The 55,912-nt window shown below is 73.5% G+C and carries 53 protein-coding genes and 1 pseudogene (2 of these 54 cut by a window edge); 33 read left to right on the forward strand and 21 right to left on the reverse strand.

Annotation, left to right across the window (positions count from 1 at the left end; all coding sequences use genetic code 11):
* The 8 genes and pseudogenes from AB0N76_RS08150 to metG all read left to right on the forward strand — a co-directional run.
* Positions 1–778: the 3' portion of a hypothetical protein gene (locus tag AB0N76_RS08150; protein ID WP_363554409.1), read on the forward strand. The gene continues 47 nt to the left of window position 1, outside the view; only the last 778 of its 825 coding nucleotides appear in the window; its start codon lies off the left edge, out of view; it ends in the stop codon at positions 776–778.
* Positions 771–2,003, forward strand: a complete 1,233-nt coding sequence (gene serS / locus AB0N76_RS08155) for a serine--tRNA ligase (protein ID WP_363554411.1) — start codon at positions 771–773, stop codon at positions 2,001–2,003. Before AB0N76_RS08150 ends, serS (AB0N76_RS08155) begins: the two co-directional genes overlap by 8 nt.
* A complete protein-coding gene (locus tag AB0N76_RS08160) occupies positions 2,000–3,751 on the forward strand; it encodes a carbamoyltransferase C-terminal domain-containing protein (RefSeq protein WP_363554413.1) in 1,752 nt (583 codons plus the stop codon). The genes serS (AB0N76_RS08155) and AB0N76_RS08160 overlap by 4 nt, the downstream gene beginning before the upstream one ends.
* Before the next feature lie 34 nt (positions 3,752–3,785).
* Positions 3,786–4,850 (forward strand): annotated as a pseudogene (locus AB0N76_RS08165) (transcriptional regulator); the annotation flags it as partial.
* Positions 4,851–5,022: 172 nt separating this feature from the next.
* On the forward strand, positions 5,023–5,925 hold the full coding sequence (locus tag AB0N76_RS08170) for a phosphotransferase (protein WP_363554415.1): 903 nt from the start codon (positions 5,023–5,025) through the stop codon (positions 5,923–5,925).
* A 108-nt stretch (positions 5,926–6,033) separates the two neighbouring features.
* Positions 6,034–6,855, forward strand: coding sequence for an aminoglycoside phosphotransferase family protein (locus AB0N76_RS08175; RefSeq protein WP_363554417.1), 822 nt, complete (start codon positions 6,034–6,036; stop codon positions 6,853–6,855).
* 52 nt (positions 6,856–6,907) lie between these two features.
* Positions 6,908–7,840 (forward strand): phosphotransferase, encoded by a 933-nt coding sequence (locus AB0N76_RS08180; RefSeq protein ID WP_363554419.1) that lies wholly within the window; start codon positions 6,908–6,910, stop codon positions 7,838–7,840.
* A gap of 203 nt (positions 7,841–8,043) precedes the next feature.
* Positions 8,044–9,774, forward strand: coding sequence for a methionine--tRNA ligase (gene metG, locus AB0N76_RS08185; RefSeq protein WP_363554421.1), 1,731 nt, complete (start codon positions 8,044–8,046; stop codon positions 9,772–9,774).
* A gap of 88 nt (positions 9,775–9,862) precedes the next feature.
* Here metG and AB0N76_RS08190 read toward each other — a convergent pair whose 3' ends face one another.
* Positions 9,863–10,366: a MarR family transcriptional regulator gene (locus AB0N76_RS08190; RefSeq protein WP_363554423.1), complete on the reverse strand. Its 504-nt coding sequence runs from the start codon at positions 10,364–10,366 to the stop codon at positions 9,863–9,865.
* 87 nt (positions 10,367–10,453) lie between these two features.
* On the opposite strand from AB0N76_RS08190, the gene AB0N76_RS08195 reads away from it, so the two are divergent.
* The 3 genes from AB0N76_RS08195 to AB0N76_RS08205 all read left to right on the forward strand — a co-directional run bounded on the left by AB0N76_RS08195 (position 10,454) and on the right by AB0N76_RS08205 (position 11,630).
* A complete protein-coding gene (locus AB0N76_RS08195) occupies positions 10,454–10,831 on the forward strand; it encodes a multidrug efflux SMR transporter (RefSeq protein ID WP_363554425.1) in 378 nt (125 codons plus the stop codon).
* 41 nt (positions 10,832–10,872) lie between these two features.
* Positions 10,873–11,193, forward strand: coding sequence for a multidrug efflux SMR transporter (locus AB0N76_RS08200; protein ID WP_363554427.1), 321 nt, complete (start codon positions 10,873–10,875; stop codon positions 11,191–11,193).
* Positions 11,194–11,297: 104 nt separating this feature from the next.
* Positions 11,298–11,630 (forward strand): DUF6087 family protein, encoded by a 333-nt coding sequence (locus tag AB0N76_RS08205; protein ID WP_363554429.1) that lies wholly within the window; start codon positions 11,298–11,300, stop codon positions 11,628–11,630.
* A 33-nt stretch (positions 11,631–11,663) separates the two neighbouring features.
* Here AB0N76_RS08205 and AB0N76_RS08210 read toward each other — a convergent pair whose 3' ends face one another.
* From AB0N76_RS08210 to AB0N76_RS08225, 4 genes are all read right to left on the reverse strand, one after another.
* A complete protein-coding gene (locus AB0N76_RS08210; protein WP_363554431.1) occupies positions 11,664–12,569 on the reverse strand; it encodes a methyltransferase domain-containing protein in 906 nt (301 codons plus the stop codon).
* A 43-nt stretch (positions 12,570–12,612) separates the two neighbouring features.
* Positions 12,613–13,587 (reverse strand): NAD(P)/FAD-dependent oxidoreductase, encoded by a 975-nt coding sequence (locus AB0N76_RS08215; protein WP_363554433.1) that lies wholly within the window; start codon positions 13,585–13,587, stop codon positions 12,613–12,615.
* Positions 13,588–13,681: 94 nt separating this feature from the next.
* Positions 13,682–14,680, reverse strand: a complete 999-nt coding sequence (locus AB0N76_RS08220) for a hypothetical protein (protein WP_363554435.1) — start codon at positions 14,678–14,680, stop codon at positions 13,682–13,684.
* A gap of 125 nt (positions 14,681–14,805) precedes the next feature.
* Positions 14,806–15,711, reverse strand: coding sequence for an NAD(P)-binding domain-containing protein (locus tag AB0N76_RS08225; protein ID WP_363554437.1), 906 nt, complete (start codon positions 15,709–15,711; stop codon positions 14,806–14,808).
* Between the two features lie 99 nt (positions 15,712–15,810).
* Here AB0N76_RS08225 and AB0N76_RS08230 point away from each other — a divergent pair, with 99 nt between their 5' ends.
* Positions 15,811–16,173: a helix-turn-helix domain-containing protein gene (locus AB0N76_RS08230; protein ID WP_363554439.1), complete on the forward strand. Its 363-nt coding sequence runs from the start codon at positions 15,811–15,813 to the stop codon at positions 16,171–16,173.
* Between the two features lie 199 nt (positions 16,174–16,372).
* On the opposite strand, the gene AB0N76_RS08235 is transcribed toward AB0N76_RS08230, so the two are convergent.
* Complete coding sequence (locus tag AB0N76_RS08235) at positions 16,373–16,795, reverse strand: DUF350 domain-containing protein (protein WP_363554441.1); 423 nt, start codon at positions 16,793–16,795, stop codon at positions 16,373–16,375.
* Positions 16,796–16,959: 164 nt separating this feature from the next.
* Between AB0N76_RS08235 and AB0N76_RS08240 the strand changes: the two genes are divergently transcribed.
* The 3 genes from AB0N76_RS08240 to AB0N76_RS08250 all read left to right on the forward strand — a co-directional run bounded on the left by AB0N76_RS08240 (position 16,960) and on the right by AB0N76_RS08250 (position 20,497).
* Positions 16,960–17,379: a hypothetical protein gene (locus AB0N76_RS08240; protein ID WP_363554443.1), complete on the forward strand. Its 420-nt coding sequence runs from the start codon at positions 16,960–16,962 to the stop codon at positions 17,377–17,379.
* A gap of 6 nt (positions 17,380–17,385) precedes the next feature.
* The gene (locus AB0N76_RS08245) at positions 17,386–18,615 is read left to right on the forward strand and encodes a glutathionylspermidine synthase family protein (RefSeq protein ID WP_363554445.1); all 1,230 of its coding nucleotides are present in this window, start codon (positions 17,386–17,388) and stop codon (positions 18,613–18,615) included.
* Between the two features lie 61 nt (positions 18,616–18,676).
* Positions 18,677–20,497, forward strand: coding sequence for an NHL domain-containing thioredoxin family protein (locus tag AB0N76_RS08250; RefSeq protein WP_363554447.1), 1,821 nt, complete (start codon positions 18,677–18,679; stop codon positions 20,495–20,497).
* 69 nt (positions 20,498–20,566) lie between these two features.
* Here AB0N76_RS08250 and AB0N76_RS08255 read toward each other — a convergent pair whose 3' ends face one another.
* Positions 20,567–21,880 carry a M18 family aminopeptidase gene (locus tag AB0N76_RS08255; protein ID WP_363554449.1) on the reverse strand — a complete coding sequence of 438 codons (1,314 nt, stop codon included), beginning with the start codon at positions 21,878–21,880 and terminating at the stop codon, positions 20,567–20,569.
* A 282-nt stretch (positions 21,881–22,162) separates the two neighbouring features.
* Positions 22,163–23,992, reverse strand: a complete 1,830-nt coding sequence (locus AB0N76_RS08260) for an acyl-CoA dehydrogenase (protein WP_363554451.1) — start codon at positions 23,990–23,992, stop codon at positions 22,163–22,165.
* A gap of 292 nt (positions 23,993–24,284) precedes the next feature.
* Between AB0N76_RS08260 and AB0N76_RS08265 the strand changes: the two genes are divergently transcribed.
* Entirely contained in the window at positions 24,285–24,719 is a 435-nt protein-coding gene (locus AB0N76_RS08265) for an SseB family protein (RefSeq protein ID WP_329884991.1), read from the forward strand.
* Between the two features lie 158 nt (positions 24,720–24,877).
* Complete coding sequence (locus AB0N76_RS08270; protein ID WP_363554453.1) at positions 24,878–25,837, forward strand: pirin family protein; 960 nt, start codon at positions 24,878–24,880, stop codon at positions 25,835–25,837.
* A 75-nt stretch (positions 25,838–25,912) separates the two neighbouring features.
* On the opposite strand, the gene AB0N76_RS08275 is transcribed toward AB0N76_RS08270, so the two are convergent.
* From AB0N76_RS08275 to AB0N76_RS08285, 3 genes are all read right to left on the reverse strand, one after another.
* Entirely contained in the window at positions 25,913–26,734 is an 822-nt protein-coding gene (locus AB0N76_RS08275; RefSeq protein WP_363554455.1) for an integrase, read from the reverse strand.
* Between the two features lie 360 nt (positions 26,735–27,094).
* Positions 27,095–27,718, reverse strand: a complete 624-nt coding sequence (locus AB0N76_RS08280) for a TIGR03086 family metal-binding protein (RefSeq protein WP_363554457.1) — start codon at positions 27,716–27,718, stop codon at positions 27,095–27,097.
* A complete protein-coding gene (locus tag AB0N76_RS08285) occupies positions 27,715–28,626 on the reverse strand; it encodes an alpha/beta hydrolase (RefSeq protein WP_363554459.1) in 912 nt (303 codons plus the stop codon). Before AB0N76_RS08285 ends, AB0N76_RS08280 begins: the two co-directional genes overlap by 4 nt.
* 161 nt (positions 28,627–28,787) lie before the next feature.
* Between AB0N76_RS08285 and AB0N76_RS08290 the strand changes: the two genes are divergently transcribed.
* Positions 28,788–29,429, forward strand: coding sequence for a TetR/AcrR family transcriptional regulator (locus AB0N76_RS08290; protein ID WP_363554461.1), 642 nt, complete (start codon positions 28,788–28,790; stop codon positions 29,427–29,429).
* Between the two features lie 46 nt (positions 29,430–29,475).
* Here AB0N76_RS08290 and AB0N76_RS08295 read toward each other — a convergent pair whose 3' ends face one another.
* The 4 genes from AB0N76_RS08295 to AB0N76_RS08310 form a co-directional block, all read right to left on the reverse strand.
* A complete protein-coding gene (locus tag AB0N76_RS08295; RefSeq protein WP_363554463.1) occupies positions 29,476–30,801 on the reverse strand; it encodes an amidase in 1,326 nt (441 codons plus the stop codon).
* Between the two features lie 108 nt (positions 30,802–30,909).
* The gene (locus AB0N76_RS08300) at positions 30,910–31,188 is read right to left on the reverse strand and encodes a hypothetical protein (RefSeq protein WP_363554465.1); all 279 of its coding nucleotides are present in this window, start codon (positions 31,186–31,188) and stop codon (positions 30,910–30,912) included.
* Between the two features lie 83 nt (positions 31,189–31,271).
* Positions 31,272–32,372 (reverse strand): allantoicase, encoded by a 1,101-nt coding sequence (gene alc / locus AB0N76_RS08305; protein ID WP_363554467.1) that lies wholly within the window; start codon positions 32,370–32,372, stop codon positions 31,272–31,274.
* Between the two features lie 59 nt (positions 32,373–32,431).
* The gene (locus tag AB0N76_RS08310) at positions 32,432–33,379 is read right to left on the reverse strand and encodes a LysR family transcriptional regulator (RefSeq protein ID WP_363554548.1); all 948 of its coding nucleotides are present in this window, start codon (positions 33,377–33,379) and stop codon (positions 32,432–32,434) included.
* A gap of 174 nt (positions 33,380–33,553) precedes the next feature.
* Here AB0N76_RS08310 and AB0N76_RS08315 point away from each other — a divergent pair, with 174 nt between their 5' ends.
* Complete coding sequence (locus AB0N76_RS08315) at positions 33,554–34,588, forward strand: LAETG motif-containing sortase-dependent surface protein (RefSeq protein ID WP_363554469.1); 1,035 nt, start codon at positions 33,554–33,556, stop codon at positions 34,586–34,588.
* A gap of 113 nt (positions 34,589–34,701) precedes the next feature.
* Here the strand turns inward: AB0N76_RS08315 and AB0N76_RS08320 are convergent, their stop codons facing one another.
* The gene (locus AB0N76_RS08320) at positions 34,702–35,160 is read right to left on the reverse strand and encodes a hypothetical protein (protein WP_363554471.1); all 459 of its coding nucleotides are present in this window, start codon (positions 35,158–35,160) and stop codon (positions 34,702–34,704) included.
* Between AB0N76_RS08320 and AB0N76_RS08325 the strand changes: the two genes are divergently transcribed.
* Positions 35,132–35,803: an LPXTG cell wall anchor domain-containing protein gene (locus AB0N76_RS08325; protein WP_363554473.1), complete on the forward strand. Its 672-nt coding sequence runs from the start codon at positions 35,132–35,134 to the stop codon at positions 35,801–35,803. The two genes, AB0N76_RS08320 and AB0N76_RS08325, sit on opposite strands and share 29 nt — an antisense overlap.
* Before the next feature lie 347 nt (positions 35,804–36,150).
* Entirely contained in the window at positions 36,151–36,837 is a 687-nt protein-coding gene (locus AB0N76_RS08330) for an LPXTG cell wall anchor domain-containing protein (RefSeq protein ID WP_363554475.1), read from the forward strand.
* An 89-nt stretch (positions 36,838–36,926) separates the two neighbouring features.
* On the opposite strand, the gene AB0N76_RS08335 is transcribed toward AB0N76_RS08330, so the two are convergent.
* Positions 36,927–37,574 (reverse strand): ATP-binding protein, encoded by a 648-nt coding sequence (locus AB0N76_RS08335; protein ID WP_363554477.1) that lies wholly within the window; start codon positions 37,572–37,574, stop codon positions 36,927–36,929.
* 228 nt (positions 37,575–37,802) lie between these two features.
* Between AB0N76_RS08335 and AB0N76_RS08340 the strand changes: the two genes are divergently transcribed.
* The 10 genes from AB0N76_RS08340 to AB0N76_RS08385 all read left to right on the forward strand — a co-directional run bounded on the left by AB0N76_RS08340 (position 37,803) and on the right by AB0N76_RS08385 (position 50,524).
* Positions 37,803–38,633: a hypothetical protein gene (locus AB0N76_RS08340; RefSeq protein ID WP_363554479.1), complete on the forward strand. Its 831-nt coding sequence runs from the start codon at positions 37,803–37,805 to the stop codon at positions 38,631–38,633.
* 216 nt (positions 38,634–38,849) lie between these two features.
* The gene (locus AB0N76_RS08345) at positions 38,850–39,629 is read left to right on the forward strand and encodes a YcnI family protein (RefSeq protein ID WP_363554481.1); all 780 of its coding nucleotides are present in this window, start codon (positions 38,850–38,852) and stop codon (positions 39,627–39,629) included.
* Between the two features lie 101 nt (positions 39,630–39,730).
* Positions 39,731–40,426, forward strand: a complete 696-nt coding sequence (locus tag AB0N76_RS08350) for an SCO family protein (protein ID WP_363554483.1) — start codon at positions 39,731–39,733, stop codon at positions 40,424–40,426.
* On the forward strand, positions 40,423–40,962 hold the full coding sequence (locus AB0N76_RS08355; protein WP_363554485.1) for a copper chaperone PCu(A)C: 540 nt from the start codon (positions 40,423–40,425) through the stop codon (positions 40,960–40,962). The genes AB0N76_RS08350 and AB0N76_RS08355 overlap by 4 nt, the downstream gene beginning before the upstream one ends.
* Before the next feature lie 32 nt (positions 40,963–40,994).
* Positions 40,995–43,103, forward strand: coding sequence for a FixH family protein (locus AB0N76_RS08360; RefSeq protein ID WP_363554487.1), 2,109 nt, complete (start codon positions 40,995–40,997; stop codon positions 43,101–43,103).
* Positions 43,104–43,108: 5 nt separating this feature from the next.
* A complete protein-coding gene (gene efeB, locus AB0N76_RS08365) occupies positions 43,109–44,452 on the forward strand; it encodes an iron uptake transporter deferrochelatase/peroxidase subunit (RefSeq protein WP_363554489.1) in 1,344 nt (447 codons plus the stop codon).
* A 191-nt stretch (positions 44,453–44,643) separates the two neighbouring features.
* The gene (pheA, locus tag AB0N76_RS08370) at positions 44,644–45,579 is read left to right on the forward strand and encodes a prephenate dehydratase (protein WP_363554492.1); all 936 of its coding nucleotides are present in this window, start codon (positions 44,644–44,646) and stop codon (positions 45,577–45,579) included.
* 546 nt (positions 45,580–46,125) lie between these two features.
* Entirely contained in the window at positions 46,126–47,400 is a 1,275-nt protein-coding gene (gene serS, locus AB0N76_RS08375; RefSeq protein ID WP_363554494.1) for a serine--tRNA ligase, read from the forward strand.
* Between the two features lie 79 nt (positions 47,401–47,479).
* Positions 47,480–48,328: a Cof-type HAD-IIB family hydrolase gene (locus AB0N76_RS08380; RefSeq protein ID WP_363554496.1), complete on the forward strand. Its 849-nt coding sequence runs from the start codon at positions 47,480–47,482 to the stop codon at positions 48,326–48,328.
* A 342-nt stretch (positions 48,329–48,670) separates the two neighbouring features.
* Positions 48,671–50,524: an LCP family protein gene (locus AB0N76_RS08385; RefSeq protein WP_363554498.1), complete on the forward strand. Its 1,854-nt coding sequence runs from the start codon at positions 48,671–48,673 to the stop codon at positions 50,522–50,524.
* Between the two features lie 64 nt (positions 50,525–50,588).
* Here the strand turns inward: AB0N76_RS08385 and AB0N76_RS08390 are convergent, their stop codons facing one another.
* On the reverse strand, positions 50,589–51,353 hold the full coding sequence (locus AB0N76_RS08390) for a sporulation protein (RefSeq protein WP_363554500.1): 765 nt from the start codon (positions 51,351–51,353) through the stop codon (positions 50,589–50,591).
* A 160-nt stretch (positions 51,354–51,513) separates the two neighbouring features.
* On the opposite strand from AB0N76_RS08390, the gene AB0N76_RS08395 reads away from it, so the two are divergent.
* Positions 51,514–52,287, forward strand: coding sequence for a FadR/GntR family transcriptional regulator (locus AB0N76_RS08395; protein ID WP_363554502.1), 774 nt, complete (start codon positions 51,514–51,516; stop codon positions 52,285–52,287).
* Between the two features lie 98 nt (positions 52,288–52,385).
* Positions 52,386–53,678 (forward strand): MFS transporter, encoded by a 1,293-nt coding sequence (locus AB0N76_RS08400; RefSeq protein ID WP_363554504.1) that lies wholly within the window; start codon positions 52,386–52,388, stop codon positions 53,676–53,678.
* A gap of 151 nt (positions 53,679–53,829) precedes the next feature.
* Here the strand turns inward: AB0N76_RS08400 and AB0N76_RS08405 are convergent, their stop codons facing one another.
* The 3 genes from AB0N76_RS08405 to AB0N76_RS08415 form a co-directional block, all read right to left on the reverse strand.
* Positions 53,830–54,546, reverse strand: a complete 717-nt coding sequence (locus AB0N76_RS08405; RefSeq protein ID WP_363554506.1) for an ABC transporter permease subunit — start codon at positions 54,544–54,546, stop codon at positions 53,830–53,832.
* Positions 54,547–54,619: 73 nt separating this feature from the next.
* Positions 54,620–55,537, reverse strand: a complete 918-nt coding sequence (locus tag AB0N76_RS08410) for an ABC transporter ATP-binding protein (RefSeq protein WP_363554508.1) — start codon at positions 55,535–55,537, stop codon at positions 54,620–54,622.
* Positions 55,538–55,562: 25 nt separating this feature from the next.
* Positions 55,563–55,912: the end of an ABC transporter permease gene (locus AB0N76_RS08415; RefSeq protein WP_363554510.1), read on the reverse strand. Its footprint extends 556 nt past the window's final position; the window shows 350 of its 906 coding nt (coding positions 557–906); its start codon lies beyond the right edge, outside the window; its stop codon occupies positions 55,563–55,565.

Consider the following 55,912-nt stretch of genomic DNA (forward strand, 5'->3'; position numbering starts at 1 on the left):
AGCCGGCCGCCTCTTCCCGGGCAAGGAGTCCGGACCCGGTATCGCCGCACTCCGCACGGCGCTCCGCGCCGGCGTACGGCTCATCCACTCCAACCCGAACCTCGGGACGCAGTGGGCCGTGCGTGTGGTCTTGGACGAGATCGGACCGGTCTCCGGCATCAGACACCTCGTCAAGGCCGAGTGCCCGTTGCAAGGTGATCTGGAGGCTCGCATCCACACCGCCATCGAGGTCTCCACCGGCCAGCTCGGCACCCGCCGGATCGACGCGATCGTGCTGGAGATCGATCTGAAGCGCACCAGGCGCACCGACCTCCTCCATGACCGCCGGGCCTTGGACACGTTCTTCCGTACCGGTGCCCGGGTCGCGTTCGCCTCCGGCCGTGTCGACGGCGTGTACGCCTACTGCCACGGCCCGGACGCATTGACCGCGGCCCTGCGACAGGAGGCCATTGGAGCCGTCGCTGGTCAGTACCACCTGTCCTCGTCCTGGATGCGCTGGCACCTCACCGACATCGAGCGCGCGGGCAAGGTGTTCATCGGCATGTCGCCCCTGAATCGCGGTGCGCTGGTCGACCCACTTGCCCCGAGCCCCCGCGCTCGGCTCCGGCCGCTGGCCTGGGCATTGGACGACCCCCGTATCGGGGCCATCGCCGTGACCATGTCCTCTCCCCAGCACGTCAACGAGGTGATCGACACCGTCCGAAATGCGGTGCGATCACGAAGCCGTGCTCCCTACACTCGCCGGACCCGATCCAAGGAGAGAGCTCCCCGTGATTGACATCGCCCTGCTGCGCACCGACCCCGACCTCGTGCGTCGTACCGCACGGGCGAAGGGCTCCGACGTCGACATCGACCGGCTGATCGGCGCGGACGCCGAACTCCGCAAGGAGCAGACCCGGGCCGAGGACCTGCGCTCGCAGCAGAAGAAGCTCGGCAAGGGTGCCGACATCGAAGCCGCGCGCGAGTTGAAGAGCCGCCTGCAGATCGCCAACGACCGCGTCCGTGACCTCCAAGCCGAGCGCGACGAGCTGTGGGTCCGAGTGCCGAACATCTTCCCGGACGACACTCCTTCGGGTGAGGACGACGAGGGCAATGTCGAGCTGCGGCGCGTCGGAGCCCCGCACCCGAGCGACGAGGCCCGCGCCCATGAGGTCATCGGAGAGCGCCTGGGTATCTTCGACCTCAAGCGTGCCGCCGAGGTCTCGGGATCCGGTTTCTACTTCTGGAGGGGCGACGGTGCCCGCCTCGCCTGGGCGATGTTCTCCTACGTCCAGGATCTGCTCGTCCAGCGCGGGTTCTCGCCGATGCTCACCCCGCTCATGGCACGTGAGCGGACCTTCTTCGGCACCGGCTTCCTGCCGTTCTTCGAGGACCAGCTGTACCGGGTCGAGGGCACCGACCTGTCGTTGATCGGCACCACCGAGCAGACCCTGATCGGGTACTACGGCGACACCCTCATCGACCCCGAGGAACTGCCGATCCAGGTCGCCGCGTTCTCCCCGTGCTTCCGCACCGAGGCCGGCGCGGCGGGCCGGACCAACCGCGGCGGCTTCCGCGCCCACCAGTTCCACAAGGTCGAGCAGATCGTCCTGTGCCACCCGGACCAGTCCGAGCAGTGGCTCAACGAGTGCCAGCGCAATGTCGAGGACATCCTCGACGGCCTCGAACTTCCCTACCGGGTCGTACGCGTGTGCCTCGGCGACATGGGCGCTCCCACCTACAAGAAGTACGACACCGAGGCTTGGTTCCCGTCCTTCGGCATGTACCGCGAGACGCACTCCAACTCGAACCTATGGGACTACCAGGCCCGCCGCTTCAAGATCCGGTTCAAGGATGGGGCTGGCAGGACCGTGCTCCCGCACACCATCTCCTCCACTGGCATCACCGACCGCGCCGCACTGGCCATCCTGGAGAACCACGTCCAGGCCGATGGCACCGTCTACATTCCCAAGGCGCTCCGCCCCTACCTCGGTGGCCAGGAGTGGATCGGCAGGCGGGATTGACCCTGACCTTGGGGCTGAACTTCGGCACCCACGACGCGGCGGCGGCCATCGTCCACAACGGCACGGTGGTCGCCGCCATCGAAGAGGAACGCCTGAACCGGATCAAGAACACCAAGGCGTTCCCCGAACACTCGATCCGCGCCTGCCTCGACCTGACCGGTGCCCACGCCAAGGACCTCGACCAAGTGGCGCTCTTCGTGGACCCGAAACTCCACCTCCTCCTGGCTCCCGCCAACCTCCGATTCGGCACGGTCGCCTCGATCGGTTCACTGCTCTCGGACCTGGGCAAGTACCGCAAGCGCCGACGGCTACCGGGGATGATCCGTCGAAGCGGCCTTCTACCGGCCGATCTGCCCGTCATTCCCGTCCCACACCACCGGGCCCATGCGGCGAGCTCCTACCTCGTTTCCCCGTTCGAGGACGCCCTGGTCGTCACGCTCGACGGCCGCGGCGAGTACGAGACCGCCGCGGTCTTCGACGGCATCGGCGGGCGCCTCACCAGGCACCACCACATCACCTACCCGCACTCCTTCGGCTACCTGTACAGCGCCCTGACGCGCTACCTGGGCTTCCGCCCGCAAACCGACGAGTACAAGGTGATGGGTCTCGCGGCCTACGGCGACACCAGCTACTCCGAACGGCTCGATCGCCTGGCCCGTTTCGACGCGGCCGCCGGCCGCCTGCGGCTCGACCTGCGCTACTTCGATCACCACCGGCGGCCCAGCGCCCGGCGCACGCTCTACAGCCCAGCCCTGGTCAGCCTTCTCGGCCCACCACGCCAACCCGGGGAGGAGATCACCGACCGGCACCGCGACATCGCCCACGCTCTCCAGCGGCTCCTCGAACGCCTGGTCGGCGCCTACCTTGGCCATGCCCAGAGCCTTGTACCGCGTCGCACGCTCTGCCTCGCGGGAGGCGTTGCCCTGAACTGCGTCGCCAACGCGACCGTCATCGGCTCCGGCCGATTCGACCAGGTCTTCATCCAGCCCGCCGCCGGCGACGCCGGCACCTCCGTCGGGGCCGCGCTGTCGGTCTGCGACCCGAAACACCGCGTGCCTCTCGCCAACGCCTTCCTCGGCCCCGCCTACTCCGACAGCGTCATCGAAACGGCACTGTCCAAGCTTCCGGCAGGGCGCTACCGCGTAAGGGCTACGATCAGCCCCCACCAGGAAGCCGCAGCCATGCTGAGTGCAGGGAACGTGATCGGCTGGTTCCAGGGACGTATGGAGTTCGGCCCCCGGGCACTCGGCGCCCGAAGCATCCTCGCCTCCCCGTGCTCGGCCGCGACCGCCGTACGGATCAACGCCATGATCAAGCAGCGCGAGGCGTTCCGTCCGTTCGCCCCCGCGGTCCTAGCCGAACACGCCACCGGCTACTTCGACCTCGCGGAGGCGGGCGCGCTCGTCTACCCGTACATGCTCGCCACTTCTTCCGTACGCCCTCACCGACGTGACGAGATCCCCGCCGTCGTACACATCGACGGCTCGGCACGGGTCCAAACGGTCCACCGTGACACCAACCCCGACCTCTGGAGACTCATTGACGCCTTCCGGCAGCAGTCGGGAGTACCCATCGTCCTCAACACCTCATTCAACGGCGCCGACGAACCCATCGTGTGCACCCCGGACGACGCGGTGGCCACATTCGTCAGATGCGGGCTGGACGGGCTCGTCATCGGCCGCTTCGTCGCCACGCCTTCCTCACCCGCCGCCTCACGCTCAACTGGCCGGCTCAGGAAGGTTCCGTGACCGCAGACAACCTCTCCTCACACACCTCCGCTTCTACGCGGCTACCGTGGAAGCCGTCACCAACCTGGGGAGAGCTGACGTGGACCGTCGCAAGTTCCTGGCCATGGCCCCGTTCGCCGCTGTCGCGGGCGTCGGGCCCTCGCGTGACTGGCTGTTGAGCACACTGGAGCAGTCCCCGACGCCGGGGCCCCAGGTGCGACTGGAGGATGTGACAACGGTCCGAAACATGTTCGGTGTGTTCCAACAGATGGACATCTTCCAGGGCGGTGGCTCCGGCCGCCTGGCCCTCGCCGAATACATGAACTCCCACGTCTACCCACTTCTCCGTCGCGCCTACACCGGCAAGGTTCGGCGGGCTCTGTGCGAGGCCGCCGACGAGCAGACATATCTCCTCGGCTGGATGGCTTACGACAACGGCGAACACGGAACCGCCCAGCGCTACCTGATCCAGTCCCTCCGTCTCGCTGAGGAGTCCCACAACCCTGCACTTGGCGCGCACGTGCTGGCCGGTATGGCCGACCAGGCCACCCTTCTCGGCCATCCGGACGAGGGCCGCCGCCTCGCGCAGGCCGGGCGCGCCGGGCTCTCCGGGGTTTCCTCACCTGCCTGCCTCGCGGACCTGTGGGCACTGGAGGCCCGCGCCCTGGCCAAGCTCGGCGACAAGGCCGGCGCCGCACAGGCCATCGTTCGATCCGAGGAGGCATTCGGGCAAGTGCAGCCGGATCAAGGGCCCGAGTGGGCGAAGTTCATCGACTCCGCTTACCTCCACGGCGAGCACGCCAACACCTTCCGCGACCTCGACCAGCCTGACCACGCGTCCGAGCACGCCCACCTCTCCATCGACCACGCTCGGCAACAGAAGCGTGCGCGGCGCGGCGCGATGTCTCAGGCGGCACTCGCCGTCTCGCACCTGCAGCGCAATGACCTCGAAGCCGCGCATGCTGCTGGTATCCGGACTCTCTCGCTCGCCAAGCAGGTGCAGTCCTCCCGCTGCGTCGAAGCCGTTCAGGACCTCCAGCGCCGCATGGAGCCGTTCGGCAACCACCGTCTGGTGGTGGACTTCGCGGACCGCGCGCGGGAGCTCACCGCTGCCGCCTAGCGGCCTGCGTCAACAGCAGCACCGTTCTCCCGAGGTCGGAGGTCCGCCAGGGGCAGAGCTGCATAGGAGGTCGGACAGACCGACTTCCTATGCAGCATCATGGCCCGGGATGTCCCCTCCCGAGCACATCGACGAGCTGGTCGGCTTGAGAGCATCCGTCAGGATGATTTGGATGAGCGACTGGGAGTTCGTGAAGGACAGGACCGCTACCCGAGGCAGGGTGTGGAGGTCGTCCGACGGCCTGTATTACAAGCGAACCGGAGGCGAAGAGCTGCGGGTAGAGACCGAGTTCCAGCAGTTGGCTGCCGAGCTGGGCTATCCGGTCCCGGAGATCGTCGACAGCGGGTTCGAGGGCGGAGGCTACTTCGTCGTCGAACGTGCGATCGGCGATACCTCGCTGCACGAGGAGGCCCTGGCCGACGCCGGACGGGACGGCCAAGTCAGCGACCGAGTGATCAGCACAGCCGCCGGCGTCTCGTCGAGGCTCCTGAAGGCCCAGGTCAAACACTCCCTCCCCGCCACTCCGTGGTTCGACAGCGCCGCCTTCACCGCCGACGTCTTCGAGGAGAACCCGGACTTCGACATCCCCAGGGTCCATGAGGCGGTCAAGCGCGCCCTCGGCCGACTGGCCCGACTTCCGATGGTCCATGGGCACTTGGACTACGGCCTGCCCAACGTCATGGAATCCGGGGTCATCGACTGGCAGCACCACGGACCGATCCCGCTCGGCTACGACGTCTACCCCGCGCTCGACATCGTGGCGTTCAAGGGCGGCGGCAAGGGCTACGTGATCACCCCGGAGCAGCGCGCCGCGTACACCGCTGCGTTGGATGGAACCACCGTTTCCCTGATGGGGCGGCGAGTGAGCGAACACCTGGGTGACTTCCTCCTGGTCAAGTGCTTCTTCTTTCTCGCCCTCATGCGACCCACCGACCCTGCACGGCACGACAAGCACATCAAGTGGCAGTACCGACGCTCCCTCTTCGCGATGGGGCTTGATCAGTACGAGTCGTCCGGCACGATCGACACCGGCGTCTTCCCCACGCTGGAACGGTTCGCCGACGAGCGCCGGTAGGCGGATTCGGGGGCGCGGGGGGCGGGGCGCGGTTACGGTGGGGGCATGGACAGGGTTGAGGGGTCCCGTTCGTTATTGGTCAAGGCGGGTGCGGCAGTTGGGCTTCCGGTGGCGAGGGCGGAGCTGATCCGGATCGGGGAGAACGCGCTGTGGCGGTTGCCGGGCGGGGTGGTGGCGCGGATCTGTCGGCCGGGGCAGTCGGCGGCGGCCGGGCGGGAGCTGGCGGTCGCCCGGTGGCTGCGGGAGTGCGGGGTGCCCGCGGTGCGGCCGTTGGAGTGGCTGCGGGCGCCGGTGGAGGTGGACGGGCATCCGGTGACGTTCTGGGAGGAGTTGCCGCCGCACCGGGCGGGGACCGTCGCCGAGATCGCGCCGCTGTTGCGTGTCGTTCATGAACTGCCGGTGCCGGACTTGGAGTTGGGACGACTGGATCCGTTCGTTCGGCTGGCGGCCAGGCTCGGTGAGGCGGCCACGCTGGACGACGGGGCGCGGCGCTGGCTGGACGGCCGGCTGGCCGAGCTCCAGGCGGCCTGGCGGGAGTTGCCGGCCGGCCTGCCGGTCAGCGTCGTGCACGGGGACGCCTGGGGCGGGAACGTGGCGGTCACCCGCGACGCCGCCTACCTGCTGGACTTCGAGCGGACGTCGGTCGGGCCGCCCGAGTGGGACCTCGCGTCCACCGCCGTCGGGTACGGCACCTACGGCAGCGTGTCGGCCGAGGAGTACGCCGCGTTCTGCGCGGCGTACGGCGTCGACGTGATGACCTGGGCCGGCTACCCGGTGCTGCGGGACATCCGGGAGTTCCGGGTCACCTGTTTCGCCCTCCAGCACGCCGCGATCGACCCGGACCGACACCACGAGAAGGCCCACTACCGGCTGGCCTGCCTGCGCGGGGAGCACGGTCCGCGCCCGTGGGGTTGGGCACCGGTCGGCTGACGACGGACCGGGGGTCTAGGCTGCACCGATCAAGGTCGGGGAGGGTATGGGGATGCGGACGTCGGTGCGGCCGAGCTGGGGGGAACTGCCCGAGGCGGTGCGGGGGTCGGTGGCCGGGGTGCTGGGCGCCGGGGTCGTCGACGCCGAGGTGCAGGGCGGCGGGTTCAGTCCGGGGCTGGCGGTGCGGGCCGTGCTCGGCGACGGCCGGCGGGTGTTCCTGAAGGGGGTGGAGACCGGGCATCCGGTGCACCCGGTGTACGCCGCGGAGGCGCGGATCAACCGGAGCCTCGGGGCGGACGTGCCGGTGCCGCGGTTGCTGGACGCCTGGGAGGCGGGCGGGTGGCTGCTGATGGCGTTCGAGGACGTCGCGGGCGGACACCCGGACCTGCGGCCCGGGTCGGCGGACCTGGACGCGGTGGTGCGGCTGCTCGATCGGTTGCCGCGGAAGGTGAGTCCGGCGCCGGTGCCGGACGCGCCGGGGGTCGCGGCGGCGCTGGAGGAGCGGTTCCACGGCTGGCGGGTGCTGCGGGAGGAGGGCGCCGGGCTGGACGAGTGGTCGGCGCGGCACGTCGACCGCCTCGCGGCGGCCGAACGGGACTGGATGGCGGACGCGGGCGGCGACTGCCTGCTGCACATCGACCTTCGCGCCGACAACATGCTGATGCGCGGCGACGGCGAGGCCCTCGTCGTCGACTGGGCGTACCTCCAGCAGGGCGCGCCCTGGGTGGACCCGGCGTTCCTGCTCACCCAGTTGATCCGGGCCGGGCACACGCCGGCGGGCGCGGAGGCGGTACTCGGAAAAGCAGAGTCGTGGCGGGACGCCCCGCCCGGCGCGGTGACGTCGTTCGCCGTCGCGCAGGCCGGGTACTGGGAGCGCAGTTCACGTCTGCCGGCCCCGCCCGGGGTGCCGTACCTGCGCGGGTACCAGGCGGCGATGGCGGAGATCGGGCGGCGCTGGATCGCGCACCGGACCGGGTGGAGCTGAGCGACCGCCGGGAAATGGGCGCGAGGGGGCGGGTAGGGCTTCGATAGGATTGGGGCCGCCCACAGTGGAACGTCGCTCTGTGTGGCAGCCCGGGAGTCGGTGCTCGTCAGCGCGTGCCCGGCTTCCGTTGCGGCCCCAGACCCTGCGCCCGGCACGGTACTCCGGAGCAGGGGTGCCACCGGGAGAAATTGGAGCATCCCAGGATGGCTCGGCACCTGATCACCAGCGCCCTCCCCTATATCAACGGGATCAAGCACCTGGGCAACATGGTCGGGTCCATGCTGCCGGCGGACGTCTACTCCCGGTACCTGCGCCAGCGCGGCCACGAGGTGCTGTACATCTGCGCGACGGACGAGCACGGCACCCCGGCCGAGCTCGCCGCGCAGGAGGCCGGGCTGCCGGTCGCCGAGTTCTGCGCGCGGGCGCACGAGCAGCAGAAGGCGGTGTACGACGGCTTCCGGCTGTCCTTCGACTACTTCGGCCGCAGCTCCTCGCCGCAGAACCGGGAGATCACCCAGGAGATCGCCCGCGAGCTGCACGCCAACGGGTTCATCGAGGAGCGGGCGATCCGCCAGGTGTACTCGAACGCGGACGGCCGCTTCCTGCCGGACCGCTACATCGTCGGCACCTGCCCGCACTGCGGCTACGACAAGGCGCGCGGCGACCAGTGCGAGAACTGCACCCGCGTCCTGGACCCGACGGACCTGGTGGACCCGCGCTCGGCGATCAGCGGCAGCGCCGACCTGGAGGTGCGGGAGACCACGCACCTGTTCCTGCTCCAGTCGAAGCTGACCGGCCAGGTCGAGGAGTGGGTGGCCGCGCACGGTGACGAGTGGCCGGTGCTGGCCTCCTCGATCGCCCGCAAGTGGCTGACCGAGGGCCTGCAGGACCGGGCGATCACCCGCGACCTGGAGTGGGGCGTGCCGGTGCCGGCCGACGTGTGGCCCGAGCTGGCCGCCGCCGGCAAGGTGTTCTACGTCTGGTTCGACGCGCCGATCGAGTACATCGGCGCGACCAAGGAGTGGGCGGACGCGGCGGCCGACGGCGAGCTGCGCGACTGGAAGTCCTGGTGGTACGAGGCGGACGAGACGGTCCGCTACACCGAGTTCATGGCCAAGGACAACGTCCCGTTCCACACGGTGATGTTCCCGGCGACCATCCTCGGCTCGCGCAAGCCGTGGAAGAAGGTCGACTACGTCAAGGCCTTCAACTGGCTGACGTACTACGGCGGCAAGTTCTCCACCAGCCAGAAGCGGGGCATCTTCACAGACGTCGCGCTGGAGCTGCTGCCGGCCGACTACTGGCGCTACTTCCTGATGGCGCACGCGCCCGAGTCGGACGACTCCAGCTTCACCTGGGACCTCTTCTCCTCGGTCGTCAACAAGGACCTGGCCGACACCCTCGGCAACTTCGTCAACCGGGTGCTGTCGTTCAGCCGCAAGCGGTTCGGCGACGACGTCCCGGCCGGGCACGCCCCGGGCGAGGCGGAGGAGCGACTCGGCGCGCAGATCGCCGAGCTGCTGGCCGACTACGAGACGCAGCTGGAGGCGCTCAACTTCCGCAAGGCGGCGCAGAGTCTGCGGACCCTGTGGAGCGCGGGCAACGCCTACCTGGACGAGAAGGCGCCCTGGCTGCAGGTGAAGACCGACCCGGAGGCGGCGGCGCTGACGCTGCGCACGGCGATGAACCTGATCCACCTGTACGCGGTGGTCTCCGAGCCGTTCATCCCGACGGCGGCGCAGGCGATGCGCGAGGCGTTCGCGCTGCCGGCCGACGCCCCGGCGCGCACCCGCGCCTGGGTGAGCCCGGAGGAGGCGCGGGCGCTGGACGCGGTGCCGGCGGGGACGCCGTTCACCGTGCCGCCGGTGCTGTTCGCGAAGATCACGGACGAGGACCTGGCCGGCTGGACCGCCCGCTTCGGCGGCGGCGAGTAGGCACCGGGACGCAAGGCGCGACAGGGACCGGTCCGACTCCTTCGGGGGGCGGGCCGGTCCTCGGCGTTTCCGGGGCGGGTGCCCGTTCTCAGGTCAGGGTGGAGCGCGCGGCGGCGAGCAGCGGGGCGAGGTCGGGGGTGCCGGTGGCGGCCTCGTCGAGGGCGGCGGCGAGGGTCTCCTCGTAGGTGCCGCGGGCCTCCCGGTGACGGAGCCGGCCGGCGTCGGTGAGGACGGTGTAGACGCCGCGCTTGTCGTCCGGGCAGAGGTCGCGGTAGGTGAAGTCGGCGGCGTTGAGGCGGGCGACCAGCCGGGTGACGGAGCTCTGGTTGAGGCCGAGGCCGGCGGCGAGGTCCTGCATCCGCAGTTCGGACTTGGGGGCCTCGGCGAGCAGGCCGAGGGCGCGGTACTCGGACAGGCCGAGGCCGTGCCGCCGCTGCAGCGCGGTGCCGAGGCGGCCCTCGACGTGGGCGTGCAGCGCGGTCAGCCGGCTCCACATGCGGGCGGTCGCGGCGCCGTCGGGGCCATCGGGAGTGTCAGGGGCGTCGGGGGCGTCGTCCGGCACTGCGGGGGTTCCGTCTGGGGTGGTCGGCATTGACACAGGTTACTTGTACATGCATGCTCTTGCCTAGTCGCAGATTGCTTGCACATACATGCAACAACTACTCCGGGGGGACCTCCCATGGCCTGGATCCACCTGCTCATCGCCTCGGTCTTCGAGGTGGTCTTCGCCCTCGCCACCAACGCCAGCCACGGCTTCACCGAGCTCGGCCCGTCCCTGCTGACGGCGGCCGCCGCCGCGGGCGGGATCTTCTTCCTCAGCCTGGCGCTCCGGACGCTGGACGTCGGCGTCGGCTATACCGTCTGGACCGGCATCGGCTCGGTCGGGACGGTCACCCTCGGCACGCTGATCTTCGGCGAGGAGATGAACGCCGGGAAGGCCGTCGCCTTCGTGCTCATCATCGGCGGGGTGCTCGGCCTCAAGCTCGCCGACCGGGCGAGCGGCGCGGCCGCGACCGGGCCCGCGGCCGAGCCGGCCGCCATCACCGCCTCCGTCTGATCCGCCCCGATCCGCCATCCACGAAAGGGAGTCACACCGTCATGGCCTGGGCCTACCTCGCAATCGCCGTCGTCTTCGAGATCGCCTTCGCACTCGGCACCAACGCCACCCGGGGCTTCACCAGGCTCTGGCCCTCCGTCTTCACCCTGGCCGCCGCCGCGGGCGGCATCTACACGCTCGGCCTCGCGCTCAAGACCCTGGACGTGAGCCTCGGTTACACGATCTGGACGGGGCTCGGCTCGATCGGCACCGTCGTCCTCGGCGCCCTGCTCTACAAGGAGCGGATCACCCTGCCCAAGCTGGTCTCGTTCGCCGCGATCATCGCGGGCGCGGTCACCCTGAAGCTCGCCTCCGGGCTCTGAACGACCGCTCCACGTCCGGGATTTCACCCGATCGTGGAATCGCCCACCGCGGGCCGGATCGGCGAGACTGGCCGTCCCCGATCCACCTGAGAAAGGCGCCGAGGATGGACGCCGAGGACGACGGCGGCGAGCCGCTGGCCGAGTGGTACGCCAAACGGGCGCGCCGCCGCCGGGCGCCCGGGACGCGCGACGCGATCACCCTGGCGCCCGGGCCCCGGCGGGCGGCGCACCTGTTCCAGGACGTGCCGCGGCTGGTCGTCGAGTGGGACGGGCACAGCTGGCAGCCGGTCGCGGTGGCGGAGAACTACGCGGAGGCGTACCCGCTGATCGTCCGCCCGGAGCGGGCCGACGGGCCGGAACCGGTCTTCCCGCAGGCCGACACCCCGGTCCCGTTGCTGCGCAAGGGGACCGGGCGGCACCGCAAACCCGACCGCTGACCACCGGCCCCGGCAGGCCCCGCCGGTGTGCCGCTACCGCGCGACCTCCGCCGGGCGGGCGGCGGCGTGGACGGTGACGGCGGCGAGGTAGAAGGCGTCCGGGCGGGTCAGGATGCCGGCGGGCGCCTCGCGGTCCAGCAGGGCGTCCAGCACCGCCAGGTCACCGGCGTCCAGCAGCCCGCCCAACTGGTCGCGACGGCGGGACAGTTGGACGTGCAGGTACGCTCGGGCCGGGAGGTCCAGCGGCGCCGGGTGGTCGACCAGGAAGGTCCGCGACCCGGCGAGGACCAGCCCGGCCTCGGCCAGCATGGCCGGCCAGTCCTCCACCGTGGCCACCGAGCCGGGGATGTCGGCGCGCATCGCCGCGAAGACCTCCTCGTGCGCGGCGTCCAGGCGGGCCTGGAGACCGGGGCGGCCGAGGCCGAGGTCGCGCGGGAGGAAGCGCACCGGCAGTCCGCGTTCGGCGACGGCCAGCAGGCCGCCCGGGCGCAGCGTGCCGGCCAGCGCGGTCAACGCGGCCTGCTGGTCGCCGAGGTGGTGGATCGCGTTGCCGGACCAGATCAGGTCGGCGGCGCCGAGCGTGCCGAAGTCGCCCGGCAGGTCGGCCTGCCGGACGCCGACCCGGCCGCCCGAACGGGTCCGGGCGCGCTCCAGCAGGGCGGCCGACTGGTCGACGGCGACCACCTCGGCGTCCGGGAAGGCGTCCGCGAGCAGGCCGGCGATCACCCCGGGGCCGCTGCCCACGTCCAGCACCCGGCCGACGGGGGCGCCGGACGCCAGCCCGCGCAGCCAGCGGGTGGCCTCGGTGACGGCGGGGGCCTGGATCTCGGCCTCGCGCTCCAGGTGGGCGGCGAGGGCGTCCCAGTCGAAGTCGCCGGCCTCGTGGGAGTGGTCGTGGTCGTGGTGTGCGGGGGCGTGTACGTGGGAGTGGCTGGTCATCGGGAACTCCGTTTCTTCGTAGGCTGGTTGGCGGGGAGGCAGGTCAGGCGGCCGTGGCGGCGAGGGCCCGTTCGACGTCCTCGTCCACCAGGTCGTGGTTGAGCGCGAACGCGGCCGCCGCGCCCGCGCCGGCGGCGGTGACCAGTTGGGCGCGCGGGTCCGCGACGTTGCCCGCCGCCCACACGCCCGGCACGCTGGTGCGGCCGGTACCGTCGACGGCCACCCAGCCCTGCGCGTCCCGTCCGCACTCCAGGCCGAACAGCAGCGCGTCCCGGGGCACCGGCCGCGGGAAGACGAACACCGCCGCCCGCGGCACCGTCCGCCCGTCCGCCAGCTCGACGCCGCGCAGCCGGTCGTCCGCGACGACCAGCCGCTTCACCTCGCCCTCGACCACCCGCACGCCCCGCGCCGCGAGCCGGGCGCGGTCGCCGTCGGACAGCTCCAGGGTGTGCCGGAAGAGCACCAGGTCGGCCGACCACTGCCGGACCAGCAGCGCCTGCCGCACCGCGTTCGGGTCGGTGCCCAGCACGCCGAGCGGCCGGTCGCGGACCTCGTAGCCGTGGCAGTAGGGGCAGTGCAGCACGTCGCGGCCCCACCGTCCGGCCAGGCCGGGCAGGTCCGGCAGGCCGTCACGCAGACCGGTGGCGACCACCACCCGGCGGGCGCGCAGGACCGGGCCGCCGGCCAGGTGGACGTCGAAGGCGGGGCCGTCCGTGCCGTCCCCGACCGGTTCGACGTGGTCCACCCGCGCGTCGATCAGGTCGGCCCCGTAGCCGGCGACCTCCTCCCGGCCGACCGCCAGCAGCGCGGCCGGGTCCATGCCGTCCCGGGAGAGGAAGCCCCGCAGCTGCGCGGCGGGCGCGTTGCGCGGCTGTCCGGCGTCCACCACGGCCACCCGGCGGCGGGCCCGGGCCAGGACCAGTGCGGCGTTCAGGCCGGCGGCTCCGCCGCCGACCACCACCGCGTCGTAGCCGCCGGTACGGGCCTCGGTCCGCTTGTCGCTCACGTTGTCGCTCACGGCGATCACCTCCACCGCCAGGCTGCGCCGACGACCGCCGGGGAGGCAACTTTCGTTGCTGTTTCGGCAACACCCGCCCTGAGAGCCGCCCCGCTCAGGCCGTCCGCCGCCAGTACGAGCGGGCCGCCACCGCCAGCGCCACCCCGTACACCGCGAACGCCCCGAGGCCGATCCAGCACACCAGCAGGGTGTCCCCCGCCGTCGGGAAGTCGCCGCGCGGCACGTCCACCGCGCCCACCGTGGCGAGCGCCAGGTAGCCGACGCCGACCACCCCGTACGGCGCGAGCGTGCCCGCGCCGAGCAGGGCGGGGACGAGCGGCAGCCAGCGCGGGACCGGGCGGCCGCGCAGCGGCAGGGTCCAGCGCGGGAACACCTGACCCCAGGGGCGGACCAGGCCCCAGAGCAGGAACACCCCGAGCGCCGCCAGCAGCGCGGTCGCGTCCAGGCCCCAGGACTCCAGGGCGAGCCAGAGCCCGGAGGCGCCGTTGCGTTCCGCGTCGGCCCGCATCTGGGCGCCGCTCAGCCCGGCGAAGGTGCCGCCGAACGCCCAGGTCAGCTTCATCACCACGTATGGGACGAAGGCCAGGCTTCCCGCCAGGACGGCCAGTTGGACCGGCGCGGGGGCCGCCGACGGGGCCGCCGGGACGGCCCGGCGGGGCCGGGGGCGCGGGTCGACGGCGCGCGCCGTCGCCGCGAGCAGGCCCGCGCCGAGCGCCGAGAGGGCGCGCAGCGCCGCGTCCGGCCCGCTGTCCACGCCCTCGCCGAAGACCAGCGTGATCACGTCCATCAGCAGACTGAACGCGCCTGCCCCGGCCGCCCCGCACAGCGCCCAGAGCACCCTGCGCAGCACCGGGCGCGGACCGGGACCCGTGCCCGTGGCCAGCGCCGCCCCGGTCACCGCCGCCGCCAGGCCGACCGCCGCCACCGCCCAGGCCGGCCACCCGGCGCCGAACAGCGCCGTCCCGCGCACCGCGCACCCGGTGCCGAACGCCGCGTACGCGACGCCCCACCCGGCCACGGCCCGCCCGTCCGTCACCCACGCCCGGGGCCCCACCGGCACCCGCCCGACCGTCCACCCACCCGTCGTCGTCATGCCCCCACGCTCGCAGCGCCGCCCCGCCCCGGACCTCCCCCACCGGAACGACCCCCTCCCCCGCCCGGGGGACGCCCGAGGGACGCCCGGGGAACGCCCGGGGGCACTCCGCCGCGCGTCGGACGTCAGCGGCGCAGGAGGTCGATGACGCCGGTGAGGTCCTCGGCGCCGTTGGCCCGGTCGGCCTCCAGGCGGCGGCGCATCAGGGCGAAGTAGGGCGTGAGCAGTTCGGGGCTGACGCCCTGTTCCTCGGCGGTGCGCAGGAAGGTCGGGGTGCCGGCCACCTGCATGGCGAGGTCGGAGACCACGCCCAGGGTGTAGTCGCCGGCCTCCAGCTGGGCGGCGGTGGCGGCGACCGAGCCGGTCATCGCGGTGAGCCAGGAGCCGAGCAGCGGGGCCAGGGCGCTCGGGGCGACGTCCTCGTCCCGGATCAGCGCGTAGGCGTGCGCGACACCGGCGAACATGCCGTACATCGCGCTCAGCAGCGCCACGTCGTGCAGCGCGGCGAAGCCGGCGTCCGCGCCGACGTAGCGGGTGTCGGCGGGGGCCGCGAGGACGGTGCGGTGCTCCTCGAACAGTTCGCGCGAGCCGCTGTAGAAGACGTACGGGCCGGCCGCCGGGACGCCGATCATCGGCGGGACGGCCATGATGCCGCCGTCCAGGTAGCGGGCGCCGCGCCCGGTGACCCAGGCGGCGCGGGCGCGGGCCTGGCCGGGGGTGCTGGTGACCAGGTTGACGACGTCCTTGCCGGTCAGGTCGACGCCGTCGAGCGCCTCCGCCACCGAGGCGTCGTCGAGCAGGCAGACCACCAGCAGCCGGTTGGCGGCGACCGCCTCGGCCACGGTGGCGGCGACGGCGGCGCCCCGCGCGGCGAGCGGTTCGGCGCGGGCGGCGGTGCGGTTCCAGACGGTGAGCGGGTGCCCGGCGGTGAGCCAGGCCTCGGCCAGTGCGGCGCCCATCGCGCCGAGGCCGAGCAGGGTGAGCGGGGTCGCAGGAGTGGTCGAAACGGTGTCAACGGTGTTCTCTGCCATGCCGATCAGCCTCGTCGCCGCCCCCGGAAGCGCTCAAGTACGCACTTCGGAGTGGGTGGTTACCCTGGGGTGAGCGAGCAGGTCGGAGGAGGGGGCGGCATGGCGACGGTACCGAGGCCCGGGGCGCCCGGCGGGTACGTGTGCGGGATCGACGCCGCGATGGACGTGATCGGCGGCAAGTGGAAGGTGCTGATCCTCTGGGCGCTGGCCGAGCGGCCGGGCTGCCGGTTCGGCGAACTGCGCCGGCAGGTCCCGGGGATCACCGAGAAGGTGCTCGCCGCCCACCTGCGCGAGCTGGAGGCGGACGGCATCGTGCACCGGGTGGCGTACGACGAGGTGCCGCCGCGGGTCGAGTACTCGCTGACGGCGGCCGGTGAGCGGCTCAACGAGGCGCTGGCGCCGCTGGGCGCCTGGGGGCGCGAGCACGTGCTCGGCGGCCGCCCGCACCCCGTCCCGATGTAGCGCGGCCCCAGGGCCTGTCTCTTGGATCCTTGCCGGGGTCGCAACGCCAGGGCACGCACCTCGCCGCGTTGTCGTCGGTCACCAATGGCCCCCAGCCTTCGGCCGGGAGGTGCCCCCACCGCAGTGGCTTCCTCCTCCGCCTTGCGATGCACGCACCCTGACGCCGCGACCTGATCCGACAAAATCCAAGAGACAGGCCCTAGGCGATCGAGGCCGACACGATCGCCGCCACCGCGAGGTTGCAGCTGGCGGTCACCCAGACCGCCGGGTGCGGCTCCGGGTCGACCAGGATCGCGCCGAGCTTGCCCGGCGTCAGCACGTCGACCACCCAGAACGCGACGGCCATCAGCACCAGTCCGAGCACGCCGAAGCAGGCGGTCGAGGCGAGGCCCTTCCCGAAGTCGTCGTAGGTGTAGAGGATCGCGGTGAAGACGATGCCGCCGATGCCCAGCAGCGCCGAGCTGAGCAGCACGGCGGCGTTGCGGTTGCGTTCCACCCAGATCTGGTGCCCGAGCTTGCCCGGCGTCAGGACGTCCACCAGGACGATGCCCAGGAGCAGCAGGACCACGCCGACGGCGCCGAAGGCCGCCGCCGCGCCGAGACCGTGCAGGATGTCGTTCATGGGTGTCTGGCCCCCGGTTCCGTGTCGCGCGCCGTCGGGCCGGTCGTCACCCGGACCGGCCCGATGGTCAAGGATCGGCAAAAGATAACCCATCGCGCCGGGGTCCGGCCGGGGAACGGGGGTCCCTCCCGCCACTTCCGGGTCCGCGCGTAGCATCGGGCGCCATGACGCAGCCACCGCCCGACAGTCCGGCGCCGAGACCGGACGCCGCCGTCCGGATTCCGGACAGCCCACGCGCCGACCGCACCGCCGACCAGCCGCACGGCACCGACCCGCGCCGCCGTTCGGGCTTCGTCACCCTCGGCATGGTCGGCACCCTCGCGCTGGCGCTGTCCGGCTGCTCGTCCTCCTCCGGCGGCAACCCGCCGAGCCGCTGCGTCGACCCCGGCACCCTCAAGGTCCTCGACAGCCACTCCTGCACGAGCGGCACGAGCGGCGCATCCACCAAGGGCACCGCCGCCGGCCGCTGGTACTACTGCGGCTCCGGCTCCACCACCGCCGTCGGCGGCACCTTCGACAAGGCCGCCACCAAGCGCGGCGGCTTCGGCTGCCCGTCCGGCTCCAGCGGCTCGGGCGGGGGCTGATCCGCCGTGCGCCGCCGCACCGTCGAACCCCGCCCGGACTGGCTGGCCACCGTCGAGGGCCAGGGCCTGATCTACGCGATGTGCTCGGACCCGTGCAACCAGGGCGGCCCGCACGCCTACTGGGACGAGTCCGCCTACTACGAGTTCTCGCTGCCCGAGGTGGAGGCGCTGGAGGAGGTGGTCGAGGAGCTGCACGAGCTGTCGCTGGCCGCCGCCGACCACGTGGTCCGCACCGGCCGGTTCGCCGACTACGGCATCACCGACCCGCGGCTAGCCGCCGCCGTCGCCGAGTCCTGGCACCGCCGCGACGAACAGCCCTCGCTGTACGGGCGGTTCGACCTCGCGTACGACGGCACCGGCCCGGCCAAGCTGTTCGAGTACAACGCCGACACCCCGACCTCGCTGATCGAGGCGGCCGGCCCGCAGTGGTTCTGGATGGAGGAGCGCTTCCCGCACGCCGACCAGTGGAACTCGCTGCACGAGCGGCTGGTCGCGTCCTGGGCCCGGCAGAAGCACCTGCTGCCGCCCGGACCGGTGCACTTCGCCCACTCGCGCGGCGACACCGAGGGCGAGGACTGGATGACCACCCTCTACCTCCAGGAGTGCGCCGAGCAGGCCGGCCTGGAGACGGTCGGCATCGCGATGGAGGACATCGGCTGGGACGGCCTGTCCGGCCGCTTCGTCGACCTCGAACACCGCTTCATCCGCTCCGCGTTCAAGCTCTACCCGTGGGAGTGGCTGGCCTCCGACGAGTTCGGCGGGCAGCTGCTGGACGTCATCGACCACGGCGGCTCCACCGGCTCCACGCTCTGGATCGAGCCGGCCTGGAAGATGCTGCTCTCCAACAAGGCCCTGCTGGCCGTCCTCTGGGAGCTCTTCCCGGGCCACCCCAACCTGCTGCCCGCCTACCTGGACGGCCCGCGCGAACTCGCCGACCCCGACGGCCCCGGCTACGCCGCCAAGCCCCTGCTCGGCCGCGAGGGCGCGGGCGTGCGGATCGTCGAACCGGGCGGCCGGGAGACCCGCCTCGCCGACTGGGCCGGCGACCCGGACCGCTACGGCGCCGAGGGCCACTGCTACCAGCAGCTGCACCCGCTCCCCGACTTCGACGGCAACCGCCCCGTCCTCGGCACCTGGGTCGTCGACGGCGAACCGGCCGGCCTGGGCATCCGCGAGACCGACGACAGCCCCATCACCCACCAGGGCGCCCGCTTCCTCCCCCACCTCATCGTCTGACCCCGGCCGGTTCGCAGGCACCCCCGGAATGCCGCGGCCGCCCGTGCTGTTTGATTGGCTCATGGCATCTCGTGCACGTGTACGCGCCCCCGAGTTGGTCGGGGCCGGCGGTTGGCTGAACACCGGTGGCAAGGAGCTCGCGCTTGCCGACTTCCGGGGCAAGATCACCATTCTGGACTTCTGGACGTTCTGCTGCATCAACTGCCTGCACGTCCTGGACGAGCTGCGCGAGCTGGAGGAGAAGCACCGCGACACCGTGGTGATCGTCGGCGTGCACTCGCCCAAGTTCGTGCACGAGGCCGACCATCAGGCGGTGGTGGACGCGGTGGCGCGCTACGAGGTGCACCACCCGGTGCTGGACGACCCGCAGCTCGTCACCTGGAAGCAGTACGCCGTCCGGGCGTGGCCGACGCTGGTGGTGATCGACCCGGAGGGGTACGTGGTCGCCCAGCACGCCGGCGAGGGGCACGCGCACGCGCTGGCCCGGCTGGTCGAGGAGCTGGAGGCGGAGCACGCGGCCAAGGGCACGCTGCGGCGCGGCGACGGCCCGTACGTGGCGCCGGAGCCGACCGCCGGGGAGCTCAAGTTCCCGGGCAAGGCGGTCCGGCTGCCGGACGGCCACTTCCTGGTCGCCGACTCCGGCCACCACTCGCTGGTGGAGCTGGAGGCGGACGGCGAGACGGTGGTCCGCCGAATCGGCGACGGCGTGCGCGGCCTGGTGGACGGCGCCAGCCCGCGGTTCAGCGAGCCGCAGGGCCTGGCACTGCTGCCCGAGGGCACCGCGGCCGACTACGACGTGATCGTGGCGGACACCGTCAACCACGCGCTGCGCGGCGTCCGGCTCGCGGACGGCAGCGTGACCACCCTGGCCGGCACCGGCCGGCAGTGGTGGCAGGGGTCCGCGACCGAGGGCCCGGCCCGCGAGGTGGACCTCTCCTCGCCGTGGGACGTCGCCTGGTTCGACGGCCGGGTGTGGATCGCGATGGCCGGCGTGCACCAGCTGTGGGCGTACGACCCGGCGGCCGGCACGGTCGGCGTCGCGGCCGGCACCACCAACGAGGGCCTGGTCGACGGACCGGTCGCCGAGGCCTGGTTCGCCCAGCCGTCCGGCCTGGCCGTTTCGGCGGACGGCGAGAAGCTCTGGGTCGCCGACTCGGAGACCTCGGCGCTGCGCTGGGTTTCACGTGAAACCAAGACGGTGCACAGCGCGGTCGGCACCGGCCTGTTCGACTTCGGGCACCGGGACGGCGCGGCCGGGCAGGCACTGCTCCAGCACCCGCTGGGCGTCACCGTGCTGCCGGACGGCTCGGTGGCCGTCAGCGACACCTACAACCACGCGCTGCGCCGCTTCGACCCGGCGAGCGGCGAGGTCAGCACCCTCGCGACCGACCTGCGGGAGCCGTCCGGGGCGGTGCTGGTCGACGGCGACATCGTGGTGGTCGAGTCGGCCCGGCACCGGCTGACCAGGCTGCGGCTGCCCGAGGAGGCCGTCCGGGTGGAGGCGGTGGCGCACCGCACCCAGCGGGCCGCGACCGAGGTCGCGCCCGGCGCGTTCCGGCTGGACGTGGTGTTCTCGGCGCCGACCGGGCAGAAGCTGGACGAGCGGTACGGCCCGTCCACCCGGCTGCTGGTCAGCGCCACCCCGCCGGAGCTGCTGGTCTCCGGCGCGGGCGCGGACAGCGCGCTCTCCCGCGAGCTGGTGCTCTCCGCGGAGGTCGCCGAGGGCGTGCTGCACGTCTCGGCGATGGCCGCGTCCTGCGACGACGACCCGGCGATCGAGTACCCGGCCTGCCACGTCCACCAGCAGGACTGGGGCGTGCCGGTGAAGCTGACCGCGGACGGCGCGCGCCGGCTGCCGCTGGTCCTGGCCGGCCTGGAGTAGCCGCACGGGCGAACGGCGAAGGGGCCCGGTGAACCGCGCGGTTCACCGGGCCCCTTCGCCGTACCGGGCTCAGCCCTCCAGGAAGGCCTTGACCGCGCTGGCCAGCAGGTACGGGTCGTCCGCCCCGCACAGCTCGCGCGCCGAGTGCATGGAGAGCGCGGCGATGCCGCAGTCCACGGTCTGGATGCCGAGCCGGGCCGCGGTGATCGGACCGATGGTCGTCCCGCAGGGCATGGCGTTGTTGGAGACGAAGGTCTGCCACGGCACGCCGGCCTTCTCGCAGGCCGCGGTGAACACCGCCCGGCCGACGCCGTCGGTGGCGTACCGGTTGTTGACGTTGACCTTCAGGATCGGCCCGGCGTTCGGCATCGGCTGGTGGCCCGGCTCGTGCCGCTCGCTGTAGTTCGGGTGGACGGCGTGGCCCATGTCGGAGGAGAGGCAGATGGTGCCGGCCAGCGCCCGGGCCCGGTCCTCCAGGCCGCCGCCGCGCGCGTACACCGAGCGCTCCAGCACGTTGCCGAGCAGCGGGCTCTGCGCGCCGGTGTCCGACTCGCTGCCGGTCTCCTCGTGGTCGAAGGCGGCCAGCACCGGGATGTACGGCAGCGCGTGGCCGTCCGTCTCGGCGGCGGTCGCCACGGCGGCCAGGGCGGCGGTGGCGGCGTGCACCGAGAGCAGGTTGTCCAGCCGCGGGCCGGCCAGCAGCTCGCGGTCGCGGCCCAGGTAGGAGGCGGGCTGCACGTCGTGCGTCATGAGGTCCCAGCCGGCCACCTCGGCGGGCGCGACCCCGGCGCGCTCGGCGACGTACTCGATCAGCGAGCCCTCGTCGACCGGCCCGAGGCCCCAGATCGGGGTGAGGTGGCGCTGCTTGTCGAGCTTCATGCCGTCGTTGACCTGGCGGTCGAGGTGGATCGCCAGCTGCGGCACGCGCAGCAGCGGCTCGTCCAGCTGGACCAGCCGCCGGGTGCCGTCGCGCAGGGTGAGCCGGCCGGAGAGGCCGAGGTCGCGGTCGAGCCAGGTGTTGAGCGGCACCCCGCCGTAGATCTCCACCGCGACCTGCCGCCAGCCCGCGGACCCGGTGTCGGGGATCGGCTTCACCCGGAGATTGGGTGAGTCGGTATGGGTGCCGACCACCCTGAACGGTGTCTCCGGCCCCGCACCGGCCGGCACGTACCAGGCGATCAGCGCGCCGCCGCGGACGACGTACCGGCCGCCGGTCGCCGCGTCCCAGGCGTCCGTTTCCAGCACCTGCCGGAAGCCCGCTTTCTCCAGCCGCTCGGCGGCGCTCGCGACCGCGTGGTACGGCGACGGAGAGGTGCCGAGGAAGGCGATCAGGTCATCGGTGTGAGTCCGGTCGAAGAAGGCCTGGCGGGCGGCGGTCGACATGCTGCTCCTGAGTCGAGGGAGGGCCGAGGCCGAATGGGGGATCGGCTTCGCACCTTGAGCATATGCCCGTACACGGACATGCCACGCGGAGCATCCCAACGGATGCAGAACACGGACGGAACCGTGAACTGACGCTCCACCAGCGCGCGCGGGGCCGTTTCCGGGGACGCCGAAGGGCCCGGAGTGTTCCGGGCCCTTCGGCGTGAGGGTGGGGTCAGGCGGTCAGAGAGGTGTCACGCGCAGCGTGCCCGAAGAAGGGCGGCGGCGGGTGACGGGTGGGCGTTAGAACGCCTCCTCCGCCAGGTCCATGATCTCGTTGTCGATGCCCTCGGCGATCAGGCGCTGGGGGGCGACGGTCGGCAGGACGTTCTTGGCGAAGAAGCGGGCGGCCGCGACCTTGCCCTGGTAGAAGGGGACGTCCTTCTCGGAGGCGCCGGCCTCCAGCTTGGCCAGGGCCACCGCGGCCTGGCGGAGCAGCAGCCAGCCGACCACGACGTCGCCGGAGACCATCAGCAGGCGGGTGGTGTTGAGGCCCACCTTGTACATGTTCTTGACGTCCTGCTCGACCGAGGAGAGGTCGGCGAGCAGCTTGCCGATGATGGCCTCCAGGTCGCCGGCGGCCTTGGCGAGCAGCTCGCGCTCGGCGGCCAGGGCGTCGCCGCCCGCGGCGGAGGCGAGGAACTTCTGGATCTGCTCGGACAGCGCGGTGAGCGCCTGGCCGCCGTCCTTGACGATCTTGCGGAAGAAGAAGTCCTGGCCCTGGATGGCCGTGGTGCCCTCGTAGAGGGTGTCGATCTTGGCGTCCCGGATGTACTGCTCGATCGGGTACTCCTGCAGGTAGCCGGAGCCGCCGAAGGTCTGCAGGGACTGGGCGAGCTGCTCGTAGGACTTCTCCGAGCCGTAGCCCTTGACGATCGGGAGGAGCAGGTCGTTGAGGCGCTCGGCGGCCTCGTCGCGCTCGCCGCGGAGCTTGGCGGCCAGCATGTCGTCCTGGGTGGACGCGGTGAACAGGACCAGGGCGCGCATGCCCTCGGCGTACGCCTTCTGGGTCAGCAGCGAGCGGCGCACGTCCGGGTGGTGGGTGATGGTGACGCGCGGGGCGGTCTTGTCCAGGAACTGCGAGATGTCGGCACCCTGCACGCGCTCCTTGGCGTACTCCAGGGCGTTCAGGTAGCCGGTGGAGAGGGTGGCGATGGCCTTCGTGCCGACCATCATCCGGGCGAACTCGATGATCTTGAACATCTGGCGGATGCCGTCGACGGTCTCGCCCAGCAGCCAGCCCTTGGCCGGGTGCTTGGCGCCGAAGGTCATCTCGCAGGTGTTGGAGGCCTTGAGGCCCATCTTGTGCTCGACGTTGGTGGCGTAGACGCCGTTGCGCTCGCCCAGCTCGCCGGTCTCCCAGTCGAAGTCGAACTTGGGGACGATGAACAGGCCCAGGCCCTTGGTGCCGGGCTTGCCGCCCTCGGGGCGGGCCAGCACCATGTGGATGATGTTCTCGGACATGTCGTGCTCACCCGAGGTGATGAAGCGCTTCACGCCCTCGATGTGCCAGGAGCCGTCCTCCTGCTTGATCGCCTTGGTGCGGCCGGCGCCCACGTCGGAGCCCGCGTCGGGCTCGGTGAGGACCATGGTGGAGCCCCACAGGCGGTCGGTCATCCGCTTGGCGACCTCCAGCTGCTCCGGGGTGCCCTCCTCGGCGATGACGCCGGCGAAGGCCGGGCCGGAGGAGTACATCCAGATGGCCGGGTTGGAGCCCAGGATCTGCTCGGCGAAGGCCCAGATCAGCGAGTTCGGGGTGACCTGGCCGCCGATCGACTCCGGGATGCCCAGGCGCCACCACTCGGCGTCCATGAAGGTCTGGTAGCTCTTCTTGAACGCGGCCGGGACCGGCGCGGTGTTGGTCTCCGGGTCGAAGACCGGCGGGTTGCGGTCGGTGTCGGTGAAGGAGGCGGCGAGGTCGTTCTCGGCGAGGCGCGCGATCTCGCTCAGGATGTTCTTCGCGGTCTCGACGTCCATGTCCGCGAACGGTCCGGTGCCGTAGACCTGCTCGCGGCCGAACACCTCGAAGAGGTTGAACTCCACGTCCCGCAGGTTGGACTTGTAGTGACCCATGGCCGTTTTCTCCGGTTCGTCGCTTCCGGGATACCGCCGCGTTCGGGCGCCCCGTACCCACCAGTAGGCATCATGATGCTACCCAGCGGTAACTTGTTTCAAGCCCCCGTCGGTGAATCCTCGGCGGATTCCGCTATGAACGTGGTCACGTCCCACAGCCGGGGCGTCCACTCGTTGTCAGGATCGACGCCCGCACGGGTGGCCGCGCTCCCGATAGCCTGTCCGTGTGTACGGCTATGACCAGAACGCATACCCGGGCGACCCCTACCAGCAGGCGGGGCCGCAGCCGGGCATGAACGGCATGCCCGGCCCCGGCCCGTACGGCGAGCAGCCGCCCGGCGCCCAGCAGTCCCTCTACCCCGAGCCCTCGCCGCCCTCGCTGGCGGACGCGGTCCGGGCCTTCACCACCGGCTCGATGGCGGTGGAGGACTTCCAGGCCATCTTCATCACCTCCAAGGTGCACTGCCCGCGCGGCGAGCGGCCGGGCTTCCTGGCCCTGCACAACACGCCGACGCCGGTGATCCCGATGTTCAGCTCGCTGAAGGAGCTGCGCCGGTACGCCGGCAAGGACTCCAAGCACTTCACCGTGACCGGCGCCGAGGTCCTCGACCTGCTGCCGACCGGCTACGGCTTCGCGCTGGACATGGAGGGCGAGCACCGGATGGTGTTCGACGCCAAGGCGGTCGAGCAGATGGTCGACTTCACCATGCGCCGGATGTACGGCTGACGGACCCTGGAGGGGTGCCCGCCCGGCGCCTCCACGCCCGCCGCGGCCCGCACGACGGACCCACGTCCACATGGTTCAAAATTCAACTTGCTTCTTGTTGAGGATTGAACTAATCTCGTGGACGTAGGCCAGAGGAACGCCCCCCGAAGGAGGCCGACATGCCCGCCGTGACCGTCGACAACCCGCTGACCCTCCCGCGCGTCGCCACCCCCGACCCCGCCGTCACGAGCGCCCGGCCGGTCCTCACCGTGGTCACCGCCCCCGAGGGCTACGAAGGCGAGGGCTTCCCGGTCCGCCGCGCCTTCGCGAAGATCAACACCAAGTACCTCGACCCGTTCATCATGATGGACCAGATGGGCGAGGTGGATTACGCCGCCGGCGAGCCCAAGGGCACGCCGTGGCACCCGCACCGCGGCTTCGAGACCGTCACCTACATCATCGACGGGACCTTCATCCACCGGGACTCGCACGGCGGTGGCGGCACCATCACCGACGGCGACACCCAGTGGATGACCGCCGGCTCCGGCCTGCTGCACATCGAGACCCCGCCGGAGTCGCTGGTGCGGTCCGGCGGCCTCTTCCACGGCCTCCAGCTGTGGGTGAACCTGCCCGCCGCGGACAAGATGATCGCCCCGAAGTACCAGGACATCCGCGGCGGCAGCGTCAAGCTGCTCAGCACCGAGGACGGCGGCGCGCTCCTGCGCGTCATCGCCGGCGAGCTGGACGGCCACCAGGGCCCCGGCGCCACCCACACCCCGATCACCATGATCCACGCCTCGGTCAGCCCCGGCGCCCAGCTCACCCTGCCCTGGCGCTCCGACTTCAACGCCCTCGCCTACGGCCTCGCCGGCAACGGCTCGGCCGGCGCCGAGCACCGCCCCTTCCACCGGGGCCAGGCCGTCGTCTTCGGCGACGGCGACTCGATCACCCTGCGGGCCGACGAGAAGCAGGACTCCCGCGACAACAACTTCGAGGTCGTCCTCCTCGGCGGCCTCCCGATCCGCGAGCCCGTCGCCCACTACGGCCCGTTCGTCATGAACAGCCACCGCGAGCTCCAGCAGGCCATGGAGGACTTCCAGGCCGGCCGCCTCGGCACCATCCCCGCCGACGCCCGCTGATCGACACCGCCGGCGGGCGGTGGAGCCGACCGCCCGGTACCGGCCGTTCGTGACGACGCCTCGGCCCGCTCCGCGCTACAGCAGCGCGTAGAGGGCCGAGGCGTCGTCGTGCGGCTTGCCGCGCGGCCAGCGCTCGCAGGCGGCGTCGGTCCGCTCCACCGCCCGCACCTGGGCGATCAGCTCGGCCGGCCCGGACTCGGCGAGCAGCCGCAGCGCGTCGCCCCAGCTGCCCAGGCCGAAGCGCTCGGTGAAGCGGGCCGCGCCGTCGGACAGGGCGGCCACCGCGCGCAGTCCGGTCAGCGGCACGAAGCCGGTCTCGGCGTGCGCGGCCGCCTTCGGGCCGGCGGCGGCGATCCACGGGCCGCGGCCGGAGTTGCGGGCAGCGCGCACGGCCAGCGCGTACTCCAGGTGCAGGGCGGCCCGTTCGGCCGAGCCGGGCACCGTCGACCAGACCTGCCGGCGCAGCTCCTCCCCGCCCGGGAAGCGCTGGTTGTCGCCGATCACCCGCGGCGGGCCGTCCACCGGCTCCAGCACCAGCAGCGAGTCGCCGAGCACCAGGTACTCCAGCGAGGCGCCGTGCCGGCGGGCGGCGACCACCATCGCGGCGGGCGTGTTGGGGTGGGCGAGGTCGCAGCGGCCGCCGTGCAGCGCGGCGGTCTCCACGATCGCGTCGGCCAGGCACTCGGCGATCGAGCGGTCCGCGCGGTCGGTGAGCCGGGCCAGCAGGTGCACCCCGAGTCTGCGGACGTACCAGGCGGTGCCGTGCCGGCAGCCGGATTCCAGGCCGGTCGGCGAACTCGCCCCGTCGAGGAGGACGAGCGCCTCGGAGGTGGCCGCCGCGAAGTCCTCGCTCTCGCGGTCCGGCCGCCGTGCTTCCCCTGCGAGCTGTACCTGCATCCCGACAGTGTGGCCGCCGGGTGCGGCGCGCGCCCAGACCCGTGCACGCGCCGCGCCGCGCGCCCCCGGTGGCAGCCGGGGCGAACCGGCCATACCGTCGGAGGGAGAGTGGACATTTCGGCCAATCAGGGCCGTCCGGGTTTGGGATCTCCTTCGGGGGTCGCGACGGACCGGCGCTGACGAGGGCGAGAAAAGGGCGAGGAGCGACCGATGTTCTGGCAGTTCATCGTGGTACTGGCCGCCTCGATCGGCTTTCCGACCGCCGCACTGCTCTTCCTGATCGGCGGACCGCGCTTCCCGGACGAGAAGTAGCCGCGCGAGGCCCCGGCGGACCGGCCACCGCACCGGCCACCGTCGCGGCTAGCGGAGCGGCAGTGCCCAGGCCGGGTCGCGGCCGAGCAGGGCGAGCGCGCGGTCGAACGGTCCGGCGGCTCCCGTCGGGGTCCCGGGCGCCGTGAAGGCCTGCCCGGGGCCCCGGTCCGCCGGCCCGGCCGGGACCGCCCCGGCCACCGCGAGCAGCGTCCCGGCGAGTTCCGGCTCGGCCTCGACGGCGGCCACCAGCCGGGCCGGCGAGCCGAGCGAGACCGCCACGTCCCAGGCGTGCACCAGGGTGTCCAGCAAGTGGAAGCCGACCGCGGCGTGGAACGGGACCGGCTCGTCGGCCCGGACCTCCGGCAGCCAGAGCGGGGCCGGGTCCGGCGCCGCGGCGGCGCGGGCGAACGCGGCGGCGAGCCGGGCCGCCGAGTGCCGGAACGCGCCCGCCGGGTCGCCGGCCACCGGGACGTCCCGCCAGCACGCGAGGTCCGGCCCGGCGCCCCGGGCGGCGGCGGTGAAGCCGAGCTGCTGCCCGACCAGGTGCTCCAGCAGCCGGCGCAGCGACCAGCCGGCGCAGGGCGTCGGCAGCACCAGCTGCTCCGGCTGCACGGTGCCCACCACCCCGGCCGCCAACTCCAGCGACCGGCCGTGCAGTTCGACGAGGTTCACGCCGCGTCCGCCGTCCGGTCGAGGTTGTGGTTGCGGCTGCTGCTGCGGCCGGTGGTGCCGTCGGCGGACAGGAAGCCGATCACGTTGTCGAGCACGGTCGGTTCGACGAGGATCCGGCGGTGGCCGAGCCCCCGGGTGACCAGCAGCTCCAGCCGGTCCCGGTACGCCGCCCGGAGCAGCCCGGCGTGCGCGAACGGGACGACCTCGTCGCCCTCGTCGTGCGCCACCAGGATCGGCGGGGCGATCTGCTCCGGGGCGCGGGTGGCGTCGAAGTGCGCCGTGACGTCCGCGATCCCGGGGAACATCGCGCCGCCCTCCACCCGGCGGCGCAACTCCCGCTCCACGGTGGCGTTCAGACCCGCCATCGCGCAGAACGCGGCGGGCAGGTAGGAGACCTCGGCGACGCCCGCGACGGCGACCAGCCGCTCCGCCCGCAGCCCCTCGCGCAGCGCCAGGAAGGCCGCGTTGACGCCGAGCGAGTGGGCGACCACCGCCTCGAAGGCGCCGTACTCCTCCTGGAGCCGGAGCGCGATCGTCCGGTGGTCCAGCACGGTGGCGGTGCGCCCGCCGGAGTCGCCGTGGCCGGGGGCGTCGTAGCCGACCGGGGTCAGACCGAGGGCGCGCAGCCGCGGTACGAGGTCGGCGAACCGGGAGGCGCGGGACTGCCAGCCGTGCATCAGCAGGACCGGCCGGGCGCCGTCGCCCCAGCGGTAGACGACGACGCGCTCGCCGCCGTGGTCGAGCGTCCGGGTGACGGCCCGGTCGTGCACCTCGCGCTCGCGGGTGCGGACCCGGCCCCGGCGGAGGGGGCGGCGGTAGAGCTCGAACGCGGCCCGGCCGGCCAGGCCGGGGGCGGCCAGCGCGGTGGCGTTCAGGGTGGTGCGGATCAGTGCGACGGCCGGGTCCATGCGGATCTCCCTGTCGGTGCCGAGGGGCAAGAGCCGAACTCGCCGAGATATTAGCACGACCGTTCGTGCTTTTTTCGGGACGCGAACCGCTCCGCCGTCGACCTCGCTACCCTGGCGAGACGGACGGAGACCGGCGGACCGCCGGAGAACTGGGGTGAACGGTGGCCGGAGCGACCACGGACGGACGGGTCCTGCGCGGCGAGGAGACCCGCCGGACGGTCCTGCGGCGCGCGGTCGAGATCGCCTCCGTCGAAGGGCTGGACGCGCTGTCGATCGGCCGGCTCGCCACCGACCTCGGACTCAGCAAGAGCGGCGTGTTCGCCGGCTTCGGCTCCAAGGAGGAGCTCCAGCTCGCCACCATCCGGGCCGCCCGGCGGATCTTCTCCGACGCGGTGCTCGAACCGATCCGCGCCGAGGCCCCCGGGCTCCGCCGGATCCGCCGGCTCTGCGAGTCCTGGCTGGACTACTCGCGCGCCCGGGTGTTCCCCGGCGGCTGCTTCTTCTACGAGGTCAACGCCGAGTACGACGCCCGCCCCGGCCCGCTGCGGGACGCCCTGGTGGCCAACTGGCGGGAGTGGCACAGCACCGTCCTCGACCTGGTCGCCGAGGCCGGCGCGGCCGGCGAACTGCGGCCCGGGACCGACCTGGAGGACCTCACGTTCACCCTGGTCGCCCTGCTGGAGAGCGCCAACGCGCAGGCCCTGCTGTTCGACGACGACACCCCGTACGACCGCGCCGTCCGGGCCGTCCTGCACCGGCTGCGGGCGGACGCCGCCGACCCGGACTCCGCGGCCCTGGCCTGAGCGCCGCGCGCTTCCGGGACCACGCGGGCCCAGGCCCCGTATCCGCTCAGGCCCCGTCCAGCACCCGTTCCAGGACGGCCGCCAGGGCGAGCAGCCGCTCGTCCGCGCCGGCCTCGCCGATCACCTGGAGCCCCAGCGGCAGCCCCGCCGCGCTCACCCCGGCCGGCAGGCTGAGCGCGGGCAGCCCGGCGTAGCTCCACGGCAGCGACATCACCGCGTCGCCGGTGCTGTCCAGGCCGAGCGGGGCCGGGCCGGTCGCGGAGGGCGCCAGCAGCAGGTCCACCCCGGCCCGACGGCGCTGCTCGGCGAGCCGCTCGCGGAAGTGCGCGCGGGCGCGCAGCGCGGCCTCCCGGTCGGCCGGGTCGACGGTCCGGCCGTGCCGGATGCTCGCCACCGTCTCCGGCCGGTAGAGGCCGCCGAAGCGGGCGAACCAGTCGGCGTGGCTCGCGGCCAGCTCGAACCGGTTGATCGTCTGCAACTGCCCCACCAGCTCGTCGAAGTCGGGCAGCAGATCGACTTGACGGACCGTCAATCCGCGAGCGGACAGCAGGTCCAGCTGCGCACGGAAGGCCGTCAGCGCCTCCGGGCGGGCCCGCTCCAGATAGCGGCCGACCGGGACGCCGAGGACCGGCACCTGACCGGCCCCCGGGTCGGCCCCCGGCCCGGCCGGCGTCCAGTCGTCGCACAGCAGCGGGGCGGCCAGCGCGACGCCCGCCAGGTCGGCGGTGAACAGCCCCAGGGTGTCGAAGCTCGGCGCGTTCGGGATCACCCCCGCCGACGGGATCCGCCCGTGCGTCGGGCGGAAGCCCACCACCCCGCAGTAGGCGGCCGGCCGGATCACTGAGCCGACCGTCTGGGTGCCGATCGCCAGCGGCACCAGCCCGGCGGCGACCGCGGCCGCCGAACCGCTGCTGGACCCGCCGGGCGTGTGCCCCGGGTGGTGCGGGTTGCGGGTCGGACCCGGCGCGCTGGCCGCGAACTCGGCGGTCACCGTCTTGCCCGCCACCAGCGCGCCCGCCGCCCGCAGCCGGTCCACCACGGCGGCCTGCGGACCCGCCAGCACGCCCGGTGGCAGAGCGGATCCGGCGTGCGTGGGCAGGCCGTCCACGTGCACGATGTCCTTGACCCCGACGGCCACCCCGTACAGCGGCGGCGCGGCCGCCGGGTCCGAGTACCGGGCGGCGAGCGCCCGCGCCTCGGCGTGCAGCCGCTCGGCGCGGCCGGGTTCCGGCACGAAGGCGTGGATCAGCGGGTCCACCTGCTCGATCCGGGCGCAGAGCCGGTCGACGTGGACGGGCAGGGCCGGGACACCGGCCCGCAGCGCGGCGGCCTCGCGGTTCAGCGACCGGGGCCGGACCAGGGACTCCTCCATGCCGACCACGGTAGCCCCGGCTCACACCCGGCGACCCGCCCGGGACCCTCCGTCCCGACCGGCGAGGTCGGCACGCCCGCCCGACCGCCCGGCCCGACCGCCGGTGGGTCAGCGCGGCGCCGGCCAGCGGGGCTCCGGCTCCCCGGACACCGCCCCCGGCCGGTGCTCGTCCGCCAGGTAGGGGGATTCGCGCAGGTAGTACGCGCCGCAGGTGTGGCAGCAGAGTTCGGGCGTGCGACCCCAGTCCACCGCCTCCCGGGTGGGCGCCTGCGGATCGAGCTCCCGGCCGCACATCGCCGTGCTCTCGGCCGCACGGGCCATGTGCCAGAGCCGCACCCCGGCGGACGAGCCGCCGGCGCCGTACTCGGCCCGCATCCGGTGCATCATTCCCCCATCGTCCGACCGCCGTCCGGCCCCGGCAACCGGGGGGCTCCACGGCTGCCGGGCCACGCAACCCCCGAGCGGACCGCTCAGACCAGCCCGCCGTACAGCCTCAGCCGGGCGATCCCGCCGTCCGGGAAGACGTCCAGCCGGACGTGGGTGACCGGGCGCGGCGCCTCCGGCAGCAGGCGGTGGACGGTGTCCGGCCGCAGCCGGGTGCGCGGCACCAGCTCGAACCACTCCTCCGGGTCGGCGCCGAGCGCGTCCCGCCCGGACAGCGCCGCCCAGCCGGCCGCGTTGCCCACGTAGTAGCCGGTGTCGATCTCCACCGCCCGGACGGCGCCCCGGCCGGCCAGCCGCAGCCGGACCCAGTCGTGGCCCCCGTCCCGGCGCCTCCTGGTCTCCCAACCGTCCCCCATCGCCCGGGACTTGCCCGGCAGGGCGAGGTTCGCCGGGTCGGAGAAGAACCGGTCCGAGGCGGCCTCGACGGCGCCGCCGTTCTCGATCGCGGCCAGGTCGAAGGTGCCGAGCGCGGCCAGCCAGGCCGGGTCCGGACGGGCCTCGCCGTGCACCCGGAAGCGGGCGATCCCGCCGTCCGGGTACTGGCTGAGCCGCAGGTGCGTGAAGCGGGCGCGGTCGGCGACGGCGAAGCCGTTGGCGGCGTGGCCGCGCACCGGCGAGCGGGGGACCAGCGAATGCCAGACGGTCTCCGGGGCCAGCAGCTCCTCCGGGCCCGGGGTGCCGGGGAGTTCGGCGCCCTCGACGGCGATCCCGAGCGGGTGGTTGCCGCGGAAGTGCGCGGTGTCGACGACCACGCCGTGCACCACGCCCGGCACGCCCAGCCGGATCAGCACCCAGTCGTGGTCGGCGGCGGCCGGGTGCGGCCGGTCCGGACCGGCGCCGCGCCGCCGCCGGGTCTCCCAACCATCCATGAGCTGGCCCTTGTTGCCGAAGGTGTGCGGCCGGAAGCCGGCCGGCTCGGGCAGCAGCAGGTTCTCCCGTTCGGCGAACAGCTCGTCGTTGGCGGCGACCACCGCACCGCCCAGCCGGCGGTCGGCGAGGTCGGTCAGCGCGGTGAACGGGAACTCGGCGGCGCGGTAGTCGGCGTACGGGTCGCCGCCCCCGTACGGCGGGGCGGCGGCGTCGGACAACCGGTCGGGATTCGGGCTGGCGTTCGCGTCGGTGGTCATGCCTCCACCATCACTCCGGGCAACCGATCAGGTCCATCACAAAGAACTGAGCAGACCGTTCAGTCCGCCTGAACGGTGGTCGTCCTCCGGACCGCCTCCGCCACCGCGGTCAGCTCCGCCAGCACCCGGCGCAGCGGCGGCGTCCGCTCCGTCCCGGCCCGCACCACCGCCACCACCCGGCGGGTCGGCAGGTCCGCCGGCAGCGCCCGGACCACCGCGCCCCCGCCCCGCCCGGCCGAGGCCAGCCGGGGCACCAGCGCCACCCCCAGCCCGGCCGCCACCAGCGCCAGGATCGCCGTCCAGTCGGCGGCGGTGTGCGCGCGCTCCGGCGTGAACCCGGCCTGCGCGCAGGCCTCTTCGGTGATCTCCCGCCAGGGGCCGGCCGCGCCGTAGATCCACGGCTCCGCCGCCAGGTCGGCCAGCCGCAGGCCCGGCGCCCCGGTCAGCGGGTGCCCGGGCGGCAGCGCCACGTCCAGCGGATCGCTGAGCAGCACGGTCTCGACCAGCCCGGGCGCCCGCCCGGCCGCCTGTCCCCCACCGGCGCTGCCACCGGCGGCCAGCGACAGTGCCAGGTCGACGTCCCCCGCGGCCAGCAGCCGGACCGCCTCGGCGGCCTCCGCCTCCACCACCCGGACCGTCAGTCCCGGCGCGGCCGCGCGCAGTCGGGACACCGCGGGGACCAGCAGCCCGCCGATCGCGCTGGCGAACGCGCCCACCCGGACCTCGCCCGCCTCGCCGTGCAGATAGCCCGCGAGCTCCGCGTCGGCTCGCTCCAATTGTCCGAAAACCACCGCTGCGTGACGCAGCACCAGCCGCGCCGCCGGGGTCAGCCGGACCTTCCGCCCGGACGGCTCCAGCATCGGCGCGCCCACCTGCCGGGCCAGTGCCGAGAGCTGTTGGGACACCGCCGACGGCGAGAGGTGGAGCCGCTCGGCCGCCGCCGTCACCGTCCCGCACTCGTCGACCGCCCGCAGCACCCGCAGCCGCCGGAGGTCCCATTCGCCCACCGCACCCATCGCGCCAGGGTAGGGCGTCGATGGACGTCTTCCGGCCACCCCCGCGCGGAACCTTCGCGCACGCTCCGATATGGTGCCGCTCCTGCGACCCCGCCGGTGATCGGAACCAGGCACCAAGTCGCCCATATTCGGACACACTTCATCAAAAACGCTGGAGCAAAGACCGTGCGCTCTTCCCGCCTTCTGGCCGCGTCCACGCTGCTCGCGCTCTCCCTCGGTACGACGGTCGGCGCGGCCACCGCCGGCGCCGCCGCCGTCTCCCCGACCCCGACGGCCACCCCGAGCGCCACCAGCACCACCACCGCGACGGCCACCCCGAGCGCGAGCACGACCCCGAGCGGCACGCCTTCCGCGACCGGCACCCCCTCGGCCACCCCGTCGGGCAGCGCCTCCCCGAGCGCCACGGCGTCCCCCTCGGCGACCACGACGAAGCCTCCGGTCCGGCCCACCATGCCGCCGAGCCTGATCCCGACCCCCAGCGGCGGCCCCTGCCGCGGCTACCTGTCGAAGGAGCTCAAGGCCACCGGCTCGGGTCTGGCCAACACCACCCTGCTCAAGGGCGGTGCACCCCAGGAACTGACAGTCACCTTCGAGAACACCAGCGGCATCGACCTGTCGAAGGTGCGGGCGAACTTCTTCTTCACCGACATCGGTGAGGAGCTTCCGGTGACCAACCCGGTCACCTGGGGGCAGGACGCCTTCACCGTCCAGGTCAAGCTGCCCGACGGCGAGTGGAAGACGGCCGACCCGCGCACCGTGTCGACGGGTGGCACCTACCTGCTGGTCGATCTCGGCACCTACAAGATGGTCAAGGGTGGCAAGCTGACGTTCCAGACCCGCATCGCGCCCACGGGCAAGGCGCTCTCCGCCCAGTACTACGCCCAGTTGGACGCCAGTTCCGAAGACTTCGAGAGCAAGGACGTCCCCGGCGCCGCCGCAACCGACAGCTGCATCCACTTCGGTGCCAGCTACCGGCTCGACGAGTTGTTCAGGGTCAGCGAGACCACCGCCACCGGCGCGGCGGCTCCGTCGACCTCCCCCAAGGCCTCGACCTCGCCCGCCGCGGGCGGTCCGCACCTGGCCGAGACCGGGTCCAGCTCCAACACCCTGCCGATCGCCGTCGGCGGTGCCGCGGTGCTCGCCGCGGGCGCCGGGACGCTGTTCGTGCTGCGCCGCCGCAAGGCCGGCGCGCACAGCTGACCCTCCGCGCGTCGCAACACCGGGAAATCGGGCGGGGGTGCGCACAACCGTTCGCTTCCCCCGCTCGTCCTTTCATCGCACAAACTCTCCATCCGACCATCTACGGAGCCATGTCACGTGCGCACTTCCCGCTTGGCGGCCACTGCCGCCCTGTTCGTGATCACCAGCGGCGCCCTGGTCTCCGGGGCGACCGGCGCCTTCGCCGCACCCAGCCCTTCCGCCACGTCCTCGGCCACTCCGTCGGCCGCCGCGACCGGGACCCCGTCCGCCGACCCCACCGCGACCGGGACCCCCTCGGCCACGACCACGCCGTCGGCCACCGCGCCCCCCACCGGCACGCCCACGACCACGCCCTCGGCCACGGTGCCCCCGACCGGCACGCCCTCCGGCACGCCGACCGCCACCACGACGCCGACCGGCACCCCGTCGGCCACGGCGACGCTGCCCGAGGGCTGCATGTACCAGCGCGACGTCAAGATGCCGGTGCACACCACCGCCTCGTCGGTCACGCTCGTGCAGGGCGGCGCGGCGCAGGAGGTCGCGGTGTCATTCCAGAACACCAGCTCGACCACGCTGACCGACTTCAAGCTCAGCTACAAGATCGACGGCGTGAAGGGGCTCTGGCTGCCCAAGAGCCTGGTCAAGGTCCAGAACGGCGCCTGGAAGCCGGCCGACCCGGCGCCCGGCACGCACGACTCGGTGCCGCTCGGCTCCTTCCAGGTGAAGGCCAACGAGATGATCACCGTGGTGATCAGGCTGTCCCCCGAGGGGACGATGCCCACGCTCTACAACCTCTCCCTCACCGGCGCGTCCGAGGTGCTTCCGTACGGCGTGGGCCCGGAGAACGTCAAGTACACCTGCAACCGGCTGACCGGCTCGTTCGCCGCCGACGTCCGGGTCCGGCGCCCGGGTGGGGCCACCGGGACCCCGACCGCCACCGCCGAGCCGTCGGCGACCGGCACGCCCACCGAGAGCGCGTCCCCGACCGCGACGGCCACGACGGCCGCGCCGTCCACGACCACCTCGACCGGCCCGCGCACCACCGGCACCACCGGAACCGGCACCACGGGCTCGACCGGCACGACCGGCACCCGCCTCGCCGAGACCGGCGCGAGCTCCAGCACCCTGCCGCTCGCCATCACCGGCGGCGTCGCCATCGCCCTCGGCGCCGCCTCCGTCCTCGTCGCCCGCCGCCGCAAGGCCGCCCGCGACTGACCGGCCGATCCCCACGATCGGCACCTTCTAGACCGGAGCAAAACGTGCGCTCTTCCTCTCTGTTGGCCGCGTCGACGCTGCTCGCGCTGTCGCTCGGCGCGACGGTCGGCACGGCAACCGCCGGCGCCGCGGCCGTGTCACCCTCGCCGAGCGCGTCCGCGACGGCCGGCCCGTCCGGCACGGCCACGCCGTCCGCCGAGCCGACCGGCACGGCAACGGCAACGGCAACGGCAACGGCAACGGCAACGGCAACGCCGTCCGGAACCCCGTCGGCCGGTTCCACCCCCACCTCGACCGTTCCGACCCCCATCCCGCCGTACGGCTGCTTGGGCATCTCGCAGGCCCCGATGCCGATCACCGCGAGCGGCCCGGCGGACGGCTTGGTCGTCGCCGGCGGCGCCCCGCAGGACTTCACGGTGGTGTTCGAGAACTCCAGCTCCGCGAAGGTCGAGAAGCTCCTCCTCAACGCCGGCCTCGCCGCCCCGCTGGGCCCCGACGCGCCCGGCGTCCAGGCCCGCGTGGGCGACTCCGACTGGCAGACCGTCTCCTACGGCGGTCGGCCGACGAGCCTCGGTTCCTTCCCGGTCGAGCGCGGCGGGAAGGTGACCGTGAAGCTGCGGGTCACCGCCGGCGCGAAGACCCCGCTCGGCGCCTACGGCTTCACCCTCAGCGGCCAGACCGAGGTCCTTCCGCCCGGCTCGGCCCCGGCTTACAAGTACAACTGCCCCCAGCTCAGCGGCTCGCACACGGGCACCATCAAGGTCACCGACAAGGCGCCGGCCACCACCGCGCCCACGGCGACCGTCTCGCCCACCGCGAGCGCGTCGCCGACCGCGACGGCCACGACGGCCGCGCCGTCCGCGAGCACCTCGACCGGTCCGGGCACCGCCACGACCGGCAGCACCGGCAGCCACCTCGCCGAGACCGGCGCGAGCTCCGGCACCATGCCGCTCGCCATCGCCGGTACCGCCACGATCGCGCTCGGCGCCGCCGCCATCTTCGTCGCCCGCCGCCGCAAGGCCACCCGCGACTGACCCCCGCCCCACCCCGACGTCCCGCCCGCGCGCACCGGCGCACGGGCGGGACGTCGCTTTTCAGAGGGAGGAGGGGGAGAGCGGGCGCGCTACGACACCGCGCGGAGCAGGGCGTCGTCCTGCCACTTGAGGATCTTGTCGAAGCTGACGATCGCTCCCCGGAGGGGGTGGTTGCGGAGTTGGACGTGGTCGGTGAGGGCGTGGATGAGGAAGAGGCCGCGGCCGGATTCGGCGGTGAGTTCGGGGAGGGTGTCGAGGTCCACCGGGCGCAGGGTGGGGAGCGGGGCGGCGGCGGGGAGGGGGGCGGGCAGGACGTGGGTGTCGTAGGGGCGGCCGTCGCGGCGCGGGCGGTGGGCGGTGAGCAGCGGGCCGGGGACGGTCGGGCGGCCGCGGCGGGTGCGGCGGTGGGCGGCCGGCCGGGCGGGCGGGGCCGGGGCCGGGGCGGGTCGGCGGACCGGGTGGGCGGGGGCCGGGGTGGGCAGGCCGGGGCCGGAGTCGGTCACCTCGATCCGCAGCAGGTCGCCGCTGATCGAGGCGGTGACCTGGTAGCCCTCGTCGGGCCGGCCGCCGGCGCCGTGCTCGACGGCGTTGGCGCAGGCCTCGCTGAGGGCGACGCCGAGGTCGTGGGCGATCTGCGGGTCGACGCCCGCGGTCGCCATCGCGCCGAGCAGTATGCGGCGGGCCAGCGGCACGCTGGCCGGGTCGCGCTTGAGGTGCAGAGTCCACCAGATGTCCACGGGAGGTCCCTCCTGGCTGCGGCTCCACATATAACGAGGTATCTCCGAGCCGTGCGGGGGTGAACCGTGCCGGAGGTCCGCTACCGCTCGTTCGGCGGATGGACTGGGGGACGGGCTTGTGCCGAGCGGCGCACTGCGGGGCCCGCACGCGGGGCCGAACGGGGCATTCGTAGGGATTTCCCACCCTGCCGACCCGGCGGGGGTAGGCGATGAGATGATGTCCCGGCCATGACTGCCCCAGCCGCCGCCCCACTCCCGGGCGCCCCCGTACCGGACGCTCCGGTGGGGGCCGCCGCCTGGGACCTGCGGCTTGCCCGGGCCCTCCCGTTCGCGTTGGTGTGCACGCTGATCGCGGCCGCCGGGCACGCGGTGGCGGGTGGCGGGAACGTGGCGCTGCCCGCGCTCGGCGCGGGTTTCGCGGCCGTGCTGCTGCTCGCCGTCGCCCTGGGCGGCCGGGAGCGCTCGCTCGGCGCGATCGCCGGGGCGCTGGGTGCCGGCCAGTTCGGCCTGCACCTGCTGTTCCACTCCTTCGGCGGCCACGCGGCCGCCGGCGCGCACCACGGCGGTCCGCTGGGCTCCGGCCCGCTGACCCTGCCGCAGGTGGCGGGCCGGCTGATCTGCAACGAGGCCCGGCCCGGCACGCTGATCGGGCTGTCCGGCAATCCGACCGCGGAGCAGCTGGTGGCCGGCGCGGGCCTGGACCCGCAGGCCTACCCGGCCGCGCCGTGGTGGCAGGGCGACGTGCTCGGGATGACGCCGGCGATGTTCGCCGGCCACCTGGCCGCGGCCCTGCTGGCCGGCTGGTGGCTGCGGCGCGGCGAGGCGGCGCTGTGGCGGCTGGTACGGATCGCCGTGTCGGCGGCCGAGAGCCACTGGGCGGCGCCGTTGCGGACGGCGTGCGCGCTGGCCGCGGTGCTGCTGCGCGGTCTGTTCGGCGTGTCCGGCGGCCCGGTCCGCCGGGCGGGTGGCCGCGGCGGGGACGACCCGCTGCCGGCCGGTGCCGCGCTGCGGCACAGCGTGGTGCGGCGCGGGCCGCCGGTCGGGGCCTTCGCGTACTGACCCGCCCCCGCGGTGCCCCCCATCGGTGCCGGCGTGACGGGTGTGCGCGCAGCCGAGCCGTACCCGCCGCACGTCCGGAGCCCTGAAGCCCGTGCGGTCCTGCGGCCCTCCCCCACCTCGTCCCCACGCCGCGCGGCAGCCGCCGTGGCACGGAGAAACCCGTGCCGGTGAGCGGTCTGCCTGCCGTCGAGCCTCCGATCGGAGACCACGAACACCATGCGTTCCCTTCCCGCCCGTCGTACCGCCGCCGTCGTCCTCGCCGCCGCCGCCTCCGTGGTGGCCCTGGCCGGTCCCGCGTTCGCGCACGTCACCGTGAACCCGGGCAGTGCCGAGCAGGGCGGCTACACCGCCGTCGACTTCCGGGTCCCGAACGAGAACGACGCCGCCGGCACCGTCAAGCTGGAGGTCAACCTCCCGCTGGACCACCCGCTGGCCTCGGTCCGCACCCAGCCGCTGCCGGGCTGGACCGCCGTCGTCGAGAAGTCCAAGCTCGACAAGCCGATCAAGGTGCACGGCAACGACGTCAACGAGGCGGTCTCCAAGATCACCTGGACCGCCGACGCCGGCGTGAAGATCGCCCCCGGCCAGTTCCAGGAGTTCCGCGTCTCGCTCGGCCCGCTGCCGACCGACACCGACAAGCTGGTCTTCAAGGCGCTGCAGAGCTACGAGAACGGCGACGTCGTCCGCTGGATCGACGAGGCCAAGGACGGCCAGCCGGAGCCGGCCAAGCCCGCCCCCGTGCTGAAGCTGACCAAGGCCACCTCCGCCGACGGCCACGGCGACAGCCACGGCACCACCCCGACCGCCACCGCCGCCCCGTCGGCCGGTGCCGAGGGCCACACCCACGGCGACGCCAAGGACGAGGCGTCCTCGAACGACAAGGCCAGTGACTCCACCGCCCGGGTGCTGGGCGTCGTCGGCATCGTGGTCGGCGTGATCGGCACCGCCGTCGGCATCCTCGGCCTGCGCCGCAAGAACAGCGGCCCGGCCTCCTGACCCCAGCACCGGCGGGGCCGCGTCCGGCACCCGTCGCAGGCCGTGCCCGCGTCCCGGGCGCGGCCCCGCCGGTGATCCACCGCATACGATCGGACCTCGCCATGCCCAGCTCCGCCCGTTCCGCCCGCACCGCCCGCCCCGGCCGCCGCGCCCGCCTGGCCGGGGCCGCCGCCGTCGCCCTGGCCGCCGCGCTCACCCTGACCGCCTGCGGCTCCGACGGCGGCTCGTCCGCCCCCGCCAAGGTCACCAAGCAGAAGTCCGACTCGCCCTACGAGGGCACCGTGCTCGGCAAGAACTTCGAGAAGCCGGACCTCCAGCTGACCGACACCGCCGGCCAGCCGTACGACCTGCGCCAGAAGACCGCCGGCAAGACCACGCTGCTGTTCTTCGGCTACACCAGCTGCCCGGACGTCTGCCCGACCACCATGGGCGACATCGGCGTGGCGATGAAGAAGCTCTCCGCGGAGGAGCGGCAGAAGGTCAACATCGTCTTCGTCTCCACCGACCCGCAGCGCGACACCCCGCAGGTCCTGCGCACCTGGCTGGACTCGATGGGCAGCGACTTCATAGGCCTCACCGGCGACCTGGCCAAGGTGAAGACGGCCGCCAAGACGCTCGGCATCCTGATCGAGGACCCGGTGGTCAACGGCGACGGCACCGTCACCTCCACCCACGGCGCCCAGGTGCTGGCCTTCCTGCCCTCGGACGACAAGGCGCACCTGCTCTACCTGAGCGGCACCGAGGTGAAGACCTACGAGCACGACCTGCCGCTGCTCGCCAAGGGGGTGGCCGCGTGAACGGCCTCGGCGGCACCCGCACCACCCTCGGCTTCCGCCGGACCGCGCTCGCGGGGGCGGTGCTGGCGACGGCACTGGGCGGCGGCGCCTTCCTGGTCGCCTGCGGGGCGGGCGGCCAGGACGGCGCCGGCGGCGTGACGGCCGAGGCGGCGGCGAGCAGCGGCCCGGCCCGGCTGAGCGTCGCCGACTCCTACATCCCGCTGCCCCCGGCGGGCGGCATGGGGGCCGGCTACCTGACGGTGCGCAACGACGGCGGCGAGGGCGACGAGCTGGTCAAGGTCTCCAGCCCCGGCGCCTCGTCGGTCACCATGCACCGCTCCACCGCCAGCACCATGGAGCAGGTCGAGAAGCTGGACGTGCCCGCGCACGGCGCGCTGCAGCTCGCCCGGGGCGGCACCCACCTGATGATCATGGGATGGCAGAAGTCCCCCACCGTGGGCGACGAGCTCGAACTGGACCTGACCTTCGCCCGGACCGGCACCATCTCGGTCAAGGTCCCGGTCAAGGAGCTCACCTACCGCCCCGGCCAGCAGTAGCCGACCTCGAACAGCAGTAAGGGATCCACACGATGCTGATCGGACGGCTGACGGCCCGCCGGATCGCCGGACTGTTCGGCGTGCTCGGCGCGGTGCTCGCGCTGCTGCTCGCCGGCGCCGGACCGGCCGCCGCGCACGCCACCCTGCAGTCCACCGACCCCGCGCAGAACGCCGTCCTGGCCGCCGCGCCGCAGAGCGTCACGCTGACCTTCAGCGAGGCGGTCTCGCTGTCCGCGGACTCGGTGCGGGTGCTCGACCCGGCCGGCAAGGCCGTCGACTCCGGCAGCCCGGCGCACGCGGACGGCAAGCCGAGCACGGCGCGAGTCGGCCTGAGCTCCGGGCTCGCCAACGGCACCTACACGGTCGCCTGGCGGGCCGTCTCGGAGGACTCGCACCCGATCGGCGGGGCGTTCACCTTCTCCATCGGCGCGCCCTCGGCCACCACGGTCTCCACCACCGAGCTGAGCAGCGCCGAGGCGGACGGCACGGTCGCCGCGCTGTACGGCACCGCGCGGACCGTCGCGTACGGGGCGTTCGCGCTGCTGGTCGGCGCGGCCGGCTTCGTGCTGGTCTGCTGGCCGGGCGGGGCGGCCCGGCGGCCGGTGCAGCGGCTGCTGATGACCGGCTGGGTGGCGCTGCTGGTCTCGACGGTCGCGGTGCTGATGCTGCGCGGCCCGTACGAGCGGGGCTCGGGGGTGGCCAAGGCCTTCGACCTGTCGCTGATCCGCGCCACGCTGGACGAGCGGATCGGGACCGCGCTGGCGGCCCGGCTGCTGCTGCTCGCGGCGAGCGGGGTGTTCCTGTCGCTGCTGGTCGGCCAGCTCGGGCAGCCGTCGGGCCGGCCCGGTCCGGCGTCGCCGGCCACTCCGACCACTCCGGCCGCGCCGGCCTCGCCGGGGGACCCGGAGGAGGCCGAGCTGCGGGAGCTGGAGCGGCGCGCCGCCGAACGCCCGCAGCGCGAGGCCCGGCTCGGCCTCGGCGTCGCCGGGCTGGTGCTCGCGGTCGCGCTCTCCGCGACCTGGGTCGGCGCCGACCACGCCTCGGTGGGCATCCAGGTCTGGCTGGCGCTGCCGCTCGGCATGCTGCACCTGATCGCGATGGCGCTCTGGCTGGGCGGCCTGGCCGCGATGCTGGTCGGACTGCGCGAGGGCATCGGCGCGGAGGTCGCCGACCGGTTCTCCCGGATCGCGTTCGGCGCGGTCGTGGTGCTCGCCGGCACCGGCGTCTACCAGTCCTGGCGCGGCCTGGGCAGCTGGGGCGCGCTGACCGGCACCGAGTACGGGCGGCTGCTGCTGGTGAAGACCGGCTGCGTGGTCGCGATGCTCGGCGTCGCCTGGATGTCCCGCACCTGGCTGGCCCGGCTGCGGGCCACCCCGGAGGAGGCGGCGGCGGTCGTCCCGGCGACCGTCCCCGCGGCGGTCGGCGCGACCGCGGACGCGGCGTCGGATTCGGGGTCGGCGTCGGCGTCGGCGTCGGCGTCGGATTCAGGGTCGGCCCGGGCCGAGGACCCGGTCCGGCAGGCCCAGCTGGCCCGGCAGCGGGCCGCCCGGACCAACGCCGACCGGGACCGCGGGCTCACCCCGAACCGGGCCGGGCTGCGCCGGTCCGTGCTGGTCGAGGCGGCGGTCGCGGTGGCCGTCCTGGTGGTCACCACGATGCTCACCAACTCGCCGCCCGGACGGGTGGCGGGCGAGGTCGCGGCCGGAGCCGCCAACAGCGCCGCGAACGGCACCGCGCCCGCGGCCGGGACGGCGTCCGGCACCGGCGGCGGGCCGGCCCCGCAGACGGTGCCCGGCCAGACCATGGAGCTCAAGCTCCCGTACGACACCAAGGGCCGGACGCCGAACGCCAAGGGCACGGCGACCGTCACCCTCAACCCGGCGCGCACCGGGTCGAACGAGGTGCACCTGAAGCTGGACGGCACGGACGGGCAGCCGGTCGACGTACCGGAGCTGGAACTCGCCTTCACCCTGCCGGACCGCGACCTCGGCCCGCTCACCGTCCCGCTGACCGTCGAGGGCACGGGGCGCTGGACCGGGACGGCTCAGCTGCCGCTCGCCGGGAACTGGGTGCTGTCGGTGGTGATCAGATCCTCCGACATCGACCAGACCACGGAGATCAAGCAGCTGAAGATCGGGTGACCGTCATGAAGAGCACCACGAGCACCACGAACGGCAAGAGCACCAGGAACAGCAAGAACACCGAAGGCCCCGAGGGCGTCGAGGGCAGTACCCCCGGCTTCACCCGGCGGGCGCTGCTCGGGACCGCCGGGGCCGGCCTGGTGGTCGGGGCGGGCGCCGGCGCGGCCGCGGCCGTCGTCCTGGACCGCCCGGACCGGTCCCCGTCCGGCGGGTCCGCCGACGCGGCCGCCGCCGGAGCGGCCCGCGGCCTCGGCCCGGCCCGGCTGCCGTTCCACGGCGAGCGCCAGAGCGGCATCCTCGACCCGCAGCAGGCCCGGGTCCAGCTGGCCGCCTTCGACCTGGCCGGCGGCGTCGGCCGGGACGGGCTGCGCACCCTGCTGCAGCGCTGGTCACGGACCGCCGCCCGGATGGCCGTCGGCGAGCCGGCCGACGAGTTCGAGAACCAGATCGCCCTGGACGCCGGCCCCTGCTCGCTCACCGTCACCTTCGGCTTCGGCGCCGGTCTGTTCGACAAGGCCGGGCTGGCCGACCGCCGCCCGGCCGGTCTCGAACCGCTGCCCGCCTTCCCGGCCGACGCGCTCGACCCGGCCCGCGGCGACGGCGACCTGTTCGTCCAGATCGGCGCCGACGACGCGCTGGTCGCCGTGCACGCCCTGCGGGTGCTCCAGCGGCAGGCGGCCGGAACGGCGGCGCTGCGCTGGCAGGCGTCCGGCTTCGCCCGCACCCCCGGCGCCACCCCGAACCCGATGACCGGGCGCAACCTGATGGGCCAGGTCGACGGCACCAACAACCCCAAGCCGAGCGAGGACGGGTTCGCCGCCAAGGTGTTCTGCGCCGCCGGGGGCGAGCAGCCGGCCTGGCTGGCCGGCGGCTCGTTCCTGGTGTTCCGGCGGATCCGGATGCTGCTGGACAACTGGGAGGCGCTGCCGGTGGACCGCCAGGAGCGGGTGATCGGGCGGCGCAAGTCGGACGGCGCCCCGCTCGGCGCGCCCGACGGCGCGGGCGAGTCCGCGCCGGTGGACCTCGGCGCGCAGGGGGCGGACGGCGCGCTGGCGATCCCGTCCGACGCGCACATCCGGGTCGCGGCGCCGGCCGCCAACGGCGGGGCGGCCATGCTGCGGCGCGGCTTCTCGTACCACGACGGGCTGCTGCCCGACGGGTCGCCGGACGCCGGGCTGCTGTTCCTCGCCTTCCAGGCCGACCCGCGCAAGGGCTTCACCCCGGTGCAGCGCAAGCTGTCCCGGGGCGACGGCCTCTCCCGCTTCCTGCGGCACGAGGCCAGCGGCGTCTACGCCGTCCCGCCGGGCGCGCCGCAGGGCGGGTACGTCGGGCAGACCCTGCTGGACTGAGTCGGCCGGACGGCGGGCCCGGCGGATCCGCCGGGCCCGCCGTCCGCCGCTCGCAACGCCTCCTCCCACGGAGTGGAACGCGATCGTGGGAGGGGGCGCGGAGTGGCTAAGGTTGGCTGCTTCCGGTGTCCTCGGACGCCATGGCGCCGTCGGGCGCCGCTCCCCGTTCCCCCCGTTCCCTTGGAGGCGTCATGTCGGCAACCCGCTACACGTACCTCGGGCCGGCGGGGACGTTTACCGAGGCGGCCCTGCGCACGCTGCCCGAGGCGGCGACCCGGGAGCTGGTGCCGATGTCCTCGGTGCAGCTGGTGCTGGACGCGGTGCGGGGCGGCGAGGCCTCGGGCGCGTTCGTGCCGATCGAGAACTCGGTCGAGGGCGCCGTCACGGCGACCAACGACGAGCTGGCGGCCGGCGCGCCGCTGATGATCTACCGCGAGGTGCTGCTGCCGATCACCTTTGCCCTGCTGGTCCGACCCGGCACCGGGCTGGCCGACGTCAAGACCGTCACCAGCCACCCGGTGGCCCAGGCGCAGGTCCGCCGCTGGCTGGCCGCCAACCTGCCGGACGCGCTCTGGGAGTCGGCCGCGTCCAACGCCGACGGGGCCCGACTGGTGGCCGAGGGCCGGTACGACGGGGCGTTCGCGGGCGAGTTCGCGGCGCCGATCTACGGGCTGGACCCGCTGGTCAAGGACATCGTGGACGCGGCGAGCGCGACCACCCGGTTCGTGCTGGTCGGCCGGCCCGGGCGGATCTCCTCGCCGACCGGGGCGGACAAGACCTCGATGGTGGCCTGGCTGCCGGACGACCACCCGGGCGCGCTGCTGGAGCTGCTCCAGGAGTTCGCGGTGCGCGGGGTCAACCTGATGCGGATCGAGTCCCGGCCGACCGGCGAGGGGCTCGGCAACTACTGCTTCCTGATCGACTGCGAGGGGCACCTCAGCGACCGCCGGGTGGCCGAGGCGATGATGGGCCTGAAGCGGATCTGCCCGCAGGTGCGGTTCCTCGGTTCCTATCCGCGCGCCGACCGGCAGGCCTCCCGGCACCAGCGGCCGGGCACCTCGGACGCGGATTTCTCCGCGGCCTCGGATTGGCTCTCCCGCTGCCTCGACGGCCGCGGCGACATCTGAGCGACACCGACATCTGAGCGACACTCCGGGTGGGACCGGCGTTGGCCGGTCCTTTTCCCACTGTTCTCCACCGTTTCCGGCACCGCGCCCGGGGTCGTTCCCGGCGCCCTCGGCGGCCGTCCACAGGGCGGCCGCCGGTGCGAGCGGCTTGTCCACAGGGGCGGGTTCTGTCCACAGCCGCGAGTTATCCACAGGCCTGGGGATGAGTCGACAAACCGGTATAGCCACTGCGCACATCGGTCGGATCATCGGTTTGCGTCGCAGAGATGACTAATCGGACCAGAGTCACCCGGCTGCCAGCAAATCACCCGTCCGAGTGCTTCAATTCCCTCACTCGGGAAGGTCAAATGAGGTTTGAAACCTCAATTCCCCGGTTCATTTTGTCGGCCGCCGCGCTCGACCGACGATCCACAGGCCGGGCCGCGCGCCTGTGGATAACCGTCGTCCGGGCGGTTGCACACAGCGGTTATCCACAGGCCGGGGCGAGTTATCCCCAGGGGAAAACCGGTACCGGTGGACGGGCCCCCGCCCGGTAGGCTTGGGCCCGTGATTGACCTTCGCCTGCTCCGTGAGGACCCTGACCGAGTGCGCGCCTCGCAGCGCGTCCGTGGCGAGGACGTCGACGTGGTCGACGCCCTCCTCTCCGCCGACGAGCGCCGCCGGTCCTCGGGCACGCGCTTCGACGAACTGCGCGCCGAGCAGAAGTCGCTCGGCAAGCTCGTCGCCAAGGCCCAGGGCGAGGAGAAGACCGCCCTGCTCCAGCGCACCAAGGAGCTGGCCGCCGAGGTGAAGGCGGCCGACGCCGAGCAGGGCGAGGCCAAGGACGAGGCCGAGCGCCTGCTCCGCTCGCTGGCGAACCTCATCGACCCGGCCGCCCCGGTCGGCGGCGAGGAGGACTTCGTCACGCTGGAGGAGATCGGCACCCCGCGCGACTTCGCCGCCGAGGGCTTCGAGCCCCGCGACCACGTCGAGCTGGGCCAGATCCTGGGCGCGATCGACACCGAGCGCGGCGCCAAGGTCGCCGGTGCGCGGTCGTACTACCTGACCGGTCCTGGCGCGCTGCTGGAGCTCGCCCTGGTCAACATGGCGATCGCCCAGGCCACCGCCGCCGGCTTCGTCCCGATGATCACCCCGGCCCTGGTCCGCCCGGCCGCCATGGACGGCACCGGCTTCCTCGGCCAGGCAGCGGAGAACGTGTACTTCCTGGAGGACGACGAGCGCTACCTCGTCGGCACCAGCGAGGTCCCGCTCGCGGCGTACCACATGGACGAGATCATCGACGCCGACAAGCTGCCGCTGCGCTACGCCGGCTACTCGTCCTGCTTCCGCCGCGAGGCCGGCACCTACGGCAAGGACACCCGCGGCATCATCCGCGTCCACCAGTTCGAGAAGGTGGAGATGTTCGTCTACACCACTCCCGAGGACGCCGAGAACGAGCACCGCCGCCTGCTCCAGTGGGAGAAGGACTTCCTCAACGCCCTCGAACTGCCCTACCGGGTCATCGACGTCGCCTCCGGCGACCTCGGCGCCTCGGCCGCGCGCAAGTTCGACATCGAGGCCTGGATCCCGACCCAGGGCAAGTACCGCGAGGTCACCTCGACCTCGAACACCACCGAGTACCAGTCGCGCCGCCTCGCCATCCGGATGCGCGAGGAGGGCAAGGTCCGCCCGCTGGCCACGCTGAACGGCACCCTGGTCGCCGTCCCGCGCACCATCGTGGCGATCCTGGAGAACCACCAGCAGGCCGACGGCTCGGTCGTCGTCCCGGCGGCGCTCCGGCCCTACCTCGGCGGCCGCACCGTGCTGGAACCGGTCAAGTAGCCGGTCCGGCCGGGCGACCGGCCGGGTAATACCCCCGCGGCACCGCGGGACGAAGCAACTCCCGGGAGACGCACGGCCCATGAGCACCACCAGCCCCAGCCCCGTCTCCCCCGCGGACGGTGGCGGCCTGCCCTACAGGCTGGTCGCCACCGACCTCGACGGCACCCTGCTGACCAGCGCGGAGACCGTCTCCGAACGCACCCGCGCCGCGCTGGCCGCCGCCACCGGCGCCGGGGCGCTGCACATCATCGTCACCGGACGCTCGGCCGCCTGGGCCCGCCCGGTCTTCGACCAGATCGGCTACCGGGGCATAGCCGTCTGCGGACAGGGCGCCCAGGTCTACGACGCGGGCGCGCACAAGCTGCTCACCTCGCTCACCCTGGACCGCCGGCTGGCCGCGCTGGCCATCGCCAAGATCGAGGCCGAGACCGGCCCGCTGGCCGTCGCCGCCAACCAGGACGGCCTGGAGGGCGACGTCCTGGCCGGCCCCGGCTACCGGCTGCAGATCGGCTCCGAACTGCCGGTCGTCCGGGCCGAGAAGGACGAACTGCTCGCCGCCCCGGTCAGCAAGCTCTACATCCAGCACCACGACCTCTCCGACGACGAGCTCGCCGAGGCTGCCCGCCGCGCCGCCGGCGACCTGGTCGGCGTGGTGATGGCGGGCCCCGGCGTCGTCGAACTGCTGCCGCTCGGCCTCTCCAAGGCCACCGGACTGGCCGTCGCCGCCCGCCGGCTGGGCGTGCGCGCCGCCGACACCATCGCCTTCGGCGACATGCCCAACGACGTGCCGATGTTCGGCTGGGCGAAGCACGGCGTCGCGATGGCCAACGCGCACGAGGAACTGCTGGCGGTCGCCGACGAGGTGACCGTGAGCAACGACGAGGACGGCGTCGCGGTGGTCCTGGAGCGCCTCTACCCGATCGGCTGACGCCCCGGCCGGAGTGGCGGGCCCGGGCGAGGTGACGGGCCGGACGGCGTACGCCGAGCGGCGCGCCCTGGGCGACGCGCCCCCACAGCCCGGTCCCGCGCGGCACGCGCCCCGGCCGCGCGCCTCCGCGCAACACGCCCCGAACGGTGTGGCCCCGGGCGAGGTGACGCCCCTCGTCGGGGTGAATTCCGCCGCACCGTAAACGGGTTCAGCCGTTGGGGTGAGCCGCTGCGCCGAAGCGGCGGGTCGGCGGGGGTGCGGCCGGATTCGACGGCCGGGCGGCGGCGGAAGGGTTTGTATGCTCCCAGAGTTGCCCGCTTCCGCCGCTGAGAGGTGCGCGCCATGTCAGGCCAGTGGGACGAGGGCCCGCCGGAACCGGCTGGGCGACGACGCGCCGACGGCGGCGTCCGGACCGGACGGCCCGAGGAGAGCCCGGGCCGGGTCCCGGCACCGCGCCCCGGCGGCCGGGCCGAGGCCCGCCGCGCCGCCCAGAGCCGGCTCGCCACCGGCCGCCCGGGCCGGGGCGGCGGCACCGAGGGAGGCCGGGCGGCCGCCCGCGCCGGCCGGCGGGACGGGTCGGCCGCGCTCCCGGACGGACGGCTCCCCGATGACCGGCTCCCCGACGGCAGGCCCCCCGACGGCAGGCGGGCCGGACCGCGCGGCCCCGCGCGGAGCGGCCGGCGCGGCGCCCGGCGGATCATCGCCTGGTCGGTGGCCGGGGTCCTGGTCGTGCTGGCCGGCACCGGTGGCGCCGTGTACTACAAGCTGAACGGCAACCTCCGGACCTTCGACCCGGGCGCCGTCTCCCCCGACCGCCCGCCCGAGGCCAGCCCCGACTCCCACGGCAACCGGCCGGTCAACCTGCTGCTGATCGGCTCCGACTCGCGCTCCGGCAGGAACAGCGACCTCGGTGGCGGCGACGAGGGCGGCGCCCGCTCCGACACCACGATCCTGCTGCACGTCCACGCCGACCACCGGCACGCGGTGGGCATCTCGATCCCGCGCGACGCCCTGGTCACCATCCCCCGCTGCAAGCTCCCGAACGGCAAGTGGACCAAGGAGCAGCCCGGGCAGATGTTCAACTCGGCCTTCTCGGTGGGCAACACGGAGTCCGGCAACCCGGCCTGCACCCAGAACACCGTGGAACGGCTCACCGGGATCCGGGTCGACCACACCATCGAGGTCAACTTCGAGGGCTTCGCCGCGATGACCGGCGCGGTCGGCGGCGTCGACGTCTGCCTGCCCAACGACATCTACGAGGGGAACATCAACCCCAATCTCGGCCGGAAGGGCAAGGTCGTCCTCCCCAAGGGCCGCCAGCGGGTCTCCGGCCAGCAGGCGCTGGACTACGTCCGGCTCCGGCACGGCATCGGCGACGACTCCGACGTCGGCCGGATGAAGCGTCAGCAGGCCTTCCTCGCCTCACTGCTGGCCAAGATCAAGGGCGCCGGACTGAACCCGGGCACGCTGCTGCCGCTGGCCGACGCGGCCACCCGGTCGATGACCGTCGACCCGGGCCTCGACTCGGCCGCCAAGCTGGTGGACTTCGCGCTCGGCCTGAAGGACATCGACCTGCACGAGGTCAAGTTCCTGACCACGCCCTGGCGTTACAGCGGGGCGCGGATCGACCTGGTGCACCCGGCGGTCGACAACCTGTGGCGGACCCTCCAGGCCGACCGGACCATCGACGGCCAGGACGCCACCGGCCGGCAGGAGGACGCGCCGTCGCCGTCCGCGCCCCCGTCACCGTCCGCCACTCCCACTCCGTCGCCCTCGCCGCTGGTCACCGACGGTCCGCCGATCCGGGTCACCGTCTACAACGGCACCAACGCCCCCGGCCTGGCCGCCCGGGCCGCCGAGACGCTCCGGTCGGCCAGGGTCACCGTCGCCGGGCTGGCCACCGCGCGCAGCACCGCCCGGGCGGCCACCACCGTCGAGTACGGGGCCGGTCAGCGGGCCAACGCGGAGAAGGTCGCCGCGCTGTTCCCGGGCGCCGCGGTCGCCCCGGGGTCGGCGGCCGGGATCAGCCTGCTGCTCGGCCGGGACTACGCCGCCGGGAGTCCCGGTGCGGGCGGGAGTGCCGGCCCCTCGGCGGATGCCGGCCCGTCCGGCGCCCCGGCCCCGCTGCCCACCGAGGTGGTCAACGAGGCCAGGTCGGCCGACGACGACATCTGCAGCAACGTCTCCTACGGCTGACCGCCGCGCGGGGACGCCGCGCAGGACCGCCGCGCGGGGCCGCCGCACCGGCCGGGGCGGCGGGTCAGAGCGCCGCGCGGATCCAGCCGTCGACCAGCCCGGTGAGGTCCTGGTCGGCCTGGCCGTGCTCGACCACGTGGGTGCGGATGACGTCCCCGCCGCCGCCGAACAGGCCGCCGCGCTTGTCGGCCTCCAGCACCACCTCGACCTTGTGCGGGGTGGTCACGAAGGTGACCTCCAGCGAGTTGCAGGCGTGCGCGTACTGCGGCGCCGAGGAGTACTCGATCTCCTGGTAGAACGGCAGGGTCTGCCCGGTGCCGCGGATGTGCCCGGCCTCCAGGTCCGCCGACCGGAACCGGAAGCCGAGCTGGAGCAGGGTCTCCAGCACCCGGCGCTGCACCGGCAGCGGCTCGACCTCCAGCGGGTCGGAGTCGCCCTTGTCCAGCGCGCCCGCGATGTCGACCTCGGTGCGCACGCCGAGCTGCATGCCGTGCAGGCGCTGCCCGGCGATGCTGGTGACCGGGGTCTCCCAGGGCACCTGGACGGCGAACGGGATCGAGCGGTTCTCGCCCGGCGCCAGCTTCAGCGGCTCGGTCACCGAGAAGCGCGCGAACGGGTAGAGCCCGGTGCTCTCGCCGTCCTCGTGCTCGATCTCGACCCGGGCGACCAGCGTCAGCGTGATCCCCCGGATGTCCGCGTCCACCGTCCCGCCGGTCAGCTCGACCGTCCCGGCCATCGTCCCGCCGGGCTGCACGACCGGCGTGCTCAGGACGGTGTCGACGCCGGGACCGCCGACGCCCAGGGCACCGAGCAGCTTCTTGAACACCATGCGGACGCTCTCCTCGCATCAGGGGGGTGTGTCGACCGGAGGAACGCCGACCCGCCGTGGACGGTTCCCGCGACGTTCATCCGCAGTTGTAGGATGACCGGGCAATCGGTTGTAGGATGACCGACGACCCAGCTGAGCGATGGACCGGGGAGGAGCCGCCATGAGCAGCGCGAGCAACGCGGGGAACGCGGGCAGAGGCACCGCGGGCAACGGCGGCGACACGCTGCAGACCGCCGGACGGCGCTCCCTGGTGGACACCGCGATCGAGCAGCTGCGCGAGCAGCTGAGCGCCGGGGTCTGGCCGGTCGGCACCCGCATCCCCACCGAGCACGAGCTGGCCGAGCGCCTCGGGATCGGGCGCAACACCGTCCGGGAGGCGATCCGGGTGCTGGTGCACGCGGGGATGCTGGTCTCCCGGCAGGGCGAGGGCACCTTCGTCCGCTCCACCAGCGACCCGGCCGCCGTCCTGCGCGGCGTCCAGCGCTCCGGGGTCCGGGACGTCCTGGAGGTCCGCGCCGCGCTGGAGGCCGAGGGCGCCCGGCTGGCGGCCCTGCGGCACACGCCCGAGGACATCGTCCGGATGCGGGCCGCGCTGGCCCGCGAGGCCGAGGTCATCGCCGCGCACCCCGAGCGGGCCGGCCGCGAGGCCACCGTCGAGCACGACCTGGAGTTCCACACGGCCGTCGTCGAGGCCGCGCACAACCCGGCGCTGACCGAGGTGTACCGCTACTTCGGCGCCTCCGTGCGCGAGTCGATGCGGACGGCGTTCGGCGACCACGAGATGCCCGAGGTGGTCGTCGCCACCCACGCGGCGCTGGTCGACGCGATCGAGAGCGGCGACCCGGACCGGGCCGAGGCGGCCTGTCGCCGGCTGCTCGCCGAGCCCACCGCGACCGTCGAGCAGCTCCTCGCCGCCATCGCCGCCCGGAAGTGACCGGGCGCGCCCGGGGCTGGTCCTGAGCGGATCCGCCCGTCGGCGCCCCCTTCCGTCGTCCGCGCACCCGAACTCCACGAAAGAGCAGCACCACACCCATGGCCGTCACCCGTGCCCAGCAGCCGGTTGTCACCACCGCCGCCGTCGCCACCGCCACCTCCCTGCCCCTGCGCGTCCGCGGCCGGCTGGCCCACCCCGCGCTGCTGCTGACCGGCATCCTGCTGGTCGCCCTGAACATGCGCGCCTGCCTGGCGGCGGTGTCGCCGATGGTCGGCGAGATCCAGCGCACCTTCGGGCTCTCCGCCACCGCGAGCGGGCTGATCACCACCGTGCCGGTGCTCTTCCAGGGCGTCGGCGCCCCGCTCACCCCGCGGCTGACCCGGCGGTTCGGCACCGAGCGGGTGGTGCTGGGCGCCGTCCTGGTGCTCGGCGCGGGCGTGCTGCTGCGGGTGCTGCCCTCGGTGGTCGCGCTGTACGCCGGCTGCGTGGTGATCGGCGTCGCGATCGCCGTCCTGAACGTCTCGATGCCCGGCCTGGTCAAGCGCGAGTTCCCGGGCAAGGCCGCCGCGATGACCGGCGTCTACTCGACCACCATGCTGGTCGGCGCGACCCTCGCGGCCGGTCTGTCGGTGCCGCTGGAGCACGCCCTCGGCGGCGGCTGGCGGGCCTCGCTCGGCGCCTGGTCGCTGCTGGCGCTGGTCGCGGCGGTCGCCTGGCTGCCGCAGGTGCTGCGGGCCCGGCTGGAGCGGGGCGCCACCGGTGCCGCCGGTACCGCCGCCCCGACTGCCCCGACTGCCCCGGCCGCGTCGGCCCGGCCGATCGAGGGGATCTGGCGCTCGCCGCTGGCCTGGCAGATCAGCCTCTTCATGGGCATCTCGTCGCTGCTGGTCTACACCCTGGTCGCGTGGATGCCGACCATCCTGGCCGACCAGGGGATGGACCGGGGCGAGGCCGGCCTGGTCTTCGCCTTCTCCAACCTGGTGCAGGTGGCCGGTGCCTTCCTGGTCCCGCTGATGGCCGGCCGGATGACCAGCCAGCGGGCGCTGGCCGTGGTGATGGCCGGGCTCAACGGGGTCGGCATCGCCGTCCTGCTGATCGCCCCGGTGCCCGGCGCCTGGGTCGCGGCCACCATCCTGGGCGTCGCCCAGGGCGGCTCGCTCGGCCTCGGGCTCGCGTTCATCGTGCTGCGGACCGACAGTGCCGCCGGGGCCGCCCAGCTCGGCGGGATGTCGCAGGCGGTCGGCTATCTGGTCGCGGCGGCCGGCCCGGTCGGCGCCGGGGCGCTGCACCAGCTGACCGGCGACTGGACCACCCCGCTCGCGCTGATGCTGGTGCTGGCCGCCGTGGTCGCCGCCGCCGGCTGGGGCGCCGGGCGCAACCGCACGCTCTGAGGATTCCTCTTCTCCGATGCAGCTTCTGCATCGGAGAAGATTCTTCTCCGAGGACGACTCTGCTCCGGCGCAGATACTGCGCCGGAGCAGAGTCCTTTCCCGAGCAGGTTCTTCCCCGAGGAAGAATCTGCGCCGCAGCAGCCGGCCGCCGCTACTCCTCCGCGGCCAGGGTGAGCCCGGCCAGCTTCACCGAGGCCAGGACGGTCGCCACCACCGTGACCGCAAGCAGCAGCGGGACGGCCGCGCCGAGCGAGACGTCCGCCGTGATCGAGCCCTCGGCGGCGACCGACTCGGCCACCGACAGCCCCCACTGCTGGACGCTCAGCGTCCGGGCGCCCTCGACGAAGTTGCCGATCACCGACTCCCACACCAGCGCGTACGCCAGCCCCGCCACCACCGCGTGCCGGGTGACCACGCCGAGCAGCAGGAACAGCGCGCTGTACGCCGCCCCGGCCACCAGCGCGGCCACCGTGTAGGCGACCGCCAGGCCCTCCTTCGTCCCGTACAGCAGCAGCCCGGCGAAGAGCATCGGGACGGCCGCGAACGCCCAGGTGGTGCCGATCGCCACCGCCAGCTTGGTGGTGATGATCTTCCACCGGGGCAGCGGCTTGGCCAGCAGGTAGACGATCGAGCCGTCGTCGATCTCGGTGGCGATCGCGCCGGTGCCGACGACCAGGCCGAGGATCGGCAGCAGGGTACCGAGGCCCAGCTGGCCGAGGATCTTCACGGTGAGGTCGTGCTTGTCCCCGCTGGCGCCCGCGGCGAGCGCCGAGACGAGCAGCAGCAGGGCGGGGACCACCAGCAGCAGCAAGCCGCGGCGGCGGCCGAGCAGGCCGCGCAGCGTCAGCCTGGCGACGGTCGGGTTCATGGTGGGTCGGCCTTCCTGAGGTCCTGAGGTCCTGGGGTTCTGGTGGGTCGCGTCGGTACCGGCCGGCCCGGCGCTACGCCGAGACGAGGTACGAGAAGACGCTCTCCAGCGACTCGTCCGCCGGCGCCACGGTGTACAGCCGGATGCCCGCCCGCTGGGCGACCTTGGGCAGCAGCGTGGTGAACCCCTGGAAGTTCACCGCCTGGATCCGCAGCGCCTTCTCGTGCCAGTCCAGCTCGATGCCGGCCGTCGACGGGTCCGCAATCAGCGCCGAGGCGAGCCTGCGGTCGTCGCTGGAACGGACCAGGTAGCGGTGCGGGCGGTCGGTCATCAGCCGGCGGATCTTCCGGAAGTCCCCCGAGGCGGCGTGCCGGCCGGCGACCACCACCTCGATGTGCCGGGCCAGCTGCTCGACCTCCTCCAGGATGTGCGAGGAGAAGAGCACCGTGCGGCCGTCCGAGCCGAACCGCCGCAGCAGCTCCATCAGCTGGAGCCGCTGGCGCGGGTCCATGCCGTTGAACGGCTCGTCGAGCAGCAGCACGGCGGGGTCGTGGACCAGCGCCGAGGCCATCTTGACCCGCTGCTTCATGCCCTTGGAGTAGGTGCCGGTCCGCCGCTCCTGCGCGTACGTCATCTCGACCAGCTCCAGCGCCTTGCGGGCGGCGGCGCCGGGGTGCGGGAGGCCGTGCAGTTCGGCGTTGGCGAGGACGAACTCCCAGCCGGTCAGGTAGTCGTACATCGACTCCCGCTCGGGGACCAGACCGATCTGCCGGTACACCTGCTGGTTGCGCCAGATCGGCGCGCCGTCCAGGGTGACCGCGCCGGTGGACGGGGCGAGGAAGCCGCTCATCATGTGGATGAGGGTCGACTTCCCGGCCCCGTTCGGCCCGAGCAGGCCGGTGATGCCCGGACCGATCGCCATGCTGACGTCGTTGACGGCGACCACGTTCCCGAACCAGCGGGAGACCTTGTCGATGGTGATGGTGGCCATGACGCCCTCTCAGATACGTGGTTGGTCAGATACCGCGGTAACGGCGCAGCAGCAGCCGGTAGGAGCCCGCGACCATCCCGGCGGCGACGGCGGAGAACACCAGCACGCCGAGCCCGCCCGGCGCGTGCATCCGCTGCAGACCGGAGCCGAGGTCGAACAGCTCGTTGGTCAGGCTCTCCACCAGCCCGCCCGGCGACAGCAGCGCGACCCACTGGGCGGAGTCCGAGATCCCCCCGTCGGGACCGTCGATGCTGATCCCGACCACCACACCGACCACGACCGTGCTGACCGCCAGGTAGCCCATGATCGCGGCCACGCCGAAGCCGCGCCGCGGGGTGGCGGCGGCGATCACCACCGCGACCGAGGTCGGCACCA

This window comes from Kitasatospora sp. NPDC093806, assembly GCF_040683335.1.
Taxonomy (GTDB): Bacteria; Actinomycetota; Actinomycetes; order Streptomycetales; family Streptomycetaceae; genus Kitasatospora.

Bases quoted from the DNA above. Each gene is read 5' to 3' on its own strand.
- AB0N76_RS08170 (WP_363554415.1), top strand. From the start codon at position 5,023: ATGAGCGACTGGGAGTTCGTGAAGGACAGGACCGCTACCCGAGGCAGG.
- AB0N76_RS08180 (WP_363554419.1), top strand. From the start codon at position 6,908: ATGCGGACGTCGGTGCGGCCGAGCTGGGGGGAACTGCCCGAGGCGGTG.
- metG (WP_363554421.1), top strand. From the start codon at position 8,044: ATGGCTCGGCACCTGATCACCAGCGCCCTCCCCTATATCAACGGGATC.
- AB0N76_RS08190 (WP_363554423.1), bottom strand. From the start codon at position 10,366: ATGCCGACCACCCCAGACGGAACCCCCGCAGTGCCGGACGACGCCCCC.
- AB0N76_RS08195 (WP_363554425.1), top strand. From the start codon at position 10,454: ATGGCCTGGATCCACCTGCTCATCGCCTCGGTCTTCGAGGTGGTCTTC.
- AB0N76_RS08200 (WP_363554427.1), top strand. From the start codon at position 10,873: ATGGCCTGGGCCTACCTCGCAATCGCCGTCGTCTTCGAGATCGCCTTC.
- AB0N76_RS08205 (WP_363554429.1), top strand. From the start codon at position 11,298: ATGGACGCCGAGGACGACGGCGGCGAGCCGCTGGCCGAGTGGTACGCC.
- AB0N76_RS08210 (WP_363554431.1), bottom strand. From the start codon at position 12,569: ATGACCAGCCACTCCCACGTACACGCCCCCGCACACCACGACCACGAC.
- AB0N76_RS08220 (WP_363554435.1), bottom strand. From the start codon at position 14,680: ATGACGACGACGGGTGGGTGGACGGTCGGGCGGGTGCCGGTGGGGCCC.
- AB0N76_RS08225 (WP_363554437.1), bottom strand. From the start codon at position 15,711: ATGGCAGAGAACACCGTTGACACCGTTTCGACCACTCCTGCGACCCCG.
- AB0N76_RS08230 (WP_363554439.1), top strand. From the start codon at position 15,811: ATGGCGACGGTACCGAGGCCCGGGGCGCCCGGCGGGTACGTGTGCGGG.
- AB0N76_RS08235 (WP_363554441.1), bottom strand. From the start codon at position 16,795: ATGAACGACATCCTGCACGGTCTCGGCGCGGCGGCGGCCTTCGGCGCC.
- AB0N76_RS08240 (WP_363554443.1), top strand. From the start codon at position 16,960: ATGACGCAGCCACCGCCCGACAGTCCGGCGCCGAGACCGGACGCCGCC.
- AB0N76_RS08250 (WP_363554447.1), top strand. From the start codon at position 18,677: ATGGCATCTCGTGCACGTGTACGCGCCCCCGAGTTGGTCGGGGCCGGC.
- AB0N76_RS08255 (WP_363554449.1), bottom strand. From the start codon at position 21,880: ATGTCGACCGCCGCCCGCCAGGCCTTCTTCGACCGGACTCACACCGAT.
- AB0N76_RS08260 (WP_363554451.1), bottom strand. From the start codon at position 23,992: ATGGGTCACTACAAGTCCAACCTGCGGGACGTGGAGTTCAACCTCTTC.
- AB0N76_RS08265 (WP_329884991.1), top strand. From the start codon at position 24,285: ATGAACGGCATGCCCGGCCCCGGCCCGTACGGCGAGCAGCCGCCCGGC.
- AB0N76_RS08270 (WP_363554453.1), top strand. From the start codon at position 24,878: ATGCCCGCCGTGACCGTCGACAACCCGCTGACCCTCCCGCGCGTCGCC.
- AB0N76_RS08275 (WP_363554455.1), bottom strand. From the start codon at position 26,734: ATGCAGGTACAGCTCGCAGGGGAAGCACGGCGGCCGGACCGCGAGAGC.
- AB0N76_RS08285 (WP_363554459.1), bottom strand. From the start codon at position 28,626: ATGGACCCGGCCGTCGCACTGATCCGCACCACCCTGAACGCCACCGCG.
- AB0N76_RS08295 (WP_363554463.1), bottom strand. From the start codon at position 30,801: ATGGAGGAGTCCCTGGTCCGGCCCCGGTCGCTGAACCGCGAGGCCGCC.
- AB0N76_RS08300 (WP_363554465.1), bottom strand. From the start codon at position 31,188: ATGATGCACCGGATGCGGGCCGAGTACGGCGCCGGCGGCTCGTCCGCC.
- alc (WP_363554467.1), bottom strand. From the start codon at position 32,372: ATGACCACCGACGCGAACGCCAGCCCGAATCCCGACCGGTTGTCCGAC.
- AB0N76_RS08330 (WP_363554475.1), top strand. From the start codon at position 36,151: ATGCCGATCACCGCGAGCGGCCCGGCGGACGGCTTGGTCGTCGCCGGC.
- AB0N76_RS08340 (WP_363554479.1), top strand. From the start codon at position 37,803: ATGACTGCCCCAGCCGCCGCCCCACTCCCGGGCGCCCCCGTACCGGAC.
- AB0N76_RS08345 (WP_363554481.1), top strand. From the start codon at position 38,850: ATGCGTTCCCTTCCCGCCCGTCGTACCGCCGCCGTCGTCCTCGCCGCC.
- AB0N76_RS08350 (WP_363554483.1), top strand. From the start codon at position 39,731: ATGCCCAGCTCCGCCCGTTCCGCCCGCACCGCCCGCCCCGGCCGCCGC.
- AB0N76_RS08360 (WP_363554487.1), top strand. From the start codon at position 40,995: ATGCTGATCGGACGGCTGACGGCCCGCCGGATCGCCGGACTGTTCGGC.
- efeB (WP_363554489.1), top strand. From the start codon at position 43,109: ATGAAGAGCACCACGAGCACCACGAACGGCAAGAGCACCAGGAACAGC.
- pheA (WP_363554492.1), top strand. From the start codon at position 44,644: ATGTCGGCAACCCGCTACACGTACCTCGGGCCGGCGGGGACGTTTACC.
- AB0N76_RS08380 (WP_363554496.1), top strand. From the start codon at position 47,480: ATGAGCACCACCAGCCCCAGCCCCGTCTCCCCCGCGGACGGTGGCGGC.
- AB0N76_RS08385 (WP_363554498.1), top strand. From the start codon at position 48,671: ATGTCAGGCCAGTGGGACGAGGGCCCGCCGGAACCGGCTGGGCGACGA.
- AB0N76_RS08390 (WP_363554500.1), bottom strand. From the start codon at position 51,353: ATGGTGTTCAAGAAGCTGCTCGGTGCCCTGGGCGTCGGCGGTCCCGGC.
- AB0N76_RS08395 (WP_363554502.1), top strand. From the start codon at position 51,514: ATGAGCAGCGCGAGCAACGCGGGGAACGCGGGCAGAGGCACCGCGGGC.
- AB0N76_RS08400 (WP_363554504.1), top strand. From the start codon at position 52,386: ATGGCCGTCACCCGTGCCCAGCAGCCGGTTGTCACCACCGCCGCCGTC.
- AB0N76_RS08405 (WP_363554506.1), bottom strand. From the start codon at position 54,546: ATGAACCCGACCGTCGCCAGGCTGACGCTGCGCGGCCTGCTCGGCCGC.
- AB0N76_RS08410 (WP_363554508.1), bottom strand. From the start codon at position 55,537: ATGGCCACCATCACCATCGACAAGGTCTCCCGCTGGTTCGGGAACGTG.